We start from the raw sequence: 57,671 nt of genomic DNA, 5'->3' as shown, positions 1-57,671 counted from the left end.
ACCTTGTTTTCCAGACACTAACTTCCCAGTTAATAAATCAGACGCTTCTACCGTAAGGTTTACACAGTACTGATAAGATGTATCGGTTATTCCTATACAAATATCATAAGCACCTGGATCTAAATTTGGAAGGTTTAGCACTTCATTAAAGGTATATTCCACTCCCGCTATAGTCACATTATAATTATGTCTAAATTGAGTACTTATTTGAATTTGTCCGTTTTTTCCCTGACAAGTTTCATCAATAGTTTCAATAGTAAAGTTATCTGCTGCTACAAAAATTTCTGAGAAGTCTTGATCCAAAATAAAATCTATAACCCCACTTCCATAAGTAGCAAACCTAACCGCATTTTCAGATTCTATAAATTGTACATCAGTATATCCAACTGCATCAGGCACATCTAAACCATCCATTTTAAACCATTGGTCTTGTTGCACTGAATATACCCATGCACCATCAAATTCGCAAGAAGCAAAAACATACTGACCGTTTGGAGATGCATCTAGCTCTGTAATACGATCTACAGTTAATCCATTATTATGACTCGTAAATGTTTGTCCGCCATCTATAGATATCAAAAACTCATTGCCTTTACCTGCATAATATACTGTAGCTTCATCTATTGGGCTAGTAGCTATAACCTGTCTTCGCTTTCTATGCGAATCATCTTGTTGAGGCCAAGAACCATCTGAAACACTAGAATTGGCAAATGAGTTACCACCATCTGTAGAATACATAAATTGACCAGACTTTAAACTCACATACCATCGATTTTTATTTATCTTAGAATAACCAAAACTAGAAATAGGCCCACTGAACTCAAAAGGATGAATTTCTCTAACCACAGCAGAACCATTATAGCTAATTTTTTGTAGTGCATTCCCCCAAGGAATATAAACAGCATCTTCGCTATCAACAGGAGATGGCACTAAACTAGTGGCCGACCAATTCCCATAAAAATCTGTTCTAGTAACTGTTCTAAAATTACCACCATCTGTAACGTCACTTCTTCCTATTGTTCCAAAATAATACCAGTACCAAGCGGATTCACCTCCGTTAGCTACTGTTACCCTTAAAACATCTGTATTAGCCTCTCTAGCTGTTGGTATAGGTATGGTTTTATCATAGTCATTATCGCCAGAAAAACTTTGCGACCCTCTATCCTGATTTCCAGTGTAAACCAAATTATACTTTTCGCTAGTTTCAGCATCATAGCACATTGTGGTTGGATTACCTCTACTAACACTTACCCAAGAATTCCAATCTTCTGGAGTTGTAGAATAATACGTTCCAAAATCATAGCCCGATATTGTAAAAAATCCTCCATCTTCATTATCAAAAGTTTTAAAATGTTGTAAATCCCAAACATAAATATCATCATTACTTAAAACATGTTGATTTCTTGTCCAAGTAACACCATAGTCTACAGACATCCACAATTCTACAAACCCTTTAAATACAATATTTGGTTGCGTAGGATGAACTTCTATGATATTTCTGCCTGTATCACTTGTGTTAACAGTTTGCATCCATGTTGCACCTTCATCCCCTGAATAAAGGATAGTAGTGTTACCATAACTTATATAAAAGTGTGTAGTTCCTGATACGGTTGTACCATTTACAGAGGCCAGAGATCCAACAGCTGTTGTTGGCTCATGAATTAAGGAAAAATCTGCATCATTTTCTCCCATTTTATAAACATATAACTTAGAATCACTATCACGTCTTGCAAAAAGGTACACATCTCTACTACCATGTGGCTTTAAAATTTCAACATCAAATGTGTTACTCTTGAAGTTTAATGCTGATGTTGAGTAATTTAATCCATAATCTGTAGAAATATAAACATAGTCATACCAAGCATTTCCATCACTTGCATTTCTACGAGCTCCATGTGCAACTATACGTTTACTACTATTATTTTTTGTAACCAACGTAGTATAGTTTGCACTACCCTCAAAAAAAGCACCATTAGCATCCATCCATGTTCTACCTTCATCATCAGAAAACTCCATGCTACCATTACTTTTTTGATTCAACAATCTAAAAGAGCCGTTAGGTAAATTCACTCCATTAAACTTATCTCCCTCAAAACTTTTAGTATGATTTCTAAGCGACCATTTTACAGGAGCACTTTCATCAATTTTATAGATATGTCCTGCGAAAGATACAATATACAGGTCTTCATTTACAGGGTCGTAAAGCGAACCATCTGTTCTGAACCCACCCTCATTATAGCCTGGAGCGGTAGTGGATGTCATATGCAAATATTTTTGATCCCATGTTCCTGAAAGTGTGCTATAAGCATAGAAGTATTTTTCAGAAGGAGGCATAGACATATTTTGTTTAGCGCTCTGAAAATAGGTTTCAAAATCTTTTGGAGAACTAAACTTAAAGCCTGTTTTTTCGGCATTTAAAAACCAAGTATTGTATGTATTTAGATCATCTCCTTCTAAATTTTGAAAATTAAAAGGCTTAGGTAGCGCCAATTCATCCATAGCCATTTCATAGGCTATTTCTTCTGGAGTTTCTTCCTCATAGTGCTCATTATCAGAATCGTAATCATAGTCTAATATTTCTACTTCATTTTTAAAAAATCCGTATTTAAAAAATATGATTAGTATGATAGTAAGACTGACGAATATCAGCCCTAATAAACGGTTCTTTTTCATAATAATGTCTAATTAGTTAGTATAGGATTGTAAATTTATAAGAACCCTAAAGGAAATATATGAAGCAAATTACTGTAAACATGTACAAAAACACTTAAATCCATGTTGAAATAAAATATTTAGCTTAGCTCATCATTTTTGGTTTATAGCTACCTACTCATAGTACTAGCAAAACCTATAGAATCTTTCATGGCTGCGACATCTGCTTTTACTTTACACAATATGACTATTATAGAAATACAACTTGCAATAGATGCGCCATTAAATTCTTAGTACTATCGCATTAATTGAATACCCCAATACAAAGCATTGAGGTATTCTTAATTCTGAAATTTACAATATTAGCCTGCACTAATTCACATCAAAAATTAAGCGATGAATTGAATATTGGGATTGTGCATTAACATTAAACTCATACCCGGTAAAACTATTATTATAAGTAGATGGATTTGTAGTTAAAGTCATTGGTGTTGCCGCAGCCGTATTAGAAGTATTTCCTGGTAGAAAAATATGAGATGATACAGGGCTTGTTTGTGGACTAGCACCAACTACACGTAAACGCACTGTAGTATTTGGTTCATCCATCCCCGCTACATACACAGTAATTCTATTTCCATTTCTAGATGCCACTGCCTTTATAGCACCATTGGTAGTGGTTGCCAAAGCATCTCCAGTATAGTTTTGAGACATATCCCCAAAAATCTGTGCAGTTGGGTATGTTACATTATAATTACTACTAAATAATCCAAGACCAGGAATTGAAGTGTTTTTTGGAGGCCAAAACGCAGCAGCATCAGCACCTGATCTCGCCAATTCATGTGTTAATTCCACTAATACATTAGCGCCTTGAGCATATACTTTATTATTGTTGTACGCTTTTGACGGTGCCCACTCAGATAAATGGACATAATTTTTCCCAAAATTATCTCTACACGCTATAATATCAGATTGCACGTTAGCTATGTTATGAGTTGTACTATTATATCCAGCGTAAGGATGTAATGCAACACCATCAGCAAAACTAAGGTCATTTCCAAATATAGTATTCATAGTAGTAAACTCACTTGGCTCTGTAAAATCTCCATTAACCAAAATTTTAAAGTTGGCGCTTGGAAAAGTTTGACGAATATGCTTTACAACTCGCTTTGCTATATGGGAATACTTATTTAATTTATTGGAACGCGATACGCCTCCTGCCCATTGCAACCACCATTCATTTCCTACTTCAACACTTAATATATTATTAGCTCCAGCTGCATTAATAGCATCTACAGCTTTTGTTTTAAGCGTTTGTATAGCAGCCCACCATTGTGTTGACCATTGTGATAAATTCATCGCGTCTACAGTTGGCACCACTATACTTAAACTTGGCGGATTAGTTCCTAATACGGTTGAAATAGAAGCTCCTGGGACTGCTGGCGCATTAGACCAATTAGGTGTTGTATCGGTATTCCAGTCATAGTATTCTGATTCCCAGCCACCTGGAAATCTTATACCTTGATAATTTATTGACTCTAATTTATTCTCGAAAGTAGAATAATCAGAATTTGTTATAGTTCTCCAGTTGTTATTAACACCAAAAAATTCGTTAGATATAGCTATTCTGTTATTAGTATATAACCAAATATCAACAGTTTGAGTTGCTGTCATTTCACTACTAGAGCTTGCTGTTAAGTTTATTTCACTAGCATTTTCAACATTGGTTTGATCTATACTATCTTCGTCATTTGTATTACATGATACAAGACTAAAAACTGTAGTAAACAGAATAAAAATAGATTTTTGTAATAAGGTTTTTGTTACTTTCATAATAAATTAGTTTAATTGATTTCACGAACTAAACTATATAAAAGAAGACTTATAAATATGGATGATTTTTCTTATTAAATAGACACTAACACTTTCATTATTTGTATTTTACTTGAAAATAAAAACCAAACCCTTATGAAAATATTTCTAGCTTCATGTATTGTCTATTCAAAAGCTAGATATCATTAAACACTAATGAAAAACAGTATAAATTTTTCTACAAAAACCTCAACAATTACCAAATTGTTGAGGTTTTTATCTCACTTAAACATTTTAATAAAATATTTAAGATTACTATTAATTTACATCGAAAACCAAACGATGAATTGTGTATTGAGATTGAGAATTCACATCAAAGACATAACCTTTAATATCATCATTATACGTAGAAGCATTTGATGTAATAGTCATTGGTACAGAAGCTGCTGTGTTAGATGTATTTCCTGGAAGGAAAATATCTGATGATACTGGATTATTTTTAGGATCAGCTCCAACTACTAGTAAACGAACCGTTGTATTTGGCTGGTCCATACCTGCCACATAAACTGTAATTCTATTTCCATCTCTTGAAGCAACAGCTCTTATGTTTCCATTTGTAGACGTATCTAATGCATCTCCAGTATAATTTTTAGACATATCCCCAAAAATTTGTGCTGTTGGATACGTCACACCAAAATTACTATTAAATAAACCTAGCCCAGGAATTGATGTGTTTTTAGGAGGCCAAAACGCAGCAGCGTTAGCACCAGATCTGGCAAGCTCATGCGTTAATTCCACTAACACATTAGCTCCTTGAGCATAAACTTTATTATTGTTATACGCCTTAGATGGTGCCCACTCTGATAAATGGATGAAGTTTTTTCCAAAATTATCTCTACACGCTATAATATTAGACCTTACATCAGCTATATTATGGGTATCAGTATTATATCCTGCATAAGGATGTAGAGCAACACCATCTGCAAATTTAATATCTCCTCCAAAGATATTTTTCATTGTAGTAAACTCGCCTGGCACCGTAAAATCTCCATTTACTAAAATTTTAAAATTGGCATTTGGAAAAGTTGTACGTATATGTTTTGCTAGAACTTTAGCTATATTGGAATATTTACTAAGCTTCTTAGGTCGTGTTACTCCTCCAGCTCCTTGTAGCCACCACTCATTTCCTATTTCTATACTTAATATGTTATTCGCTCCTGTAGCATTAATAGCATCCGTAGCTTTGGTTTTTAGAGTTTCTAAAACTTCTAGCCAGTTATCAGCGTCTACCCCTTCCTTTAAATTCATAGCGTCAACTGTTGGTATAACTATACTAAGTGCAGGTGGCTTAGTACTTAATACAGTTGAAATAGACGCCCCCGGAGTAGCCGGGTTATTAGGCCAATTTGGAGTTCTATCTGTATTCCAATCATAAAATTCTGATTCCCATCCTCCTGGGAATCTTATACCTTGATAATTAATTGATTCTAATTTGCCTTCAAAAGTGGGATAGTCAGCGTCTGGTATAGTTCTCCAATTATTGTTTACTCCAAAGAAGGCATCCGATATAGGCACCCGATTATTTGCAAATAAACGAATATCGACTGTCTGCTCCGCCATTTGACTACTAGAGCTCTCCAATAAACTATTTTCTGCATTAGTTTGTTCCATTACCTCTTCCTCATTTGCATCACATGATACCAAACTGAGAGCTGTAACTAATAGGATAAAGACTGTTTTTTGTAAATTTTTTTTTGTTGTTTTCATAATAAGTAGGTTTTAATAAATTTATTTCTTATTCAAAATTAGAACAAAGAAGAGACTAAGAGATGGATTATCATCTTAATTAAATAGACAATCTGTCTTTTAACTATTTTTAACACAATGTTTTGTTTTTCAATGTTTTATGTAGGAAAAAATCATTAAAAAGTAATGTGTTGAAAATATAAAAAAAGCCTAAATCTAATTTTAGAAAATTTAGGCTTTATTAAAAACTTACTAATTATTTTTAGAATTATACTATGGTTACAGTAACAATTCTAGTACTATTTATATATATCCTCAGTAGAAAACTTACCTTGTTTTTTATCTAGCTCGATACCTTTTAAAGCGTCTATAGTTACACTTTCTGAAGGCGAAAAAGTATCACTATCCATATACTCTAAAAGACTATGACGCAATTGTCTTGCTACAGGTCTTTTATTTAAATTAGACATTAAATCTATTGAAGAAAACACCAAAGTACCATTACCTACTTTAGCTTCAAATACACTAGCTAAGTGGTGGTTGGTTACAAAATTGTCAATAAGCCTTACAATAGGTGTAACATTTAGAGAATCAGTTATTATCGTTTTTGAATTGATACATAAATCCCACCATTGCCAGTCACTGTGCGTGTCAGTTGGAAAAGACTTAAGTGCAGGATGTTTATCATCGACCAAAATTCCCATGGTAGCTGGTTGATTTGGAAAATGTACTGGACTCCAAAACACAGGCACAAAGCGTCCTTCTATGCCTTTCAATGTTTTGAAATCTGGATTCAACAGTACTTTTCCTCCTTTGTTAAGCACTTGTTCTGCCACGGCATAAGATGACGTTACTACAATATCTTTCTTAGATAAATTCACATTCGTAGGATACACCCAAATGTTCCATGAGTTTTTATAATTAGTTCCTTCTAAATTAACTTCGACTTTAAGTTTTTTTGCAGTATCTGTATTAACGTCAAAAGTAATTTCTCCTAAATTGGTATTGTTTCCTATAGCTAAATTTACATCTTGTATTTTAGAATTAGCTAGCACATTATCAGCTTCATCAACAATACGCCAGGATATAGCTTGACTATTCATTGGTTTGAAAAAATTAGCCACCTCTATTAAGGCTTTAAAAGTTTCTCCGTTTTCATAAACCGCTTTTTCAAATCTTAAAAGAGGCACCAATTCGCTATTAAACATTCTAAATTCTTCTGCTGAAATCACACCTTTAGATTCCCAAAATGCATTAAGTAAACCTACCAATGCAGTACCCTGTCCTGGAAAATCTTGCAATTGCAATAACTGAAACCCATCAAAACTTGGGGTTTTCATAGCGCGCTCTATTTCTTCTTTATACAAAATTGACGCTAACTTTCCTGAATTATATGTGAAATCGGGTGCTAAATCTAGCAAGCCTTTTTTCTCCAAATCGTTTTTTACTGCTATAAAATTGAGTGGTTGTAACAATCCAGTGTATTTATCAATTTCACTCATGTCTGGATATACTGAATACTGACCAATTTCATGCGATACCAAAGGAATTTCAACAAACTCAGCCCCGGCAGTAAAATCTGCATTAAAATGCGGCGGTTTATTATTAAACACACCTTGGCCGCGAATCCAGCCATTTTTTGTCCACTGGGCTATAAAAAACTCATCCTCTGGCTCAGGGCGCGTTCCTGCTGGTCTTTGGAATGAAAAGGCTGTTGTAGCGTATAAATGTCTGTTGTCTTTTGGCTTTAGTTCTGCTACCAAACTATTAAGTTGCGCCATATCTCCTTCCAGTTCATTACCCATTGCCATAAAAATGAATGATGGATGGTTCCCGTAATCTTTGATGATTTTATGAGCTTCAGACTTTAAAAACTCCACTGTATTAGCATCTTCTCCAAATTTCAAACTCCAATGTGGTAGTTCTACCTGCAAATAAAACCCAGCTTCATCAGCTGCTTGAAATGCGGTTTTTGGTGGACACCAAGAATGAAATCTTAAATGGTTTAATCCATAGTTTTTTGCTTGCCCTATTATTTTTGCCCAATCTTCCTTTTTAGTAGGCGGATACCCTGTTAATGGAAAAATAACACATTCTAAATTTCCACGTAAAAAGATACGTGTCCCGTTCAGGGCAAGATTTCCATTATCATTTGCCACGAACTTATATCCGAAACGTGTCTTCGCTGTCCCTGTTGAAGTAGTAACAAATACATCGTATAAATTAGGATTAAATTCATCCCATAATTCTACACCTTCAGGTTTTTCTATTTCTAAAGTATATAAGTTGTTATTAGAATTAGAAGCTTTTACTTTTTCACTATAAACCGTAGAACCATCAACTGTTTTAATGACTAATTCTACTGGATTTTCTTCTGATGTTGGTTGGTTAAATGTAAGTTTTATTTTGTCCAAACCTTGATTAGGATACACTTGAACATTACTAGGTTGACTTTTGTTAGTAGCTTTTAAAACAATATCTCCTAAAATACCATTCCACTTAATTTGGGTGTGATTAGTGTAGGCATGTGCCATATCCTGATTTACTTTATCTGGATATTTAGTTCCCGCTACATTGATATCAGGAAACTTATTAGAATTATCAATAGTAATAGTAAGCGTATGTTTTCCTGTACTTAAATCTTTTAATTCAAAATCATGTGTACCAATCAAACTATTAGCTGAGCCTACTTTTTTCCCATCTATATAAATGGTAGATTCCCAAAGTACGCGCTCTAAACTCAGTGTTATTACATCGCCTTCCCAATTAGACGGGACCTCAATTTCTTTTTGATACCATGCTTTACCAATATATTGGTGCTTTCTTGCTAAATTAGACATCACGTAGTTATTGATTGCAGGTTCCAACGTATTTGGTGTTCCTAAACCTGCATCATCTAAGGTACCTGGTAATTGTATTATAGTACCTTCAATTTTAGATGATGCCCAATTTTCTTCCACTCCAATATTAGTTGAGTCTAACTTTACTTGCCAATCGCCAGATAAATCAATTTGTTCAACTTTAGGAGTTGCGCAAGCGCTTAATACTAATGTGGCAATAATAATTACTGTTTGAAATAATCTCATCGTATTTTGTTTAATCAGTTTAGTTCTTTAAAATTTATGTTTTTCTGCAAGTCTTTGACTTTGTATAAAATCCAAACATGCGCTTTTTACATGTGAGTTAATTTTAGGGGCTTTTAACAACTCTGAAATTGTTACTTCAAACGGTGTTTTATCCTGAAAATAGAGCATGTAGTTGATTGCCATTAGTGCTAAAGACCAATTTTTATTTTCACTGTAGCTATTCAAAATTTGAGAAGCTTTTTCATTTTCAAAATTCTTGTATAAAATAGCTGAAGCTGTTATAGCAACTGGAGCATAAGTATCATTTAGAGCACCTTCTAATTGAGTTATATAAGGCTTTAATAAGACTTTATCTTGAGACATTAAACCAACACTAGCCCAATATCTAACTATCTTATCTTTATTATTTAGTGCTTCTATCTGTGTTTTCGTATATACTTCCCCTTTTTTGCCTGATAATGATGCTATTTTATAAATTTCTTCAAAATTATAGTTAGCTTCATCCAAACGAAATTCGTAAGGTGTTTGCTTTTTAGAGATTTCAGCCATGCTATATTCAGGCATAAATAATATATCTCGAGATTTTAAAACCGTACTATCTAGTTGCTGCCGCATTTCATCTAAAACCGACTTGTAATCTGAATTTTTAGCAAGATTATTTGTCTCCCAAATATCATTTTCAATATCATATAACACCTCATAAGGGCGCTCATTGAAAATGCTTGATTGTAATTCATTAAGCTTATTATGCTTTAAATCCTTACGCATGTGCTTTGTAATGTCTGCAATTTCTAAATAATGGATATACCTAACTTCTGGTATAAAAGGCATATAATTTCTAGAATACACATACCTTCCATTAGTAATACTTCTTACCAAATCTAAACCATTATCTACTCTATCAGTGGAAAGTAACAAGTGCTTATTTTTTTCCTTTGAATCCTTACTAAACATAGTAATACCATTCATATATTCAGGTACTTCGCCTCCCAACAAATCAATCATAGTTGGTGCTAAATCTTCAAAACTAATAAGCGTTTCAGTAGGTTCTCCAATTTTCCAAGGCGATAAATGTTCGTATTTTTCTGGAAACCATACTACAAATGGTACGCGATACCCCAAATTAATACCGTTGGTTTTTGCACGTGGAATACCTTCGCCATGGTCTGCATAAAAGAAAATAATAGTATTGTCTTTTAAACCGTCTTCTTCCAGTTTTTGCAGCAATTCGCCTATTCTATTATCGGTTAGTTTAATAGAGTTATATACTCTTGCAAACTGCTTTCGCATTTCGGGCGTATCATTATAAAATGAAGGCATATCAAAAGCATCATCTGCAATCCTGTCTTCTGTAGGTAGATGATTCCAAACATGTTTTTCATACTGCTCAAAAGTCCACGACATGGTTCTTGATTGATGAGATTCTGGAAAATTAAATACTGAAAAGAAAGGCTGTCCTTCTTTTCTGCCGTTCCATGTTGCTTTACCGGAACTCTCGTCCCATGACTCTTTTATAAAGTCTTTTTCGTTGGCAATATTATAGTCTGTCTTATAATTGTTGGTGGTGTAATATCCCAATTGTTTCAGATAATAAGGAAAGCCTTTGATTTCATCTGGAATTGGATACTGACTTCTTTGATGTCCTGTTCCCATTTTATAAGTTCTAGCACCTGTAATTATGGTAGACCTACTGGCAGAACATACTGTACCTGTGGAAAATGCATTGGTAAAACGCACGCCTTCCTCTGCTAATTTATCAATTACGGGCGTACTGGCATTTTCATTCCCGTAACAGCCAATAAATTGTGGAGAGGTATCTTCGATTGTTATCCATAGAATATTGGGCTTATCTTGAGTTTTACAGGATAGTATAGTCAGTAAACACGATATATAAAGAAGTGTTTTCATAAGTTACTTACCACCTAGAATTGCCTTTAATTTCGCTTCCATTTTAGCAACAACCTCTGGATAATCATCTGCTATATTTTTCTCTTCTGAAGGGTCTTCATCCAAATTGAATAGCTGTGGTTCTGGTCTAAATCCTGGGTCAACAAATTTTTGAACAATCCACTTTGGCACTGCTTTATCTTTTGGTTTTATGTATTTCCAATTCCCCATTCTTAATCCATAAGTATAAGACTCTTCTAATAGAAATTCTCGTCCTTTATTTGATTTCCCTAACCAAGAAACCATGAAGTTTTTACTATCAACTCCATCTGCCTTTTCAATCTTTTGATTAACTAATGAAGCCAAAGAGGCGTATAAATCAACTTGAGATAATAATGCTGAACTTGTACCCGGTTTCACTTCTTTAGGCCAATGTACAATAGTAGGCATTCGTGTTCCTGCTTCGTATGCAGAATATTTACTACCTCTATACACGCCCCCTGGTTTATGGTCGCCAACCAACTCTCTAGCATAATCTAAATACCCGTCATCTAAAATGGGTCCATTATCACTCGTAAAAATGATTAAGGTATTGTCTAACAAACCTTGCTTTTTCAAAGCTTCAGAAATTTGACCAACACACCAATCCATTTGAGCTATAACATCGCCTCGTGGTCCCATAGTACTACTTTCCACAAATTTGATATTAGCTATTCTAGGCTGATGAATATCGTGTAACGAAAAATAAAGAAAGAACGGATTATCTTTATTATCTTCTATATATGCTGTTGCTTTATTGCTTAATACAAAAGGAATTTCCTCATCTACCCAAAGCGCATCTTTTCCGCCTTTCATATACCCAATACGACTAATACCATTTATTACCGCTCCTTGATGGTAAGGGTCTGTATGCTGTTTCAATAATTCGGGATGCTGAAAACCCCACGGATAGCCTTCAATTCTTGTACCATAACTTACCGTTATTGGGTCATTTGGGTCTAGATTTACCACTTCTTGGTTTTCTAAAAACACACAGGGTACTCTATCGCCTGTGGCTGGAATTAAAAAACTATAATTAAAGCCAACTTCTTCTGGCCCTAAGGGTATTTTTTCATTCCAATTAATTTTACCCTTTCCTAACCCTAAATGCCATTTACCTACCACACCAGTATTATAGCCTGCTTTTTGAAGCATTTTGGGCAGAGTCCCCATGTTTGGGTCTATAATAAGCGGCGCATCGCCTTCTAAAATAGCGGCGTTATTTCTAAATGCATAACTCCCTGTGAGTAAAGAATATCTTGAAGGTGTACATGTTGAAGCAGAACAATGCGCATCAGTAAAATTTAGTCCATTTTTAGCAAGCGTATCAATATTAGGTGTCTCCACACCAATAGCACCGTTAACACCAATATCTCCGTATCCTAAATCATCAACATATATGATAACAATATTGGGAGATTGTTTTTGTGCGCAGGCATTAAAAGCCATGCAGCACAAAACACCAAATACTATACTTTTAAAAAATGTTACTACTTTCATTAATCTTTAAAAATCAAGATTTAACTCCAACTAAGGCCTGATGAATATGAGCAGGAATATGTGATAAGTTAGTATTGATAACTTTACCAAATGCTTCCGTAGCACAAGTATCATTACCCTTACCTAATTTTCCAAGACCTATCATATAATTACAGTGTATTTTATTGATAACACTAAGGTCTTCTTCCCATATTAACAAATCTGGTAGCGATATAGCAAAATAATCTAATTTCACATTGTCATCTATATGCTCTAATCCGTAGTTTAACAAGTTGTCGAATCTTTTATTCGCTTCTTCATTGCGCCCTAATTTCTGCAATGCTAACCCTTGATAAAATATTTTATCAGGTTGTTGGTCATTATAAAAAATAGCCGGACTAGGGTCGCTCAAACCTTCAGATGCTAATTCAAAATAAGCTTTGGCTTTTTCCTCGTTTCCTAAACCTTCATACGCACAGCCTAACCAATAATTAATATCATTTTCAACTGTACCGTGTAATTTACCTTCTCCTAAATTGTGCGGATAGGTTTTTGATTGTTCTAAAAGCGCAATAGCTTCATCAAAATTCTTAACGTAAATATGCTTCTTCGCTAGTTCTATATTACTAGTTAGATATTGAAATGGCACCTTTCCTTCTCCTCCTTCCCAAGGGTGGAATTGACGTTTATCTATAAGTGTTTTTGCTTTTTCAAAATCGCCTTGTAAATTATAAAGTGCTATACGTTCTAGGTATAAATCATCTCTAGAGTTAGTTAACTCTATATACTCTTCCAGCAATGCTAAACGCTTATCTAATGAGATATTTATTTTTTTATACAATTGGTCTAGCTCCATCAGTAATCTAGCATCTGCATTATCCAATTCAAACGCTTTTTCTAAATGCGTTACTGCTAAATCTTTCTGATTGGTTTTATTAAAGTATAACAAAGCTAAATTACGGTGGGTAATGGCAAAATTATTATCTAATTTAACTGAAGCTTCCCAACATTCTTGTGCCTCTTTATACTGTCTGTTAGCATACCAAAAGTTACCTAAATAGTAAAATGCTTTAGCATCTGACGGATTAGTTTTACAGGCTGACTGTAGCGCTAAAACTTCTTCTATTTTATTTGGAAAACAATAGGTATCTGGCATTTGGGATGCATTTTTGTACGCCTCCAATGCGTTACTACTTTCGCTTTTTTGGCTGTAATACCATCCCATAAAATAGTATACCATAGGGTACACTTTATCGTTTTCATCTGTATGTACTTTTAGCAAAGCAATAGCTTCATCATACTGACCTGCCGAAGCATAATCTAAAGAAAACTCTATATAGTTATGTGCATAATTTCGAAGTATATCCTTAAATGCTTGTAAATCTTCTTGTGCATTAGATAAGATATACTTTTCGAAAAGTACACCAAAATTGAATTTATCAATGGCTAACGATTCTTCAATTAGTTGTTTCGCTTCTTCTATTTTACCTGTCTTTCTTAACAGAATAACTTTTAGATGTCTTGCCTTATGATTATGACAGTTTTTAATTAGGGCTCTATCTACTAAATCTAAAGCCTTTGTTAAATCTCCTCTTGAACAATCAATTTGTGCTAAATTAAAATAACCCGCGTCTTGCCACTGTGCATTCCAACACGCCTTAAAGAAACTTGTATAGGCTTCTTCTTTTTCTCCTAAATAACTTAAAGCTAAACCTTTATTAAAGTAGGGTTCGCCATCATAAGGATTTGGGTTATGACTTGTAAGTGTCTCAATAGCTGTATTAAAATACCCTATAGATTTTTTTAACTGCCCTTTACGCATATACCAAAGCCCCATAGCGTTATTATTACGTACGTCTTTTGGCGAGCGCCTCAAGGCTTCTTCATAATAATCGGTTGCTACAAAAGTGGCATGTCTATATTGTTCTAAATGAAGTCCTCTTAAATACAAACCTTCAATAGTCTCAATATCTTTTGGGTCTTTAGCCGCTTTAGCTGGTTCAGGGATTTCATCAGACAAATCTTTATCTGGCTCCCATGCTACTAATATATTCCCTGAGCTATCACTTACTGAAATTTGTAAATCATCAAATGTATTTCCAGCTATATCTACTAATTTTTCATAACCATCTTCTGGAGAAAGGTTTAACACCTCTTCGTGTAATACCTTACCGTTAGCTCTTAAAGTGATAACACAGTTATCATATATTGAAGTAACATATACCTTTACAGATGCTTTTCCGTCAACCATTTCTAGGTTTACCAAAGCTTCTTTAGTTGCATTTTTTACAACACCTACATTGTAGTAAGGCATAAAATATTGCTTAAAGCTTTTTTCTTCATAAGGGTGCATCCATGAGAAATCTGGTTGATTATCTGTATACACACCACACATTAGTTCAATATAAGGTCCGTCTTCATCTGTTAAGTTTCTATCCCATGCTTTTCCAAATTCGCCATTACCCCATGTCCATTGCTTTTTTCCCGGAGATACATTGTGGTCTGCCACGTGTAATAAGCCTCCTTTAGAATCATTTTCATAACCTCCTACAAAATCGTATTTAGAGGTAATTGCCATATAACTTGTTGGCACAGGAATATTTTTATATCTAGAAATATCGGTACCTGGGGAATAATCTACTTTGTAATATTCTCCCTTTGCAATTGGAAATTCCGAAACATCACGTTTTCCGTGGTCAAATACTGCATTTACATCTGGTGGAAACACCGACTGGTAATGGTCGTTTACTGCAACTGCAGGGTTAGCCCACCACAAAAAGGTTTGCGGATGTGGTGTTCTGTTATACAAATGTGCTTTAATCTCTATGTATGCCTTATCTGGATGCAATGTAAAACCTGCCATTCCTTTAGTGCGAAACATACGCTCTAATTCACTTACCCAAACCGTTTTACTTCCATCTTCATTATCTTCAATATAAAAATCTGTTGGGTCGTAAGTGCTTGGCCTATGGTGCTGTGGCCAGTTAAACTCTATGCCTCCAGAAATCCAAGGTCCTGTTAAACCTACTAACGCTGGTTTAATAACATGGTTATAGTAAACAAAGTCTCGTTTACGAATTTTATCATAAGCTCTTTGGATTCTTCCACCTAAAGCAGGCAAAATCATTAATTTAATATAGTCGTTTTCAATAAAAATAGCATCCCATTCTTTATCTACCTTCTCATCACTGATTTTTTCTATCACAGGATGCGGATATACAGCCCCACTACTCGCTTGATATACACGTTTTTCTAAAAAAACCGGATATTTCTCTGGTGTCCCTACTTCATAAGTAGGAATAGTTACTCTCTCGTGCCAAGCGTTTACTGTCTTCATAATCATATATTTTTGCTTAGTTTATTTATTACTGATGTATTAATAGCTTTTTTAATTGACTGACCTTTATTTCGTGCTCTGGGTTAAACGCTTTACTTACCATATAGTGTTTTAAGCTATATAGCAATTGTTGCGCCTCAAGTCTATCTTCTATATTTGTATGCAGGTCTATCCCAGAAAACAACAACTTACCTTTACCCACTTTAGCTTCAAAAATGAGTGCCGTTTTTCTGTTTTTAAACCAATCATCAATTACTCTAACTATCGGGTTCAATTCTGGCATTTCATCAAAAATGATGACATTGGAATGACTCATAGCGTCCCACCATTGCCAATTGGAATGATATTCTGTTGGAAAGTGTGATAGAGCAGGGTGCTTTGGATTACAAAGAATTCCTAATGTGTGTGGCTTTTGCTCTTTAGTCCAAGAGGTATTCCAGAAAACACTTGAAAACCCTATTCCTATATTGCCTCCATATTTTGGAGCAATATCTCCCTTAGAGACATTTAATAATACATTTCCTCCCTTATTTAAGTATGCTAAAGTTTTAGTGTCTAGCTTATTGACAATTTTAAACCCACTTTCACTTTTTACAGGTGCTTTTTCTACTGGATACACCCATATATCCCAACTATTTGTATAATCGCCAACTATGACGTTCAAGGTTAACTTTTGGGCTTCTTTTACTGAATTTAAAGGTTGACTGATAGTTCCTAATTTAATTCCATTACCAACTGGTATATCTGTTTTACTTAAATTTCTTTCGGAAAAAACACTACCATCTGGTGTTGTTAATCTCCATTTAGGAATAATCTCCTTTAAACCCGTTTTATCGAAATGCGCAATTTCTATAGCTGCGGAAAGTGTATCTGTATTTTTGAAAGTGCGTTGTTTTAATCGTGCCAATGGAACTGTTTTTCCACTAAAGGCCTTAAATTCATCTGGAGTTACATAACCTTTTTCATCCCAAAAGGCATCTAAAACACCTACTAAGGCTGTTCCTTGTCCAGGAAAATCATGCAAATCTAATAGCTGATACCCTGCCATTCCTTTAGTTCGCAACGCTGCTTCAATGTCCGCTTTATAGCATAATGTTTGTAATTTCCCTGATGCTAAAAGAAAACTATCTGCTAATTTTTCCATGCCGTTTTCCTTTAAAGATTCCCTAAAAATCTCAAAGTTTTTAGGCTTAAGAACTCCCGTATACTTAGACATTTCTTTGAAATTTGGATACACGCACCACTGTCCCATTTCATGGCTTACATACGGCATTGGCGTTTTATCTATAAACTTGCTCCAATCGAATTCGGTTTGTGGCGCTTTGGCGTTAATTACACTCTTTAAATTTTCATTCCACCCTTGTATTCTAGGACCTCTATGATTGTAATAATCCATATTCTCCAAATAAGGGTAGCCAGCCCCACTCGTGTATAAGCGTCTATTATCTAGAGCTTTGAAATGATTCACATACTTTGTTAAATACGCCTTGTGGTGTTTACCACTTGGTTCATTTCCATAAGCCATTAAAACAAATGAAGGATGATTTCCGTAGGCATCTATGATAGCTTCCCCTTCTTTGTACAACCATTTATCTACAGGTGTACCATCTCCTAAATTAGCTAACCATGCAGAAGCTTCGGCTTGAATGTATACCCCCATTTCATCAGCTGCCTGAAAGGCCGCTTCTGGCGGACACCAAGAATGAAAACGTATATGATTTAAACCATGTGCTTTGATAATTCTTAAGATTCGTTTCCAAGATTCAACATCGGTTGGTGGATATCCTGTTTTAGGGAAAATGGCACATTCTAAAGTTCCTCTCAAATAGATAGGATGTTCATTGATAGTGAATATGGTTCCATCTGCTTTAAAATCACGTATCCCGAAAGTGATATTTTTAACATCTACTCCTGCATCCGATTTTAATGTGAGTTGCATTTCATATAAATTTGGGTCAAACTCATCCCAGAGTTTTGGATTGTCCCTCATATTATATTCCAAAACAACTTCTTGGTTGGCATTAATTTGAATCTCTTTCTTAAGTGCTTCAATAGTGGCACCTCCAAGAGATTTTTCTTTTGCCTGAAGTATTAGCTGTGCAGTTTTTGCATCTGAAGCATTATTTATCTGCGCAATAACTTTTACGGTGTTGTTTGAAACATTGGGATATAATTTCACAATACCTAACGCTAATTTGGGAGTAGCCAAAAGTTTAATATCTCCTACAATACCATTCCAGTTACTTTGAGTGTTGTCTGACACACTGTGCGCATCCACTCCAACATTAATATCTTTTATTCTATTATCCACTCGAATAGAAATGGTATGCTTTCCAGCAGATAAAAACGCACTTAAATCATAATCATGTGAAGTCGCAAGCGTATTTTGCATGCCCACTTTTTTATCATCTACCCAAACTGTAGATTCCCAATGCACCCGCTCTAGGTGTAAATTAATGGTTCTATCTTTCCAATCATCAGGAATAATCACTGTTTTTTGATACCAAGCAGCACCTTTATAATCTTTTACAGGCTGTAACCAAAACGGCACTTTCACATTTCCTTCTTGTCGATATTTTGCCATTTTTGGGTCTTTATACCATAGGCTATCGTTCCACATGTTGCCCGTCCAATGTGTGTTTACAGTAACATCATTTCCTTTATCGTTTTCTGCCATAGACCCGGGTAGCTTAACGGCTTCCTCTAGTTTAGTAGAAAACCAATTTTCTTTTTCCCCAACATCTAAAGCATCTATTTTAAAGCTCCAATTACCAGACAAATCAATTTGTGGTTGCTCTACATCTGCACAAGAATTTAGTGCGAGTAGTAACAGGCAAACACTGATGATTTTTATGGTTTTTAAAGACTTCATTAAACGCTTAGACTTCTATTTTTACTGTATTTTGAAATATTCAAAAATGGCATCAGCTACAAACTGATGACCTTTTTGGTTGATATGATTGTTTTGAGACATATACCCCTTTAATGGTTGAATTTCTGCCAATGCTTTAAACAGCGCATAGCTATCCACTAAACCAATCTTGTATTTCTTTGCCAATGCTCTAATTTGTGAACTATGTTGTGCTAAAGGTGTTTCGTTAGAAGTAATATCCTCTTTTAAATCTGGTGTTGGTGTGAGCAAAATCACTTTGGTTCCATATTCTAGGGCTTCCTGTATCATTTGCTCCCAAGCTACTTTTGCGCGCTCTAAACCTATACTCCTATCATTTAATCCGTAATCGATGAAAAGCACATCGGGTTTATGGTTTAATACGTCTTCCTTGAAGCGTTTTGCACCTTGTTCTGCTTGTTCGCCACCAATAGACGTAGTGATGGTATTTACTACGGAATACGGATAAAAATCATTTACCTTTTTTAAAGTTCTGTACGGATAAGAATTTAGTCTATCCAATACGCCTCTAGTAGTATATCCTGTAGGCACTGAATGTCCGTGAAACACTAAATTTATAGTTCTGTTTTTTGGCCATTTTACCTTGAGCTCCTTTTTAAGTGAATCTAGATAATGTTCAACAATTTCTTCTTTTGTAGTAGCATTTTCTTGAGCACAAGCAAAATTCAAAGTCATCAATAAAATAAGACTTAGAATACTATGTTTATTCCATTGCAATACCATCTATTCTCTTTCTTTAGTTAATTCTAATTCAATTTCTTCCAAACTCTTTCCTTTAGTTTCTGGTAGCTTATTTTTTATAAATAAAAATCCTGCGACACATATAAAACTGTACACCCAAAATGTTCCTGAAGCTCCCAAAGCATCATTTAAAATTGGAAAAGTAAAAGTCAGTATAAATGAAGCTACCCATAGTGAAAATGTTGCAATAGACATAGCCACACCTCGTATTTTATTTGGAAATATTTCTGATAAAACCACCCAAGTAATTGGTGCTAAAGACATAGAATAAATTGCTATAGCTGTAATTACTAGCACCAAAACTGGCCAACCAGTAAATTGAAAATAATAAGCACCTCCTAAAATGAGATACACTACTCCCAAACCAATTGAACCAAAAAGCATTAATTTTCTACGCCCCCAACTATCTACAGTACGCATTGCAACAAGGGTAAATATTAAATTTACACTTCCTGTAATTACAATATTGAATAGCATATCGCCTACACTATACCCTGCTGCTGTAAAAATTTCTTCGGCATAATTAAAAATGATGTTAATACCACACCATTGTTGAAATATGGCTAACACAACACCTATAATCAATATGGGTTTAATCTTTGGATTTTTAAAATCTGAAAAATTAATTTTTGAAGTACTACTCTCTTTTAAAGTTAATTTTATAGCACTTAACTCGCTTTCAGCATAAGCTTCTCCACCGATTTTAGAAAGTATATTTTTGGCAGCATCTGGTTGATTTATTTTAACTAAAAACCTTGGGCTTTTAGGTACAACAAACATCAAAACAAAAAATAGAATTGCAGGAATTAATTCTGCCCAAAACATCCAACGCCAACCTGTTTGTCCATTCCAAGAACTTAAAATATTTTCAGGGGTAAAATCTTCTGGTATCGCTTCCGCAATAAAAAAATTAGCTATTTGGGCTGCTAAAATCCCTATTACTAGTGTTAACTGGTTGATAGCCACAAATTGCCCTCTGTATTTAGCAGGTGCAATTTCGGCAATATACATGGGAGACAAAGTTGAAGCTAAACCAATACCCAAACCACCAATAAGTCTATATATAATAAATGGTGTAAATTCATTAGCATACCCTGTTCCGAAAGCTGAAACTGTAAATAATGCCGCTGCAAGTATAAGTGGTTGTTTTCTACCAAATTTATCGGCAACAAACCCTGAAATAACAGCTCCAAAAATACACCCTATTAAGGCACTACTCATAGCCCAACCTTGTAGTGTAGGTTCTGAACTTATATTAAAAAAGAGTTCATAAAACGGTTTTGCACCTCCTATAACTACCCAATCGTAGCCAAAAAGAAAACCTCCCATAGCAGAAACAAGTGCTAAGAAAAGAAGGTAGGTAAAATTAAATTTTGTATTACTCATTATAGTTTAGTTTGTTTAGTTAGCAAGTAGTTTATAATTTTCTGTTAATAGGATGGTTAATCTTTTGTATTCAAACTACTGTCGTACCAATTATTATCAGGGTTAAAATCTTTACTCAAGAAGTCTTTTCGTTGTTTTTCTAAACGTTGCAACATTTTAGTACTTCTATTTTTCTGCTTTGCTTCCGCCTTTGCAACATCATATTCGGTATAAACTTCAGGAGTTTTGGCATTCATACTTACTAAATAGTTATCTAATTCGGTTCTTAAACTTTTAGCAATAGCATTGTTTTCTTTTGAAATATCATTCTTCTCTCCAGAATCATTTGACAGATTGTATAACTCATCGTGTCCGTCCTCCCAATAGTGAATTAACTTATATTCATTTTTCCTAATGATACTTACCGGGTCTCCACCTTGATTACCATAATGCGGGTAATGCCAAAACAATGGTCTTGTATTAAGCGATTCTCCTTTTAATAGCGGCACCAGACTTACACCATCAACAATATGATTAGCATCTTTTTCTGCACCGACTAAATCTAAAAGTGTTGGGTAAAAATCAATTCCAGACACGGGATAATCTATTGTATTAGGTACATTTTTTAGCATAGGCGCTTTTATAAGATATGGCTCTCTAATACCGCCTTCCCACTGATAGCCTTTACCACCTCTAAGCGGAAAATTTGTTGTAGAAAATGCATCGCCACTGGCTACACCTCCATTATCTGAAGTAAACATTACTATAGTATTATCATCTAAGCCAAGTTCCTTTAACTTATCTAAAACAATACCAACAGCATCATCCATAGATTCTACTAAGCCTGCATAAATAGGATTGTCTTGCACATTTCTAATAGGCAACCTTGCTTCCATATCAAAACCAGATTCAGGGATACCCTGAGCCTCTGCTTTATCTCTATATTTTCCCCATTTTTCTTGCGTAGTTTCAATAGGACCATGCACGGCATAAAATGATAAGAAAGCAAAAAATTGTTCATTTTTATTCGCTGATATAAAATCTGCCGTTTCTAAAGCCAATCGCTTTGTTAAATTTTCTCCTTCGTATTTATAATCTAATCTAGGATTTCTCCAAGGCGCATAATACCCTCCCTTTGGGCCGCCTACTTCCCAACCACCTATATTTATGTCAAATCCATTAGCCTCCGGGGTATAGGGTTCATCTCCTAAATGCCATTTTCCAGCAAAAAATGTTTTGTAACCATTTTGCTTTAAAGCCTTTGCAATAGTAACACTAGAGCTATCTAAAGCATGTTTGTATTCAGGTGGCATCACTTTAGTATTGTAATAATCTCCCCATTTTTTACCAGTAGCTGCTCCTATCCAATCTGTTACTCCATGACGTGTAGTATATTGTCCTGTCATTAAACTAGCTCTAGAAGGACTGCAAACTTGGCATGCGGCATAACCCTGAGTAAACTGTATTCCCTCGTTAGCTATAGCATCAATATTAGGTGTTTCGTAATAATTACTACCTGCATAACTTAAGTCATGTGCCCCTAAATCGTCTGCTAAAATGAAGACTATATTTGGTTTTTTTGTTTTCACTTCTTTTACAGAGCCTTCACTCTTACAGCCACTCAAAAGAGCAACTGTAAAGCAAAGACCATAAAATAAAACTAACTCTAACTTAACTAACTTAATTCTTAAAAAATTCATATATATTTTTATACTTAAATAACACTACCTGTAAACGTATTTATAGATCTTGCTTCTAATATTATTTTGTTATTTATTACCTTTTTTGATTCCAAATTCTTAGTACTTGATGTTACATAAACATCTTTAATTTGACAATTTGAAATATCAATAGTTTTATTCTCATCACTATAGTTTATTGCCACAATTACTAGTTTTGATGATGTTTTGTCTACATAAGCAGAGCACATAACATTTTGATATTGTTTTTTGATTGACTCCTTACCTTCTTCTAATTGGACACCTACTCTAACCATACCTGGTTTAACAAATCTAGAGTAGTTACCAAATGCCCACAGAAGCTTAGAATCATGGTAATTACCATCGTACTTTATGCTATCCAAATTGAATAAATCAGATGCATTACCAGAATCAAGATAAACTAAACCGTCCTTATAATCGGCATTCGTTAGTGCTGTCCACCATTGCCATGAAGAAGCGTTAGCTAAAGTCAAATCAGCATGTATTACTCTTGCTACATAAAGCGCTGTATCAATACCTAAATCTCTTTTATTACCACCACCTATATCATCTGTATTTTCAAGAATACAGAACTCACTTTGCCAATAATCAACGTTATTATTTTTTAATTCTTTGTTTAGCTTTTGTCTAATTTGAATCAAACTATCTACTGGCCATGTTGTAAAATAACTATGCCCAGATATTGCATTTTTAACATGTTTCAAATGCTGTAATGTTCCATTTACACCAAAAAAACTTTCAATTTGATTACCTCTTTTCGGCTTATTATATAAAGCATATAACCAGCGTAAATCTGCGGCCTCTCCTAAAACAATTTCTGTACTCAAATCACTTTTAACCAATTGTTTATCAATAAGTTGAGTTAATTTTACGATATCATTGTTGGTAGCTGGCGTACCTTCTTGCGTTTTTTTCTCCCATTCCCACTGTGGCTCATTAATGGGGCTCAAATAATTAAATGAAACACCTGTAGAGTAAAAATATTTTAGTATTTCTACCATAAAACTGGCATAATCATCATATTTATCATCTTGTAGATTTAACTTACCACTAACCAAATCACTATTGTAACCTTTTCCGTTTTTAGTCCAACATACTGGTGCAGATATTGAAAATGCTAAAAACTTTTTTACTCCATAAGATTTTGCTTTTTGCAGAAACCATTGTTGTCCTTCTTGTTTACTCCAATCATAATTTCCATTTGCATCAATAAATGACTCTGCTCGCCTCCATTCATTTTTTATATCGGAATGTATTCCCTGTTCTGATGTACCAGCTCCTATATAAAAGCGCCATATAGATAAGCCAATACCCTTGGGGTTTCCCAAAGTATCAAAATCATTACTAAATAATAATTCTGCTATTCTTTCTTTTTTTGCAGAAGGCCAATATTTTCCAACAAACTGACACCTCCATGCATCTGAAGCTCCAAAACCTTCTATAGTTTGAAACACACTTTCCTTATTCACATTAACCTTTATGGATTGTGCGCCAAGGTTATAAGTAAAAGCATATATATAGAAAACTAATACATGCATTATATTTTTTAAATTACTTTTAACCATCTTTACGGTTTTTTCAATTCGACTTTAATCAAATCAATTAATTTATCTAATTTTTTAAACGAAATTAGATATATTATTAGCACAAAAAATAGATACTAGAATTGTATACATGGATTATAATACTTCATCATTAATTACCCTTTACTACAATTTTATATATCTGATACAACCCTTGTTTATTAACGTCTACTACTACTTCATTATCTGAACTTATTTCAGCAGATGCGGTCTCAGTTAGGTAAGGTTCTGCTTTTGCTGTATCATTGTAATCAGCAGGCACATAACGCTCAACACTTTGTATGGAAGTTACAGTAAATCCTTTTAGCTTTACAGCCACTTTTTTACCACTCTCGTTTCCTCCAGTAATAAATAAAACTATAGTACTATCATCTTGCTGAGCAGCGGCTAGATGAAACTTATCAGAAGTAGTTTTTAAAGCTTTTCCCTTATAAGAATTAGCCATCTCTCCTAAAATTTGACCTGTAGGAAAAACTTTTGAGTAATTCCAATTGGTTAAACCTAAACCAGGAATTGAGGAATTGATTGGTGGCCAAAATGCAGCAGCTTCAGACTCTGCCCTAGCATATATATGAATAATATCTGGAATAATGTTAGCAGCTTCCATATATAACGCTCTATTATTATAGTCACGAGAAGGCATCCATTCTGAGAGATATTTAAAGTTCTTATTTGAATTAAAATTATCAGCACAATCTTTTATACGCTCTTCTAAATCTGCAATATTATGAGTATCTGTATCATAACCTGTGTATGTATGCAAACCAACACCATCTATAGCATCATAGCCTTTTGTAAACTTATTTTTCATTGCTGTAAACTCCTGCGGCTGGGTATAATCCCCATTAATAAGTAACTTAAACTTACGATTTGGATATTCATTATCAATATATTCTGCCAACTCCATCGCTATATTAACATACTTATCTAATTTCTGTTCCCTACTTACTCCTCCTGCCCATTGTAACCACCATTCGTTTCCGATTTCAACAAGGCCATCATCTATATTAGACATATCTATAGCCAGCTTAACTTTAGCTTTTAAATTTGCTATAGCTGTATTAAACTGTGAGGAGCCAACAGCTCTATTCATAGCTTCAGTAGTAGGAAGAACTACACTGTAATTTGAAATATTACTCTTCAAAGTTTCAACCGAAGCCCCAGGCTGTGTTGGAGTATTATCCCAACCTGGAGTAGTATTACTTTCCCAAGCATAAAATTCTGATTCCCAACCACCTGGATATCTCACTACAGTTGTCCCAATATTACCTAGTGTTGAAGCAAAATTTGAAAAGGTATTATCTGGTATTTGCCTCCAATCGTTATTAATTCCAAAAATATCAGGATAAATATCTACGGCATCAGTTGCATCAGCAGTCAAAGTTATATCTGCATTAGCAGGACCTCCTCCTATTGGATCATCATCTATATCATCAAATTTAGGATCATTAGGATCTGTTGGATTACTAGTGCTACATGCCATAACCAATCCCATTAAAATGAATACTAGTGTTTTTCTTATCTTAATCATATTTCTATTTTTTTATTTTTCTATTATTTAAAAAACAAAGTATTAAGCTTACACTTAACACTTTCTTTTTATAATCAAAAGTTTTATTTGAGTGTAGCTTTTAATGTAACAATGGATTTACTAGGTATTGAAATACCATCATGTTGCATAATGGACTTTCTAAGGTTACTTCCTGTTGATGTAGTATATGCTTCAAAAGTATCATTCACAACTTCAAAATCAACTCCATAATTTTCTAACGGAATATCTCTACTAGCATCAGTATTATTTATAAAAACTAATATTACCTCTTTGTTTGATACATCTCTATATCCTGAAATCATAAAGTTTTCAACTGAAGTAGCATCACTATAATCAGGATCTACAACTTCAAACCGAACCATACCAGGCCTAACAAATCGACTAAAATTACCAAGAGTCCATAAGAGCTTATTATCTTTAAACGTGCCGTCTGTATGTGAGGGGTTGTTAGCATTTGGTTGATACAAAACTAAATTGAAACGATAAGGATGATCTCCAAATGTAGATCTATTTAAAGCCGTCCAAAAACTCCAACCTGTTGCATTTCCAAATACTAAATCTGTATGAATAATGCGACTCATCCATAGTGCATAGTCTATTTCGGCAAACGTAGACACATCCTTTCCTTGTTGATATGCTGTTCCTAATAAACTATATTCTGTTTGCCAATAATCTAACCCATGGCTCGATAGAGCTGTATTTAGAGTTTTACGCTGCCTCAATGACTCGCTAGTAGTGCCATTACTAAAATAACTGTGTCCAGCTATATGACTTGAAAGATTTGGTAAATCACCAATATAATTAGGACTTGATGAGTTAAAAAATGTATTAACTTGGTTTACAGTATTACCAGAACCCTCAAACAAATACTTCAACTGTGCAGCCTCAGGAATCATTATTTTAGCATTTACCCCTTTTTGAGTAAAGACACCATCTATAATTCTTGTTACCGTTGCCACTTCAGCATTTGTTGCCCTAGTTCCAGATTGTTGCGCACTTCCTACCTCAGCATTCCATTCATATTGTGTTTCATTAAAAGGACATACCGTTACAACATTAAACCCTTTATTTTCGTAATTTTTAACCACATCTGCTAGAAAATTAGCATAATCATCATATTTATCAGGGTCACAATTAAAAGTAGTAACATCAGGAGTACTAAACACATATCCGTTTTTTGACATAAAATAAGGAGGTGCTGTAGCCCATGCTGTAAATTTATCTACACCATACTCCTTCGCTTTAGACATAAACCACTGTTCTCCTGCTTGCTTTGTCCAGTCATAAGTGCCATCTGGCGATAAATAACATTCTGTTTCTCGAAACCAGTTAGAAGCAGAAAAACCACTATTTGATTGATCAGCAGCACCATCACCAATAATTGTTCTCCATAGAGACAAACCTATACCCTGAGGGTTACCTTGCGCATCGGTTTCAGTACTAAAAAATAATTTTGCAACTTCATTTTTTGTAGCCTCAGGCCATTTCCCTACCCATTGGTCTTGAAAACCACCTGAAGCTCCAAAATGATCTATAACTTGAAATGTGGTGTTTAAGTTAAAACTAATGCCTTCTTCTGGTACGTCAAACTTAGGGTCATTTGGATCCGTAGCTGTATCAGTACTACAAGCTATAATTAAACTAGCTATAACAAATAAGACAAAAACTCTCTTAACTCTATTAGTCATAAATATTAAAATCTAAAACTATTAATAACCAGGGTTCTGAGTTATATTTCCTCTAGACAACTGAATCTCGTCAGGAGGGATAGGCCACAACATATGTACATCTGGATCAAACAGAGTACCGCTATTCTGTGGCTCCAGTAAATTTGTAGTTTCAAATGGATCCGTACTTTCTTCTGTATTATACTTTACGAAAGAACCATTAGGACCTAGTATTGAAGCTATTCTAGGTACACCGTTAATCTTTTGTCTTCTAATATCATAAAGCCTATGTTGCTCTAATGCCAATTCTAAGCGTCTCTCCTTCCAAATAGCGTCTCTTAAAGCTGCACCAGATAAAGACATATTAGTATTTAAACTAACCCTATCCCTAACAAGTTTTAAAGAGTTTCTTGCAGATGTTTCATCTCCATTAAAATATGCAGCCTCTGCGTGAAACAAAATAACATCTGCTAATCTTATATGAATATACTGTCCAGGTATTTGACCTCTAGCATACGGCTCTGGTCTATCAGCAATAGGTGTATAGTACTTTCTATTGGTTCTTCCTGACTTATTTTCACTAGGTTTACCATCAAATTCCGTAACATCAGGATCTCCAAAAACAGGCTCTCCATGTTTTATAATTGTAGACCTTAACCTAATATTATCTCCTTCGCTTAAAAATGCATTTTCCAAATCGCTTGTTGGAGAACCCCATCCCCAGCCACGATCACCACGGCTACCGTTTGTAATAGAGAACTGGCCTCCTACCTCTGTAAATGTAGGATTGTTTATAAATTCTATGGCAAATATTGATTCTACCCCATGAGCATTACCAACTCTGTAAAGATCAGCAAAATCTGATTCCAAGCTATATTCTCCAGAATCAATAACTACTTTTGCCATTGCTTGAGCCTCAGACCACTTTTCTTGGTATAAATACACTTTAGCCAATAAAGATCGGGCTGCACCTTTAGTAACTCTTCCTAAATCAGCAGCAGCATATTCACTTTTAAGAGGTAAATCACCTATTGCATCCAATAAATCTTGTTCTACAAAGGCATATACCTCTTCTACTGTAGAGCGTTTCTTGTCATTAATTGAAGGCTCTAAAATCTCATTATAAGTAGTAACCAATGGTACTCCTCCATAATTTCTCACCAAGTCAAAATAGAAGAATGCTCTTAAAAACCTTGCTTCCGCTAAAAGACGCGCCTTTTTATCCTCATCTATATCTACACCAGGAATACGATCTAAAGAAATATTTGCACGAGTTATACCAATATAGTGACTCTCCCAAAAAAGAACAAAATATCTTGATCCAGCAAACACATTGTATTGAGAAATCCCAGTAATATCTGGTCTTGGTTGACGAGTATTACCTGCCCAGTTATCATCAGTTGCCATTTCATTTATTTGACGTTGAAAATTAACTTGAAACCAACTTTCCCCGTTTACTTTTCTGTAAATACCGTTAACAAATAATTCTGCATTTTCCGCAGTAGAAAAGAAATCATCTAAGGTTTCTTGCCCTCGCAGTGGTTGATCTAAAATTTCTTCTTTGTTACAGCTTACAGCACTTAGAGCTACAACCATAATTAAAAATAAAACAGTCTTTTTCATAATTTTATAATGTTAAATTTAGTCCTAGTATATATGTTTTAGACACAGGGTTTCTAGCAAAATCTACCCCATAACCATTTATAAGTCCTCCAGAAGCTACCTCTGGATCGAAACCTGAATAATCCGTAAAAGTTAACAAGTTTTGTCCAGCGACATAAAGCCTACACTTCTGTATCCCTTTGATACCAAAATTATACCCCAGTTGTATATTACGTAATCTTAGATAAGAACCATCTTCGATAAACAAATCAGAAGGATTTTGGTAATTACCATTTCTATCCAGCTCAGTAAGTCTCGGAAATCTAGCTCCAGTATTTGTTGGCGACCAAACTTCATTTATAGTACCTGCTAGCACATTTAAATTTTGAGTACCTGCACGATTATATTCAGTATTTCCGTTATATATATCATTACCATAAGTACCATACCATTGCATTGATAGATCAAACTTCTTGTAGTTCATATTAATACCAAGACCACCATAGAAATCTGGAAAAGGATTACCTATAGTTACTAAGTCTTCATCGTCTAATACTCCATCATTATTTTGATCTACAAAACGCAAATCACCTATTTGAGCGTTTTGTTGAATAATAGTTCCATCTTCGGATGTATGTGAGTTTAACTCTGTTTGATTTTGAAATATTCCGGCAGTTTGATACCCTTGAAACAGCCCTACAGTCTGACCTAATTCCGTAATTTTCACAAACCTATTTCCTAAGGTAGGTCTTCGCTGACCCAATAATACATCGTTACCTGGAGCCAATTCTGTAGCTCTACTCTCATTAGTAGAAATATTGAAGTTTACCCCTAATTTAAAATCATCCCATTGCTTATTGTAACCTAAAGCTATATCAACACCTTTAGACTCAAAACTTCCTACATTTTGAGCTACTACACCAGGTACACCTGTAAAATTAGGTAGTTCTACACTGAATAATAAATTTTCTGATATTCTTTCATAATATTCAGCTGACAAGGTTAAAGCGTTATTAAAGAAGCCTAACTCCACACCAAAGTTCTTATCCCTAAGCGTTTCCCATCTTAAATCTGGATTACCAAATCTGCTTAAAAAGTTAGATACCACGGCTTGACCTCCAAGTACAAAGTTATCATTACCTACACTAAAAAATTGGGAGTTAATATTAACACCTTCGTTACCGATCTCTCCTACACCTACTTTTAAACGTAAATTATTTATAGTTTCACTATTAAAAAATTGCTCAGAATCAACATCCCAAGCAAAAGAGACACTGGAAAAAATACCTGTTCTACCTTTACGAGGAAATTTTGACGATTGATCAACACGAACAGAACCATTAAAAAAGTATCTATCATCATAACTATAAATCGTTCTAAAGACTCCAGATAATATATTTGTTGTACCTCTGTTACCTCCTGTTCTAACAGTCTCGCCATTAGCAGCATTTAATTCTCTTAAATTTTCGTTGGTATTACTAGGTACACCATCTCTAAAACCATTTAGATTACTAAAATTCTCAGAATCATATAAGAAACCAACCAAAACATTAAAATAGTGCTTATCTAACAACGTTTTATCCCAAGTAATGGTGTTATTTAACACAAAATCAAAACTTTGATTTACACCTTTACTTATATTATTTATCTCTCTTTGCCTATTAGGTCCAATAAAATACTCTGGATTAAAGCTTTGAAAAGTAAATGAAGAATAGTTTAAACCAACTTGAGAAGTAAGTGTCAAACTAGGAGTAATTTTATAATCGAATTGTGTATTGGAGAAAAAACCAAAAAAATCGTTTTCATTAAACTGTCTTGCTATAGCGGCTACTGGATTAGGAACCAAATTTTGTGACAATCCATATATACTAAACTCATTTCTCCCTTCTCGTTCACTTTGAGGAATAAATACAGGAGTTAGAGGATCTATACGTAAAGAATTAAACAATAAACCTGGAGTATTTTCCCAGCGCTCTACCCTAGGACTGAGATCTTGTCTAACACTGATTTTATCGGAAATTTTAAAATCCACATTGAAACGCCCTGTTACCCTTTGATACCAACCCTTATCATAATTTGATTGTTGATCGAAAAAACTAAGACTTCCTGAATATTTAACATTATCACTTCCTCCAGAAGCTCTCACATTAGCATTAGTCACTGGAGCATAATCTACAACTACTTCATCCCACCAGTCAGTACCTGTACCAAAATCACTTGGGTTGTATAATTGTACTGTACCATCATTTGCTCTTCGGGTATTAATTATCTCAATATATTCTTGTGCATCAGCTGCCTGAATTTTATCCCAGTTTTGAACTCCATAATTCAAATCGACATTTACGATGGCCTTACCAGATTTACCACGTTTGGTAGTAATCAAAACTACGCCATTAGAAGCTCTTGACCCATAAATTGCAGAAGCCGCAGCATCTTTTAAAATTTGAATATTTTCTATATCCTGCGCATTTACAGCATTTAAAGATGTACCATCTGGCTGTAATATATTATCTATTACAATTAAAGGTGCTTGAGTACCATTGAATGTGGTAATACCCCGAATAATAATTTGTGGAGAAGCACCGGGAGATCCCCCTGAAGACAAAACCTGTACACCCGCTGCCCTACCTTGTAATGCTTCAGCTGGGTTACTTGCAACCTGCTGTGCTATAGCCTCACCTTTAACTGTAGATATAGATGTTGCTATTTTATCTCTTTTTACAGCTCCATACCCTATTACTACTACTTCTTCAAGTTGTGCATTATCTACTGCCATTGTTACGTTAATAACGCTTCTATTATTTACTGGAATTTCTTGTGTTTTATAACCTAAATAACTAAATACTAAAGTAACATTATCAGCAACGATCATAGTATAGTTTCCATCAAAATCGGAAGCAAAACCATTATTCGTATTTTTTTCAAGGATATTTACCCCTGGTATTGGCTGTCCTTGTTCATCTGTAATCGTCCCAGAAACTGTATTTTGGGAGATTGCGGTAAAACTTAAGCACAGCACACCTATTAAACTTAAAACTAGTTGTTTCATTTAATTTATTTTTTAATTGATTTGTTTTTGTTCTTTATTTAGTTGGATATAAATAAACAGAATATACTTTACCTGTCTTTAGCTATAATTCTGTTTAAGTGAGAGTCAAATATAAAGGTGTAATCTTTATCCAATACACTATCGTCAAACACGTAATTATTACCACCGCCTGGGATGGTTTTAGAAGGGTCTCCTCCATTAACATCTACTCTCCAAAACGGTGCCCAGCCAGAGGTATTCGCATTTAATATAAAACCATTTGCTCCGTTATCATTAGGTTGGTCTTGTAAAGTCACATCTATAGTCCATAAATAACTATTATTTGAATCTTGAGTAAACGGTTTTCCCGAATTAAAATGCCAACATTGTGTACTACCATCATTATTATTTGTACATGTAGAAGTTGTAGCGTCAATATAAATACCTCTACCTAAAATGTAAACTTGATCAAAAGCTGTATCGGTTGGTGTATACGGCGTTATTGTATAACTTAAATCTCTAACATCCATAGTAATTTCATAATATCCTACATTAGGAATTACTATAGGTGCTACATTAGCATCTTGCCCTAACACCAATTGTCCTGGCGTGTTAGGGTTAGCTCCAAAAGCAAATGGTTCAAATGATCCAGCTTGAGGAATAAACCTAACTTCAGAATTTGCAGTAGACGAATAATATCTCCCTGTAAAAACATACCCATCCTCACCAGATGCCTGACTTCCCTCAGTAGTAAAAGGTATTCCAAAAATATCCTGACCCAATGCCGCATCATTTGTTTCATCTGTTAAAAACATTGCACCGAACTGTAAATCTGTTACTACGCTTACTGATACAGTAGCTGTTGCCTCATTTCCAGTAGCATCCGTTGCAGTTATAGTTAATGTATAATTACCAGGATTAGCAACATCCAAATCATTACTATAATTAAAAGAGGCTCCAGAAACTGGGATTGTTTCATTTAAAATATCACTCTCTATTGCTAATTCAGCCAACTCTCTATCAGCTAAATCAATATTCAATTGTATCTCATTTCCAGCTCCAATTAATACTGTAGCCCCATCTACAGGACTATTAATAGTAATTGTCGGTGCAGAAATATCCTTATCTAAAGTTATAATTACGTCTCGAGTTGTTTCTACATCTCCAGCGTTAGTAATCGTAACTGGTATGGTATGTACGCTGAAATCCTCAGCATCATCAGGAACCTTAAATTTATAAGATATAATATATGTTTCAGGCAAAGAATCCTTTACAATTGTTTTATCAAGAAACCATGATTCATATTTAAAGTTTACTGTTTTAATCCCTGCAGGGTCTGTAATTATACCCTCAAAAAGAAATTCCTCTCCTGGCAGAGATGAAATTTCCTGGATTAAAGATTGAAATTCTGGTATGGAATCTACACTAACAGAATCATCATTATCACAACTAGCTATCAATATCAATGCGAATATTAGACTAATAGCTCCTAGCAATTTTAATTTAGTTGTTTTCATCATTTTTTATTTAGTTGATTATTTTATAATTTTTGAACATAGACATTTTTAATAAAAAAACAGACATATACATAATAGGTTTGTTTATTTGCATAAAAAATATAATTAACAATACTTGACGTATTTTTTATCATTTTTCGTAAAATTTTAATATATTTTTTTACGTTAACACAAAGGTACAATGCGTTAAACCTATAAGTGATAGACAAAAAAATCCTAAATATGGATAAAAACACTTAACTTGCACTTGTTTAAACCAATTAGTAATTAGCTATTAATTCATTTTACAGATTCTTGTAGTATTGTTCAACGTTTCAATACTGTTTTTTTAGACAAAAAGAGTAAGCCACTTTTAAGCTTACAATTGTTTGTTGTATTAAAATAATAGATCTAACTAAGCAAATAAATTAGCAGATAAAGGCAAATTAAAAATATATAAAATGGACAATACATTTGTAAAGGAAGGGTTCTTAGGTCAAAAAATGATTGCTTTACCAGAGGCAGTTATCAATATTATAAAGAACAATGCTATTACAAAAAAATTTTATATAACAGATTTAGGTTATTACCCAGTAGCTCACAACCACTATCGTTTAAGAAAAAAAGGAGCTAAAGAATTCATTTTTATCTACTGTACTAAAGGCAAAGGGGAAATAATTATAAATAATACTAAAACAGAAATAGCTCCAAATCAACTTTTTATAATCCCAAAAAAAGTTCAGCATGAATACAGAGCAGATGCTTCTGATCCTTGGAGTATTTATTGGTTTCATTTTAATGGTTCAATGGCACCTGAATTATATGAAAGATACAAAACAACCAACTATAATAACTATAAGGATGTTTTATTTTCAACTGATAAAATCAATCTATTCAATAAAATATTTGATTTGTTTGAAAGAAATTATTTAGAGAAACAAATAGAGTATGCAAATCTATTAAGCCTTGGTTTTATTAGCTCTTTTGTTTACCACAATGCCAATTCTAGAGCCGAAACTAACCAAAGAGACACATTGGTTGACCAAATAAAGAGTTTTTTGTTATCTAATCTTGGGGAAAATTTTACTTTAATTGAGATTGCAAATAAATTTAATTATTCTAAGTCATATTTACATACGAAGTTTAAAAAAGAAACTGGTTACCCTGTAATGGTTTTTTTTAATCTTAAAAAGATACAAAAAGCATGCGAATATCTAAACTATACAGATATGAGTATTAAAGAAGTAAGCTACAAAACCGGATTTGACGATCCTTTATATTTCTCTAGAATTTTCAAAAACTTTATGGGTAAATCACCAAGACATTACAGACAGAGTAAAAGGAAGTAGTCTAAAAACATGTACTTCAATAGTATACTTTAATAAAAAAACACCGCCAGTATTCTACTAACAGTGTTCTAAATTACTTATCATAATGTTGTCGAGGTGGTAAGATTCAAACCTGCGACCCCGCGTCCCAAACGTAGCGCGATAACCGGCTACTATTCTACACAAATACAACATTTCATAAAGAGTATAGCTTTAAAATTTTACCGTGTAATAATAAAAATTATTTCTATTATTTGTATAAATTTAACTTAAGAAAAAGAGGTTGATTTACTTTAAATCAACCTCTTTCATATGTCAAAATATTTTTATTACGTTATATTTTCTTATCTAATTAAAAAAGTTGTTTTCTTGTTCATACCAGATAGATCCAAAAATTAAATTACCCCATGATCCCATATCCTCATTTGCTTCCCACATACTTGCTATATAACCTTCATTAATTATTTGTTTGGCTGGGTATCCAACAGCGGTATTATACATGTAAAAATCACTAAGATCATTATCTTTATAATATAAATTAGCAATTGCAGGTATTGTACTCGGCTGTCTTTTACCAACTGTTGAAAGCGGTACTACAGTATTATTACTCTTTCTGAAAAATCTTAAATCGTTCCATCCTCCGTTGGCGCTACTTCTCAAGTAATTTGATTGTGCTTTTAGCACAGTATATAAGCTTTTTTCAGTTACACCATCCGTGGTACTTCCCCCCACATATCCAGAATCAGTTAAATTAGTTGAGCCGTTAACTATTCCCTCTTTTGTCTTATAATCGTAAAGTTTGTCTCCAGGAAAATGATTTGCCATTGCATCAGCATGAGCTATTTGAATTACCGCACCTAAGCTTACATAACTGTAAAATACACCTCGAGTTGGGTCATCATCCTTATTTCTCCATAGCTCTGCCATAGTGCCATCTGCAAAAACAGCATATTTTAAAAAAGATTTAACAAACTGTCTCGCCCAATTTTCTCTTTCTATATCATTATTTTTAACAGCCATAGAGTGAATGTAAGCAACACAATCCCATTGCCTATTATTATATATGTCTTGTGCCCAAGACATTGTAAACTCAACTAAATCTTTTCCTTCAGCATCTTGAACAGGGTTGGGTGTACTTGCTTGACTTACAGGATAGAGATCATTATAAATAAATTTACTCTCTCCATTAATATGCCAATTATTACCCAAATAACTGTCTAATCTGTCTTTAAGTGCTCTGTAGGCTAAATCTGCAAACCTATTAAACCAAGACTCGATAGTAGATATTTCCTGATTAGTTAATGTTGTTTGTAGATATTTAACGAAATAGTAAGAATCTAATGTTTTTTTTATTTTTGAAGTTTGAATCCAAAGCGCATACTCTGTATCCCATCTTACCACATTTGAGTTATTCCAAAAAGCCGTATTTAATGGATTAGTTTTAACCGTTTCAACTATTTCATTGGCAATCGCATTTGCAAGGTTTACATCATCCATTACGTAGGCATATACGGCAGAAGTGTGCAGGTATTGCCCCCTAGGAGGTAAACTTCCTGACTCTCCAAACTTAGGTCGGTATTCACTTGGGTTTGATAAAAAACGAGATGTAAATTCTTTTACCTTAGTAATATCATCAGAAAACCCGGATCTCAGTATATATCCATTTTCAAATCTCACTTTTAACTCTTCTTTCGCTTCAAGCGTAATTAAATAATTTTGATGGACTACTTCTACATTTACCTCACCATCTAATGATATTTTACCTCCATCTGATTTGGTAGCTTCAACGCTATATGTAAAATTATCTATAATTTCTGATGAAATATCTGGCGCAATATATTCAAACGAATTATTACCTGTACTATTGATCTCTCCATATACTGGTTGTGATATTGAGGTAATAACAACATTTGTAAACTCAGACAAATCATCGTTACTTAAAACATCCAACTCTTTAACACTACCTGATGATACAATAAATACGTCATCAACAATTATATTTTCACCAATGTCTTCACCTAAGACATTAGTGTTTTCATCTACTGTATCGTTAGACTCAAACAGTGTTTCTTCTTCGTTATTGCATGACAGCAAAAAAAATAAAAAAATAAAATAAATAGAAATATGTTTAAAAAAATTTGAGATGTAATTAAATTCCATAGGTTAAGTTTTGAGGGAATGAAATTACAGAAATATATAAAAAAATCGCTGAAAAGACATGTTTATTCGATGAAATACTTGTGCAGAAAAATGTAAATATCGATAAAGTGTAAAAATGCAACTTTAGTAGTCTTTAATTAGTATATGATAGAAGATTCTTTTGATAACCTGTTTTTTTGAAAAAACTATAGGCCGTAAAGTACTAATTTTGACTTCGCATTTCCAATAAATATTTAAACTATTTATCAAAAAAACGTATTCAAATCATATTTTTGAGAAATTTGCAGGCAGACTATAAGAACACAGCAAAATACTGTATTATCCTTTAAAATTTATGGCAAAATTTGTGAAATTGACACAATTTATCTTTGTTTTTAAGTATAGAAATATTAGAGGTACATATCTAGATTAATTTTTGGAGAAATATGCCATTGAAATATAAATAATTAATGTAGAAAAGGTATCAATATTTAAGGAATATTTTAAACTATTAAGGATGGTTTGTTTTTAATAAAATTTTCTTTCTCATTAAGTAAAAAAATCAAATATGAATTCTATTTCCATAGTTTTTCCCAACCTAAATCTTTAAAACACGGACCTTGCGTAAATTCAGCAAAACCAATACCCGTATGAAATCCATTCCATTCCATAATCTGTATGTTGTTATCCTTGTCTATAACCATATCCCAACCAATACATTTTACTAAGGACATAGCTTTTTGCAACTCAAGTGCCGTTTTAATGATGTTATTAAAGTTAGGAATTACTTCATTTTTAAAGATAAAACCTGAATCTGGATGTGCATCCATGGTGTACCATGATTTGGAATGCCCTAAAGTATTTAACATTCCTGTCTTTAAATTAATTGGAATAGAAATTTGTGAACTAGATTTTACATGAGAATCTTTGTTTCTACCCACTCTAAGATATGCAGCTCTTAGCGAGGCATCTCCTTCTTTTGATAATACCGTAAGCACACGAATCGTTGCTACAGAATTTGGCATAATTTTATTAAAAAAGGAATGTTGCTCGATATATTTTTGAAAAACGCCATCTCCCAATGCTTTTATCTTATGATAGTCATAATTCTTTTTATCAAATACCAGAACCCCTATACCTTGGGCAGAATTATTGAGCTTGAATACAACTTTTTCAGTATCCTTAAATAAATACAAAATGCTATTTCTATCTGTAATATATTCGTAGTTTTCGGTAAAAAAAGAACCGTTAACAAAATACCCTATATCTGGAAACATATTGGAATTAAAAAGTTTTTTGGACAGGGGTTTTAAAAAAGAGGTTCTACCAATTTCACCTTGTAGTTTAGGTACAACTACAGTTCCAAAATAATTTTCTGGTATCCACCCTTCTTTAAATTCCCCAATCATAGCACTATGAGCTCGTAGCCAAGGTGCATATCCGAGCCAACCTAATACATCTTCTGCATATGTGTTAGACATCTCAATCAACTTTGGATCTGTTTTTCCTTTTATAGACTCTATAGTTTTGAGCGCACTTTTAGCAAGTTTATTATGGGAATAATTGTAATAAAAACTGTTTGCATAATTTATAATATGTTTGGAATGAGACACTAGTTTTTCTTTCATATGTAATATGTATAAAAATTATAAACAATAGACATTTCGCATTTTTAAATAATACTATACCTAATATTAAAATAATTTATGTTTCATTTTTTGGGTTTCTGCTTATTAGTATTAATTGTAGAATAAGATTTGTAGATAAGTAAACTCTTAACTTTAAATTTTTGTTTATGTATTATAGTTTACATAAAAGAAAGAATATTGGATTAAATTATAATAATTAACTATTTAAAGTATAATTACTAAAATTCAAACAAACTAAAATAACATATAATATGAGATAAAAAGTATTGAAATATAATTAGTTTGGTTTTTTAAGCTAAGATAGGTCGATCTGAAAAGATTATATATTTTAAAAATGGTAACAAAAATTTAAGAGTTTTGCAAATCCATCTGACAAATGAAACGCAAGAATCAAAACTTAATGATATTTAGTAAATATCATTAGCGTAATTGCGCATAGTAGCTTTAGTAAGCTCAATGTATTTTACCTAGATAAAATTAAAATACTATTAAAACTATATTTTATTTTGTTTTCAATAAAACCATAACAGCTTAGATGAAGTATGTGTTTAAAGTTTTCTATTTACCATAAACATACCCGTATTTACTACCATAACCTAAGTGTCTTGGAGCTACACCATTCAAAACAAAAGATATATTTTTTAATTTCCCTTTTTGTACAGCATCCTTGCTAAACTCCATTAGTTTCTTTTCTGTAAAATCTGCTTTAGTTACGTATAGGGTTAAATCGGCATACATATTAATTAAAAACGTATCTGCAACAAGTAATGCTGGAGCTGTATCAACTACTATATAATCATAATCTTGCTTTAATTCAGAAAACAGATTACCTAATCTATCAGAGTGAAGTAATTCCGCTGGATTTGGAGGAATAGTACCAGATGGCAATACTGCCAAATTCTCATGAATTTCTGTTTTTTGTATATAAGAGCTCAATTTATGTTCTCTATTTACCAAATAATCACTGACTCCTAGAGCTTTATGAAGTTTTTTTTGATAGCGCTGTAATTGCGGATTACGTAGGTCTGCACCAACTAAAACAACTTTTTTACCAGACAATGCTAGAGTAATAGCCATATTAGTGGCTATAAACGTTTTCCCTTCTCCTTTAATTGTTGAAGTCACAAAAATAGATACTCCTTTATCACTTTTCTTACGTGATGAAATTAAAAACTGAAGATTTGCTGCTAAAATTCTGAAAGACTCTGCCAATACAGAGCGGTCGTCTTTTTTTATGAGTTCATCTTCTTTTTTTCTTAAAAGAGGTAGCTCTCCCAATATGGTAAGGTTTTTGGTTAGCTTTTCTAAATCCTCTCTAGATTTTATTTTATTATTTAGTAGCTCTCTACTGCGAATTACTAAAAATGGTAATAACAAGCCCAATATTACCGCAGAACCTAAAATGATTTTAGGGCTTGGGCTTATACTACCTCCAGAACTTGAAGCGCTGTCTACAATTTTAGCTTTAGGCCCTGTGACAGAAAGTTCCAAAGTGTTTTCCTCACGCTTTTGCAATAAAAATAGATACAGCGCCTCTTTTATAGACTGCTGCCTTTCAATACCCCTAACCTGACGTTCTTGGCCTGGCATTCTAGCTATTTGGGATCCAATAGATCCCGTTCTTTTACGTAAACTTTCCCTTTGAATGATTAAATTTTGTCGCTGATTAAGCAAACTTTGTTTTACATTACTTTTTAGTTGGTCTATTTGTTCGTTAAGACTGACCACCAAAGGGTTTTTATTGGTAGAGCCTGAGAGAAGTTTATCTCTTTTTAAAATTAGATCATTATAATTAGTTACAAATGCATTAGTTTCAGATTCTAAACCTAGATTTGCTGGCAATAAGTCGTTACTTCCAGATTCTATATAATTTAACATAGAACTTGTAACCTCCAATTGCGTAGCTACCTGCTGCTGTTCCTTGTTATATTCGCTTATATTTTGAATCATAATACTGGATTCTGTTCCAATATCTGTAAGTCTATTTAATTCTTTGAAAGATTCTTTACCAGACTCCACAGAATCTAATTCACTATTAATTATACTTAGGCGCTCATCGATAAAATCCGCAGTACTTTTAGCTATTAAATTTTTATCCTCAATAGCCTCTCTATTGTACTCGAATATTAATTGGTTTAAAATGTCTTCTGACCTTTTTGCTACACCGTCAGTTAATTTTAGGGTAATTAGAGTGGCCTTATCATCAATTAATTCCACCTCCAGCTTTTTCTTGTATGCCGCTGCGACGCTTCTTGCTGATAAAAATTTAATGGTTACCTCTTTCCAGTTGGCAGTATATGATGTATCAATTATATTACTTTTAATCACAAAATCTACAAAACTTAATTGTATGTGACTATTAAAATCTGTTTTTAGTATTGTTTCCTCTGTTTCATTTAGTAACTGTAAACCATTTTCTCCTAAATACTTAACCTTAAAGGTATTATTTTCATTATTAATGGCTCGCTTTAATTTTTCTTCATCTAACCGCAATATTTCTACCTTAATCGGGCTATTATAATATAAAGGTCTAGGCACTAGATCTTCATCATTAAAGTATTGTATATTTAAATCTAAGGCCTTCACAGTATTTAACATTAAGCGTTTAGACCTTAGTAAACCCATCTCGTTAGCCATACTATTTGAGCTTAATCCTCCAGACAATAAATCTACATCAAAGCCATTAGTTGTTCTGGAAGTACCATTACCTTTCTCATCGTTTATTATTATACTTGCAATACTGGTATACTGGTTAGGTGCTTTTTTAATGTAAAATACTGCTAGTGACAAAAAAATGGTTGTAATTATTAAAAACCATGGCCAAAAACGTTTGTATTTATCTAGAATCTCTCGTAAGTTAATTTCGTTACTATCCTCTGCAACAGGTAGATATTTATATTTTTCTTTTGCCATTGTCGGTATTCGTTTTAGGGATAAATTTTTTATGTTTCTAACGCCTTAGTAAGTTTCTATTTGATGTATACTAAAAACTACTTGAACTTTTTCTTATGCCTCCGCAAAGATAGAAATGTTAGCGTTTATATTATCGATTTATTTTAGGCTTTGATTTGTGAAGTTGTTTATTGAAAAACATTTAAGTTGGTTAAGAAGTATAATTGGGTTTTACCTTGGCCTTGATAAGATACCCTCCAAAAATTAAACCAAAATAGATATAACGCTTCCACATGCGTTTAGGTTCTTTTATAAGTCTACCAAACCATTCTAAACCAAGTTTTTGCCAAAATTTACTTGGTCTTGATACTGTCCCTGCATAAAAATCAAAAACAGCTCCAATAGCACAGATAGGTCCTTTTACGTTTAAGTCGTATTTATGCATCAAACTCCATTTTTCTTGCTTAGGAGCTGTCATTCCTACAAATAAAACGTCTGGCTTAAACGTATTAACTTCATTTACAATAGTAGCGTTTTCTTCTTTAGAAAACTCTTTTTTAAACGGTGGAGAGTAACTACCAACCTTAATATTGGGATAGTCCTTAGCTATTCGTGATTCTATCTTTTGTAATGTTGTTTTTGATGCCCCCATATAAAAACAAGAACCATGATCTTTATTTAAACGGTGTAATAAGAATTCATGTATATCGGCTCCAGCAATTTTTTTAATTTTTTTACCTAATAGCCACTTTACAGCCACAACAATTCCTACGCCATCAGGTAATAATATATCTGAATCACGTAAAGATTTTTTAAACTGCTTATCTTTTTCAGCAATACAATAGGAATACTGATTAATTGTATTCACTACCATTTTTTTACCTTTCGGAAGTTTGTCTAGGGTATCCGTGAACACTTCATAACCTAAACAGAAAACTTTGGAGAGTTTATGCATATTACATATGTTTTATACTAACTAACGACTTATTTGTTTAAAGCTTTAATTAAAATTGCTTCCATTTTTTTCTCAAACATTGAAAGCGTAAAGTTTTCTTCGAAACGTTTCTTTCCCCTTGCTCCATATTCTTTTCTAATATCCGGCTCTTTCAACATTTTCAACATCGCTTCTGCGAGAGAATCCACATCCTGTTGTTTTACTATAATCCCCGTTTTATTATTTTGCACTATTTCTCCAATTGCACCTTCATCTGTAGTAATAATTGGAAGCCCAAATTGCATAGCTTCTAAAAGAACTAAAGGAAAACATTCATTATGATAAAAAGTAGGAAACACAAATACATCGGATTTCTCAAAAAAAGATACTTTATCCTGTCCATATTGTTTGCCATGAAAAGTTACTACATGCTGTAATTTATATTTTTCAATAGCACTATTAAACTCCTCTTCTTGTATATCCGCCCAAGCACCTATAAAATGACATTCAAATTTTAGACGCTGCTTGTGTAAGATATAACATGCTTTTAATAATTCTAAAACACCTTTTTGTCTCAGCATATTTGATAAAAACAAAAATTTACAGGGTTCTAAGGTCTCTATTTTTTCTAATTCCTTAAATGTATTAAAAGTTGAGTATTCTGGGATTCCATTGGGGCAGAAATATACATTTTCTGCAGAAACGTATCTTTCTATATCTTTATAAAGAGAAGGAGCAAGTAAAATACATTTTGTATTATTAAAAGCATATTTATACAAAATCGCATTATACCATTTTTTGCTACTTAACGCTACCCCTTTATTATGGAAATGGTAAACAATATTAACTTTAAAAAGCTTTACTAAAAGGATTATAAGAAAATCTTTGTAAAAACCAGGACCTTTGGCCGTCAATGTCATATAACATAAATCGTACTTACTATTTTTTAATTTCCTAAAAACATTTCTTATAATGCTGAAAATGTGTTTGAACTTACCAATGCCCCCTTTTCCTATTTTCTCTAAACTAAAAGACGCTGTTAAATTAACATATTTCGTTTCAAATCTAGTATTTATTATTTCACTATCTTGAATATACTTTCCTACTAAAGCTGCTCCGTTGATTGGAGGTGGAATATGCAAGATGAATAGAATTTTAGATGCCATGAAATAAATTTAAAAATACTGAGGAAGCAGTATCATAATTATTAATAAAAAAAACCTTTGAGTTTATAAACTATTCTGGTTTTTATGCTATATGGTATTTTAAACTGTTTTATAAAAGTATTATTAAGCACTACTTTATCTAAAAAATTAAATCTAGTAGTATTTGTTGCATCTAAAGGAGTAGCGAAACGTAACATTTCAAAATTTCCTTTAGTATGTGTAGCACCTTGGGTAAAACCAATATTTTCTATTTTTGAGATAATAGGAAATACTGAGTAGAGATCATTTTTAAATTGGTGGTAACACCATCTTATAGCCCAAGAATCAATAGTATTTTTCATTTGCTTAGATAGCATAAATGACATATCAGACCCCATTCTATTAAACCTCCTTTTGGCATTAGTATTATTTTTAAAATTTGAGTAATCACTAACGTCCCAATCTACTTTTTCCCACTGAGTTCTATAGGTTGCCCAACCCCATGAACTTGCTCTCTGTGTAAAGTAATTATCATAAACATATTGTTTTGGTACTTTAATTGGAGGTGTATATCCAGAAATTGATATTATTTTGTCATTGTCTTTATAAAAATCAAGACTTTTATTCATGAAATCTAAAAAGTTAGCACTGGTTTTTAGGTCATCTTCCAAAACAATAACAGTTTCATTTTCTTTCAAAATTTGAGTAACACCTTCTAAAATTGATTTCGCTAGCCCTTTATTTTTTTTAGAAAAAATACAGGTTATTTTTTTAAAACCAGTTATCGTCTTTATGTAAGCTCTTACTGCTTCAATTTGCGCAGCATCAGTCTCTTTTTTAGGACCATCGGAAAATATTATTATTTCAGATTTTTCTGCCAAATTATTATTCTTCAATGCTTCCACAGTAGCTTTAAGAGGTGCTAATTTTTTGTATGTAAAAAGTGCAATAGGCGCTAAATTCATAGTATTATCAGGTATGAAAAAGTTTTATGTTTAGTGATTGTATTTTTCATAACCCAGTTTTACCAGAAATGATTTAACAGTAACTTTTATTTGCTCCTTAAAAGACTTTGGATTAATTGGTTCTGTAAGTACTTCGGGCCATAATTTAGCCATAGTTTTTTGATACAATAAATAGTTTTTGGGTTGTGAACGGTACTTAGGGACAATTCGAAGCATTGTATCTAATAACTCACGGTTGTTAAATGGTGTAAATGTATCATGCACCATATCCCACTCTAATTGGTTTTGCGTTTGCCAGCTCCCCGTACTCACTTCCCAGTGGAATAAATCTAAAATATTATAGCCTTTATTATTTTCTGGTCTTTTAATGTTATCATACCATTCTTCAATTCTATTTTCAATAAACGAAATACCTTTCCAGTTTGGGTTATAAGCTAAGATATCTTTACTAGAATTTATTTTTGGATGTTTCCCATTTTTATAAAAATAACACCGTCCGGTCTCAGAGCAACTTCCTTTAATAGCCATTGTACCTTCTGGTAAATTTTTTGAAATACCATATGCAATGTACCCCCAATCATCAAGATGAGCCATATCTGAGTTACTTAAGTAAATATCCTTAAATTCATCATCGGTAGACATTTTACAATTCATTACCTTATGATCAATTCCTAACGTATCTTTGAGTTTAAGTGGTATCCAAATATCACTATTATTTTTATCTAGCGTTCTATACTTTAAAGTATAAAATATCATTTTAGCTTTAACTGTCTTACATGCACTCAAAATAATTCGGCTATCAAATCCCCCAGTAAGACCAAGAGCTAGATTATATTTTTCACTACCAACTTCCAAAGTCTGTTTTAACAATGTAGAAAATTTTTCAAAAGCACTCTCAAAATCCTCGATTTTATGAATCTTATTTGGCCAATAGCGTGTTTGCTTTAATTCATTAGTTTTTAGGTAATGGTTTGGTGCTAATTGATTTACTCCGTCATATAGTGAAGTACCGCTTGGATACCAGCTTTCTTTACTTTTTTTAAGGTATTCTGAATTATGGAAGCTATTAAAGCGTTCTCCTTTAACTATGGTTCCTGGGAAAACGTGATTAATCAATAGAGGTTGAGAAGCAAAACAGAGTTTATCTTTAATGGTTTTATAGAAAAACGTTTTTAATCCACAGGCGTCATTAAAAAAAGTAAACTCATTTTCTTCCTCAATAATTAAAACAAACCTCCCTGTAAGTCCATATAAAACTTCTGCAATACCCTCTTCATCGTTTTGGGTTACCAATTTTTCTAAAATATCAGTTGATGTCAACTTAGCATTTCTAGGATCTAATACATGCCCTAAAAGCACTCCTTTTTTTTCATTATGTTTTACAATAGTAGTAAAACAATCTGGGTGGACATAAAGTTCGTGCTGTCCTAGTTGTTCATGAAACCAACCTTCTAATTTTGATGAGGACTCTGGAGACAATATAAACTGTCGTCTAAATTTTAATTTTTTTAAACTCATAATATTTTTGTTAAAGCTTTGAGAGTACTATTTTAATTTCTTTGTAAAAAACTAAATGTATTGACCACTTTTGGCGTCCATATAGTTGATTTAAACTGAAATTAAATCTAATAGAGCTTTTCCCAAATAAGTTTTATTTTTTAAAAAAGTCTGCGTATTTGACAAAATTATGAACATTTGAGACCTATATGACTAATTTGTCTATACTCTATCTTTTTTCTATAAAAAACGTTAGTCGCTTAATTGCTAGTAACTTTTCTTTTGTAAATATTAGGCATCGTTTTTAAGATTTTATTACAAGTCTTTATCATGACGATTGAAATAATGACTAGAACCCACATAAAATGATTCCCTTTAGCTAAACCTCATTGAATGTAATTATGAGGTTAAAAACATATAACAACTAAATAGCACTATTTTTATTTTCAAAACACAGTGTTCTATCTAGCTTTATTCAGTTTTTAATTATATTATTATGTTTATTAAACCCCATTTAAAATACCCTGTTTTCCTACTACAATAAAAGTATAATTAGGTAATTAGTAATTTTTGCAATATACCTAGTGCTATTATATTTTTTAGAATTTAGCTTTTTTTTCTATCAACTTCTTTTTAAAACGTTTTAACACAGCTGTAGTAACCGTGTGAATGGTTTTAAACCACCCATCAACACTTGCAGCAAATACAACTGGATGGTATTGCTTTTTTGAAAGTGTAATTAATTTTGTTTTATCCAAACTTAAAACATGTTTTAAATTGTGTCTCAAAAAAGGAAAACCGTGATTAGATGTTTTAAATACAACCCTTAAAATATCTTCTTTTTTATGGAAATTTTCGTATTGTTTAATATCAATTAAAGATTTACTTGATTGAAAATAGAAATAGTCAGTCTCTGAAGTTATGAAATTATCTATCTTAAAAAATTTAGCACGCTCAGAATCTTTGTATTTAAACAACAATGGGTTTGTAATTGCATTAGAACTTTGCACAACTACATTTAAATTTAACTGCGCATTAAACGCGTAAACACGATCTGCTTTTAACAACCCTCCATAAAGCATTGCGGCATAACCACCAGCGGAACTTCCAAGTGTAAATATCTTGTAACCTTGTGTTAATTCCTTAAGTAATTTTAGCAATTTATCTGGAGAATTGTGGGTGGCGCTTATCCCTTCTACATACCACTGTTTTTGCACATCGCGTATAAAAATATGTTTATGAGCATTGTCAAAAAAATTACGTTGCCATTCAAACTTATCTTTTACTAAAATACTATTTTGAAACGCCTTGCTAGTATTTGGATAATATAATTCGTTACTGCTAAAATAGATAGCACAAAGGTCTTTCTGGACTTTATCGCCTTCATGCAATTTTACTTTATAGTTCTTAGCATTGGTGTAAATCGCTTTAACTTCTGGGTTATCTATCTGAAATATAAAATTATCTACTGTTTCCATAAGTTGGGTATCAAAAGTCTTAAATGTATAGAGAGTAAGTGTTTTAAAGCTAAACCTAAACCGAAATGTCTTTTAGTATAAATAAAATAGTACTTTGGATGGCTATTACCTAAAGGCGAGTATAATGCTTTAAGCCTTTCTTTAAAAGGCACATGACTGTAACACCATTTTGGTAAATAATCGTTACTCTCGCAAGAACCTAAATATCGTTTTGTTGTTATAAGCTTAAATCCTTTTGCTAGAGCACGATGGCCATAATCAAAATCGCCAATAGCATGTGGAAAAATAGGGTCGAGATTACCTACGAGATCATATACTTTTTTTGGTACGAGCAAGCAGTTACCATTAATGTTGTGACATTCTTGTATGGTACCATTAGGTATTATGGGATGACCTTTTTTCGTTTGCCCGCCATAGGTAAACGCTCCTGTTTTTTCACTTTTGAAGGCTCCGCAAACTACAACATTATTATCTTCTTCTAAAGCACTTTCTAACATCTCTTGTAGTGCATCTGGATATAAAAACGTATCATCATTTAATAGTATATAGTAATCATACTTATCGTGTTTTGATGCTGTTTTCCAGGCAAGATGCATACCTCCGTTCCAATACAAACTGCCTGTCCCTTGAATAACATTTACTCGTGGGAATTGCTCGCGAACACTAGCTCCCGTACCATCTGTAGAGCCATCATCTACCAAATAGACTTCTAGACTAGTATTATCAGGAATGGAAGTAAATAAGTTTTCTAAGCATGACAAGGTTTTATTTACTCTGTTAAAACAGGTAAGTAATACTGCAATTTTACTCATAATTTATGATTGTTTAATCGCTCGCACTTTCTTTAAAGTGGCTTTTCTATAACGAATGTCAAATATTCCACACACCCAATATTTAAATTCACCATCAGTCATACTTCTAAAGGATAACGAATAGCACATACCAATTAAAATCCATAGACAAATATAGGAAAGGTCGAAACGACTAAAATCCTCTACCCAAGCATAAGTCCATCGAAAACAAACATATACCGCTATTATTTTCATAAACCAACTTTTAGATTTATACAGAGCTAAATAAGAGGCTCTAATAAAAATAATGAAATATAATATGACACCTATCAAACCTGTCCAAGTAAAAATATTTAGAAGGGAAACTTCATTACTATACCTTTCAAATTTTCCTGTCCCTGTTAATGCTTCAATCTTTTCTCCAAATAGTACAGAATCATTACCACGAGCATATGTCCTACCAAACCAAACATATTCATTTTTTATTGCCGAGCCTATAACTTCTACGTATAATTCAGTACGTGTATCTGCAGTTAAGTCTTCTTCATCACCAAGTGTATTATTCGTTGTATACTCTCCTTCGGTATATTCACTTATATTAAATATATTAAAAGTCCCCGAAACAGCTAACGTAAATAACACAAAGGGAAGTCCCAACAAAAAAAGCCGTGTAATTCTCAAAATCTTTTCATTTACAAATGGTCTCAAATAATACAACATCCCAAAGCCTAATGCTATTACAAATTTTATAACATTACTACGAGCTTCAATACTTGATAATATCACTATCATTGTAAAAGCTAGCATTACTATTTTCCATTTTTGAGATAACAAGGGTAAAAAAAGTAACATAAAGCTAACGGGAATTAAATACACGCCGTACGCGACTTCATTCATGACTAAAATAAACAAAAAGAAGGCTGGCAACATATACTTCATATACATATTAAAAATACTTTGTACCATTTCCCTGTGCGTACTAAAATAGATCGTCAATGGTAACAAGAAAACAAAACTCATGGTTATTAAGTTTTTCCATTCCCAGTAATTTTCTGCCACAAAACAGCCTCTTACCATCGCACTAATATTCCAAATTAAAAAGACAAAAATTATAGTATCAAAACGCTTGTTTGTCGTGTCATAAAATCTCTTTTTGATACTGAAAATATAAAATAGAACAATACTATTAATAGCCCAAAAACTACTTATTCCACCTAAGTTAATAATAGACCAAGGCGAAATAGTTTTTACAATAACTATAAATAAAAGAAATACAATATGTTTATTTAGTTTATTTGTAATCATATAACATCTTTGCTTACTAATAGCTTTTATCATTAAGTAATAATGGGTAATATTTTATTGTCGTTTTACCAAGAGATAAAACTAATTATTTAACATTGCTTATTTTCTACACCTAGCAGCTATTGGGTCTACATTTTTTCTATGTTGTTACAAAACGTTTTTTGTGTTATTTAAGTTTGTTTGTTTTGATTATTGCGGATAAGAATTTATTGTTTTTATCTTTTTTGCTGGATTACCCGCCCAAATTTCATTTGCAGGTATATTTTTAGTTACCAAAGAACCAGCTCCTATTATAGAATTCTCTCCAATTGTAACTCCTTTAAGTATAATTGAATATGCCCCTATAAACACATAATCTCCAATACGAACTGGACTTACTTTCTTATATTTAATATCATCATCCATAGATATTCGTTTTGCTTTATCAAGACTATGAAAATCAGTATCATATATACAAACACCACCTCCAATCTTTACATGATTACCAATATTAATTGATGTATGACAAACTAAAGCTGTCTGACTCATATTAGTATTTTCTCCAATGATTAATTTTGCACCTTTGTCTACAAAAAACATACATGGCTGTGTACAACCTATAGGATTTGATATCATTGTATTGTTCATTCTAAAACCTCTACCAATCTCCATGACCCCACCTCTAGCGACCATTATTTTTGGAACGCCTTTAGTACTCATACTTTGATACTTAACCTTATTCAAGTAAAATAAAACCCTGCAGATACAACCATCACAAAAATACTTCCCTATATAAAATAACTTTCGCAGACCTTTGTATACTAAACTTAAAATATGCTGCATTATTTATTTAATTACTATTAATTATTCCTTTAAAAATTGTATCCATCTTCTTAACCTCATGAGGTTGTTTTGTCCACCATTGCGTTTTTAGCATTGCTTCGCGCTGCTTCTCATTAAACCTATACTTAATAATTTTAGCAGGTACACCACCTACTATAGCGTACGGTGCTACGTCTTTGGTAACTACTGCACCAGCTGCAATTATAGCACCATGCCCAACAGTTACCCCATCCATTATAATCGCTTCGGCTCCTATCCATACGTCACTACCTACAATAATCGTTTCGTACTCTGCGTAATCTTCACTTTGTTCAATTATTGGAGCATTAAAATAAGTATGTGGTTTATAAAACATACGTGCTGTAGAAAATAAATGTGTAGGGTGGCTGCCTAATCCTATTCTAACCCCGTGCGCAATAGAGCAATAATTACCAATTTCAGCATTTTGTATGATACAGTCAAAATTTGTGTACGAACAAAACCCTATTTTACTATGATTTATTGTGGTATTGTCGTGTATACTGGTATAATCGCCTATACTTACATCATTAGAAAAGGTACAACCTTTTGAAATTTTTGCATTTGGAAACCGTCTTCTGTTTTGTATGTCTCTAGCCTTGTTATTGGCGACTTCTAAAAGCCCTCCAAATAAACCTAACGGAAACCATACAATACGTGCTAACTTTTCTTTTAGTGTCATAATATGTATTTACCAATAGCATGCTCCTTCAACAACATTGGCATTTTTAGGTTTTTCGTTTTCCCCAGGACGTACCCAGTGCTCATTAAATAAATTTATATATGGCCAAACTATGTAGTCTTCCCATCTTTTGCCTATAATACCAAATAATAATTGTGTGGCTCCTGCCATGTGAATCGCTTTTTTTCCACTACGTTTAACATGCGCAGCTAATGGAAAACCATAAGCACCACATCCAATAATACAAATATCATAATCTGAAGCATCTATTTGTTGTTTCATATACTCTAAAGCCTCAAACCAATCCTTAAACTCTGTTTCTGCACCAGCAACACTTTGTACTGCTTTAATGGTCTTAAGGTCGAATTCAGGGAGTAGGTTATTATCAAATAATAAGTCTCGTTTCTTGTACTGTTTTTGTATTGTATCTGCAAATGGATGAACGACTAATACCTTTTTACCTTCAAGGGCTTTAGTCCAAGGATTGGTGCAGAAAAAGGGTTCTAAATCCTCTAAAACAATACGTTTAGCATTGACTAAACCTTCAGCTAAATGACGCTCCTCGTGTAGCCATGATCCCAAAATATCAACTTGTTGAGTATCCTTTAACATTAAATCACAAAAGGTTTCTATATTCTTTTGGGTTGGCGGAAAAAACCCACTCCAAGACTGTAATTGTTTCATAACAGACGGTTCCCACCACCACTTTAAGCTTTTACCAGTTATGAAATCCTTAATATTCCTATTGTTTTGTTTAACGCCTATATAATTTATAATATTAACCATTTCGGTTGAACCGTATCTAGCAATCATACATGGCTCATTTGACTTTAAAGCATCATATATTAGCTGATTAGCATAAGTTTTATTAGAAAACAACCACCAGTTTCTACCTTCTTTAAATTGTTCTTCATTTAAAGTTTTAATTGCTCTTCTAAAAAGTTTTAGTACTGCTTTCACTTAGATAAGTGTTAAGTTAATTAATAGTTTAATCTTGGATAACCCCGTAATCGCCATCTTATTTTTGTAACATAAACGAAAGCAATGGCAAATTTTCTGAAAAATCGATTTATAAATAAGAACCATTCACCTGAAGAAAACATTTTACATAAATTAGGCTGTATATTTTCTTTAAAGAATAAGATATTGTTATAATTCTTGGCTTTTAAATTTGCCAAGAAAAAATGCCTAAGTTCATACTTGGTAAAAATTTTATAATTTAAATTCTTTTCTTCTAATTTTAGCCAAGTGTCATGAACGGTATTAAATCTTTTTATTACATCATGTTTAACCACATTAAAGGAGATGGTGGTAGCCTGTCCTTCTACATCTCCCACATAAATACTCAAAGTAAAGCCAGAATATATTACCTTAGCTTTGAGTGCTAATTTGAAAAACAAAGCATAATCTTCGTTTCTTTTCATGCCTGCAGGAAACCCCCCGGATTCTTTAAATAAATCTTTTGCCACAACAGTGGCACTTGTATGTAAAAACACATGGGGATTTTCAAAAAAATCTATTTCTACAATTAAGTGTTTGTATTTATCGGCTTGTCTTAAATATTCCTTACCTCCAGATCTTACTTTTCCTGCAGAACAAAACAAGCCAGCATTGGGAAATTTTTGAATAGCCTCGTGCATTTTAGATAAATAATTGGGAAGCCATTCATCATCACCATCCAAAAAAGCAATATACTCGTATTTAGCATGACGAACACCCTCATTGCGAGCAACACTTACGCCTTGATTGGACTGATTTATAATTTTTACCCTAGAATCGGTTGTAAAATTTTGAATAACGGAAACACCATCATCTGTACTACCATCATTTATAATAACAACTTCAAACTCTTTATATGTTTGATTCAAAACTGTATCCAAAGTTCGAGTTATAGTATGTGCTTTGTTATATAATGGTATAACAACTGTAATCATAGTTAATTAGTTTAATGATTGGCTAAGGTATGCTTTTGAGCTTTCTATAAGTTTATTTAAATTATCTCTATTACTTGTATTTAGATTCTTTTTGTCTAAATAGTTAAAATTATCAGCATTACCATTTTCAATGATTCGTTCTGTAATATTACTAATCGCCATTATAGATCTTATTCTTCCTGCTGCGTGGGGTCGAGCAACATAAATAAATTGTTTCTTATTAAATAAAACAGAAAATGCTGTGCCATGAAAAGAATCTGTAACGACATACTCCGCATTTTTTATTAAGCTTATAAATTCTCTTGGGCCGCTATCATAAATTTGTGTACAATTTTTATAAAAATGATCAGCAGATTGAGTTTGACAAACTATTTTTAAACCAGTTTCTTTACTAATTTTGTTAGCTATTTTCAGTAGGTCATAACCACCGTTTAAATCATAAATAAAGATATATTTTTCATCAACCAAAGGTCCACTAGACATCTCCTCCCATTGTTGATCTGACAATAAAAATATAGGATCTAATACTACAGGTACATCTTTATTTAAGAGACTTGAAATATAATTAGCCCCGTCTGACTCTCTACAACTTAAATGATCAAAATCTTCTAAAAATAATTTAATTCTGTCATCTGATATTTTTTCAAATGACGAAATCCCAAAACTAGGAGCGTATGCAGTTTTCTTAGCGTTGTTTTTAGTAAAATTAAAATAGAAAGCTTCTAAATATTTATAATTTGGATGAAATACTTGATCGCTACCAACGATATAGTGATCAAAAACAGGCATATTTTGCAATAATTCTTCTTCTGTTCTAAATCTCTCTGTTAATTTAAATTCTTCTTTGATAAAATTCTCAAATCGATGCTTTCGTCTTTTAAGTGAAGGATAGCGTAATAAAACAAAAAATTGCTTGTACAGATATAATAGAACATTTCGCCTAAAAGGAATTAAAATATTATATTCTTTGATATGCTGTTCTGTTTTAAAATCTATATTTTTTACAGATGCCTGAGGGTATTTTGCCTTCAAGTATTTTTGTAACGCAAAAGCTTGAAGCGCAGCTCCATAATTTATTGGTGTGTGAAATGTTAAAATTCCAATTTTCATTTTATTTTAATTTTAATTTTTTGAGCACTCTTTCGGCTTTATTCATTATTCTTTTATGGACAGGAGGTAAATTAGCTTTATAATATTTATTCATTAGAACTCCAATTTTTGATTTAAAAATTTTTAAGTCGTTTTTCATCAATGCTTCATGGAAGAAAATATGACTATCTGTAGCTAACTGTTCCCTTAAATCGTATATTTTTTGTCTTTTGGTAGGAATATTAAACTCACCTGGCTTGACTCTTTTTTTTGGAGCCCATTCGCCATTTTCCTGTCTTTTCTTTAAACGGTATGATAAGCCTTGTCTACGATGTCTAAAACCTCCAGCCTGAGAGTCTCCTGCCTCAATTTCAGTTATCTCTGTAAGTTTAACGCGGTCTTCCTTAGAAGCGTTTTCAAGAAGTGTTAATATTTTTTTGTTACGAACTATGATTAAAGATGTACCCTCAGGGTCATTTCTGTAATCTCTCAGCCAAGCATCTCCAATACTTACATCTGCCAACTCCCCAACAACATCGTCACAATAATCGCATGCTTTTGGCTTAAATAGACCAGAACCATAATCAGTACCAAAAATTTCACCAGCATTTCTATATCGTTCTACGGCATCATTATTTGACCAGACCTGATAAATTTTCTGGCTTGCTGGCCTATCTTTATACTTTCGTCTAAAATCAATACTAATTAGGTTTTCAGGATTAACACCTAATTCCCAGCCTATCATTTTAGCATGATTAGCACTTTTCATACCGCCACAAACAATACCTAAAGTAAACTTTATACGTTCTTTAAGAAGCTTATCTTCTGATGCTATTAATCGTAGTGTTTTTATAAAGCAAGGAACTCCAGTGATAGCATAACGTGCCTCTTCATTTGCTATCTTATTAATAACATCGACTAATGTGACAGGGTAATACGAAGATTTAGATCCTTTTAAAACATCTTCTGGGTCTGAAAAAAACCCATAATCAAATAATAATTCGGAGGAGTCTTTAGACTGATTAGGGATTAATTGCACAAAATAGTCTATCTCTTTATTTTTTAACAATTGATAACCAATCCATTTCGCAACACCTCCAGAACTTCCTCTTTTTCTAAAATCGTTTTCTTTTACATAACCTGCAAAATTTTTCGCAAATCTACCTATCTTATGATCAGTTTTTTTTATTTCTGGAAAAAACTCTTTAGCTAACTCTGTTTCATTTTTAGATGTATTAGAAAAGGGACAAGTATTTAATACTTTCGTAGTATTCGATGATAAATTAACAACAGAAGATTCAGCAACAAAATTCCCATACTTATCCATTTTCATTTCAAATGGCGAATCTTTCTTAGCAGCACATGCACCACAACCAATACAGTAACCGTTTTTAATTACTGTTTCATTTAAAATTTGTGATTCAGTTTTCATTTAATTAATTTATTTTTTAAGTTAAAAACACCTTGTTTGATAGTATTTTTCTCAAATTGATTTAAAACAACGGTATAAAAGAAACTCATAAAGCCAAGTGTATTGACAATTAGAATTATAATTAAACGATACCAGCTTGTATCCATAAACAAAAATGGTAAAGCAATTAATACCAAAGTTAAAATTACAGTTAAATATTCTTTAAAAATACTATCTTTTAAAAAAACTGGAATTGATAAATCACACACCTTTTTAGCATAATACAGTATGATACCAAAAGACCTAAAAATTACTTGAATAATAAATACCACATAAATAGTTGGTGGACTAAAGCCTGCTTTAAACAAAAAATAAGAGATAATAAGTGGCAGCATAGCTAGCAAAGAAAGTGAAATTTGAAAATTTCTAATTTTTCCTGTAGCGGCAATTGAAGTTGACAAAGTTATAAATTGTTGTTCTATTAAAGTTTTGACCAGTAAAAGCCTACAAAAAATGATACTAAACTCAGGTACTTCAGTTAACCATAAATTTAAAATATACGGCATTTCAACTATTGCGGGAATTGCAAATAAAGCTAATAATGCAAATGAAAACTTACTTCCTGTTATAGAGGCTCTTAACATAGCGTCTCTATTACCTGAACCCTCTTTTTTTATTATTACTGGGTTAAGTGCCTTTAACATAGTTGAAGAGAAAGCGTTTAATTGCCCATTAATTTGATTTGCAATTCCTTGTGCTGCATTGATTGTAGTTCCAAAAAAAACATTGATAACAATTCCTTGACCATATATACTTAACATTCCCACTGTACTCCCTAGTAATGACCAGCCACCAAAACCTCCCATTTCTTTAAACAATGCCTTATCGTAATATTTACGAATATTGATGATTACTTCTTCATATTTTAAGTGACAATAAATTCGCTTAATAATTAATAGTAGTATAGTTAATAAAGCCATTAATAAACCATAACTAATTAATTTATCGTTGTTGGTAAAAGTAATGTAAAAAGCTATCCCTAATTTTAGTAAAGCTTCAATAATACCCGTTACTGCAACAAACACCATATTTTCTCTTGCGTTGATAACAGCATCATAAGGCACTGATATAATAGTAAAAAAAGTGCTTACTATTAAAAATTGATAAATTAGTTTAGCCGCATAGATACGATCTAAATCAATTTTTAAAATGCCATTAAAGAAAAAACAACCAGCTATTTCAAGCAATATTACTACCGCTATTCCAATTAAAAAATGAAGTATTACGCTCACGTTAAAGATGCTTTTCTGCTTGATTTGATTACCTTCTCCATGCACGTAAGACATAAAACGTTGACTAGCACTTGCCATAGCCACATTTAAAAAGGTAAGCATTGCAATAGCTCCTCCAACGATATTAAATATTCCAAAATCTTCTGTACCTAGAGCTGCGACCACTAATCGCGTAACATAAAGTGATATAAACACTGTAATTGCCATTCGAGCATATAAAATACCAGTGTTTTTTGCTACACGATTTGCGGCATATTTTGTTTCTTGCATCTAAAAATTTTTCGAACCTTTAGTTCTTATTATGTTTGATTCTAAAATTTTAATTTAACAAATACTCCATATTAATTAAACTAAAAAAGAGATATTGTTATATAAATAGATTATCAACTAACCTTTAGGTTTAACTTGTTACCATACAATATTAAGCCTAGAATATTACTATATGATAAAACTCTGTAAATAAACATACACACTGCCGCCACAAATACTGTTAATAAACCTGTTATTACAAATAATGGAATTTGGTTTAGTTCTTCGCTAATAAATGACGTTGGGAATAAATAAGCTACATAAGTATTGGTTACATATAAAACTAAAGA

At 32.9% G+C, this 57,671-nt stretch carries 35 protein-coding genes and 1 pseudogene (2 of these 36 running past the window's edge); 1 reads left to right on the top strand and 35 read right to left on the bottom strand.

Annotated features, from left to right (window positions below; genetic code table 11):
* The 17 genes from EYD46_RS00990 to EYD46_RS00910 form a co-directional block, all read right to left on the bottom strand.
* A protein-coding gene (locus EYD46_RS00990) for a T9SS type A sorting domain-containing protein (protein ID WP_130935192.1) crosses the window boundary here: on the bottom strand, positions 1–2,673 show its 5' portion. It extends 420 nt beyond the left edge of the window; the window shows 2,673 of its 3,093 coding nt (coding positions 1–2,673); the start codon lies at positions 2,671–2,673; the stop codon falls past the left edge of the window.
* Positions 2,674–3,024: 351 nt separating this feature from the next.
* A complete protein-coding gene (locus tag EYD46_RS00985; RefSeq protein ID WP_130935191.1) occupies positions 3,025–4,482 on the bottom strand; it encodes a hypothetical protein in 1,458 nt (485 codons plus the stop codon).
* Between the two features lie 297 nt (positions 4,483–4,779).
* On the bottom strand, positions 4,780–6,228 hold the full coding sequence (locus EYD46_RS00980; protein ID WP_130935190.1) for a hypothetical protein: 1,449 nt from the start codon (positions 6,226–6,228) through the stop codon (positions 4,780–4,782).
* A 278-nt stretch (positions 6,229–6,506) separates the two neighbouring features.
* On the bottom strand, positions 6,507–9,293 hold the full coding sequence (locus EYD46_RS00975; protein WP_130935189.1) for a sugar-binding domain-containing protein: 2,787 nt from the start codon (positions 9,291–9,293) through the stop codon (positions 6,507–6,509).
* A 27-nt stretch (positions 9,294–9,320) separates the two neighbouring features.
* A complete protein-coding gene (locus tag EYD46_RS00970; RefSeq protein WP_130935188.1) occupies positions 9,321–11,201 on the bottom strand; it encodes a sulfatase family protein in 1,881 nt (626 codons plus the stop codon).
* Positions 11,202–11,204: 3 nt separating this feature from the next.
* Positions 11,205–12,719, bottom strand: a complete 1,515-nt coding sequence (locus EYD46_RS00965; RefSeq protein WP_130935187.1) for a sulfatase family protein — start codon at positions 12,717–12,719, stop codon at positions 11,205–11,207.
* A gap of 13 nt (positions 12,720–12,732) precedes the next feature.
* Positions 12,733–16,035 (bottom strand): DUF5107 domain-containing protein, encoded by a 3,303-nt coding sequence (locus tag EYD46_RS00960; RefSeq protein WP_130935186.1) that lies wholly within the window; start codon positions 16,033–16,035, stop codon positions 12,733–12,735.
* Positions 16,036–16,063: 28 nt separating this feature from the next.
* On the bottom strand, positions 16,064–18,907 hold the full coding sequence (locus EYD46_RS00955; protein ID WP_130935185.1) for a glycoside hydrolase family 2 protein: 2,844 nt from the start codon (positions 18,905–18,907) through the stop codon (positions 16,064–16,066).
* A 21-nt stretch (positions 18,908–18,928) separates the two neighbouring features.
* Positions 18,929–19,621 (bottom strand): SGNH/GDSL hydrolase family protein, encoded by a 693-nt coding sequence (locus EYD46_RS00950; RefSeq protein ID WP_130935184.1) that lies wholly within the window; start codon positions 19,619–19,621, stop codon positions 18,929–18,931.
* 48 nt (positions 19,622–19,669) lie between these two features.
* The gene (locus EYD46_RS00945) at positions 19,670–21,073 is read right to left on the bottom strand and encodes a sugar porter family MFS transporter (RefSeq protein WP_130935183.1); all 1,404 of its coding nucleotides are present in this window, start codon (positions 21,071–21,073) and stop codon (positions 19,670–19,672) included.
* Between the two features lie 56 nt (positions 21,074–21,129).
* Complete coding sequence (locus tag EYD46_RS00940) at positions 21,130–22,752, bottom strand: sulfatase (protein WP_130935182.1); 1,623 nt, start codon at positions 22,750–22,752, stop codon at positions 21,130–21,132.
* Positions 22,753–22,766: 14 nt separating this feature from the next.
* Positions 22,767–24,311, bottom strand: coding sequence for a glycoside hydrolase (locus EYD46_RS00935; RefSeq protein ID WP_165454308.1), 1,545 nt, complete (start codon positions 24,309–24,311; stop codon positions 22,767–22,769).
* A 157-nt stretch (positions 24,312–24,468) separates the two neighbouring features.
* The gene (locus EYD46_RS00930; RefSeq protein ID WP_130935180.1) at positions 24,469–25,887 is read right to left on the bottom strand and encodes a hypothetical protein; all 1,419 of its coding nucleotides are present in this window, start codon (positions 25,885–25,887) and stop codon (positions 24,469–24,471) included.
* 83 nt (positions 25,888–25,970) lie between these two features.
* Complete coding sequence (locus EYD46_RS00925; protein ID WP_130935179.1) at positions 25,971–27,596, bottom strand: glycoside hydrolase; 1,626 nt, start codon at positions 27,594–27,596, stop codon at positions 25,971–25,973.
* A gap of 21 nt (positions 27,597–27,617) precedes the next feature.
* Positions 27,618–29,198 carry a RagB/SusD family nutrient uptake outer membrane protein gene (locus tag EYD46_RS00920; RefSeq protein ID WP_130935178.1) on the bottom strand — a complete coding sequence of 527 codons (1,581 nt, stop codon included), beginning with the start codon at positions 29,196–29,198 and terminating at the stop codon, positions 27,618–27,620.
* Positions 29,199–29,202: 4 nt separating this feature from the next.
* The gene (locus EYD46_RS00915) at positions 29,203–32,226 is read right to left on the bottom strand and encodes a SusC/RagA family TonB-linked outer membrane protein (RefSeq protein WP_130935177.1); all 3,024 of its coding nucleotides are present in this window, start codon (positions 32,224–32,226) and stop codon (positions 29,203–29,205) included.
* A gap of 68 nt (positions 32,227–32,294) precedes the next feature.
* A complete protein-coding gene (locus EYD46_RS00910; RefSeq protein ID WP_130935176.1) occupies positions 32,295–33,725 on the bottom strand; it encodes a hypothetical protein in 1,431 nt (476 codons plus the stop codon).
* A gap of 437 nt (positions 33,726–34,162) precedes the next feature.
* Here EYD46_RS00910 and EYD46_RS00905 point away from each other — a divergent pair, with 437 nt between their 5' ends.
* The gene (locus EYD46_RS00905) at positions 34,163–35,050 is read left to right on the top strand and encodes an AraC family transcriptional regulator (RefSeq protein ID WP_130935175.1); all 888 of its coding nucleotides are present in this window, start codon (positions 34,163–34,165) and stop codon (positions 35,048–35,050) included.
* A gap of 327 nt (positions 35,051–35,377) precedes the next feature.
* Here the strand turns inward: EYD46_RS00905 and EYD46_RS00900 are convergent, their stop codons facing one another.
* From EYD46_RS00900 to EYD46_RS00815, 18 genes and pseudogenes are all read right to left on the bottom strand, one after another.
* Complete coding sequence (locus EYD46_RS00900; RefSeq protein WP_130935174.1) at positions 35,378–37,189, bottom strand: Ig-like domain-containing protein; 1,812 nt, start codon at positions 37,187–37,189, stop codon at positions 35,378–35,380.
* A gap of 554 nt (positions 37,190–37,743) precedes the next feature.
* The gene (locus tag EYD46_RS00895) at positions 37,744–38,796 is read right to left on the bottom strand and encodes a sugar-transfer associated ATP-grasp domain-containing protein (protein WP_130935173.1); all 1,053 of its coding nucleotides are present in this window, start codon (positions 38,794–38,796) and stop codon (positions 37,744–37,746) included.
* A 579-nt stretch (positions 38,797–39,375) separates the two neighbouring features.
* Positions 39,376–41,730 carry a GumC family protein gene (locus tag EYD46_RS00890; RefSeq protein ID WP_130935172.1) on the bottom strand — a complete coding sequence of 785 codons (2,355 nt, stop codon included), beginning with the start codon at positions 41,728–41,730 and terminating at the stop codon, positions 39,376–39,378.
* 190 nt (positions 41,731–41,920) lie between these two features.
* Positions 41,921–42,664 (bottom strand): WecB/TagA/CpsF family glycosyltransferase, encoded by a 744-nt coding sequence (locus tag EYD46_RS00885; RefSeq protein WP_130935171.1) that lies wholly within the window; start codon positions 42,662–42,664, stop codon positions 41,921–41,923.
* Between the two features lie 29 nt (positions 42,665–42,693).
* A complete protein-coding gene (locus EYD46_RS00880) occupies positions 42,694–43,809 on the bottom strand; it encodes a glycosyltransferase family 4 protein (RefSeq protein WP_130935170.1) in 1,116 nt (371 codons plus the stop codon).
* A gap of 41 nt (positions 43,810–43,850) precedes the next feature.
* On the bottom strand, positions 43,851–44,753 hold the full coding sequence (locus EYD46_RS00875) for a glycosyltransferase (protein ID WP_130935169.1): 903 nt from the start codon (positions 44,751–44,753) through the stop codon (positions 43,851–43,853).
* A 30-nt stretch (positions 44,754–44,783) separates the two neighbouring features.
* Positions 44,784–46,271 (bottom strand): asparagine synthetase B family protein, encoded by a 1,488-nt coding sequence (locus EYD46_RS00870; RefSeq protein ID WP_130935168.1) that lies wholly within the window; start codon positions 46,269–46,271, stop codon positions 44,784–44,786.
* Between the two features lie 578 nt (positions 46,272–46,849).
* Positions 46,850–47,728 carry a hypothetical protein gene (locus tag EYD46_RS00865; protein WP_130935167.1) on the bottom strand — a complete coding sequence of 293 codons (879 nt, stop codon included), beginning with the start codon at positions 47,726–47,728 and terminating at the stop codon, positions 46,850–46,852.
* Positions 47,716–48,540, bottom strand: a complete 825-nt coding sequence (locus EYD46_RS00860; protein ID WP_130935166.1) for a glycosyltransferase family 2 protein — start codon at positions 48,538–48,540, stop codon at positions 47,716–47,718. The genes EYD46_RS00865 and EYD46_RS00860 overlap by 13 nt, the downstream gene beginning before the upstream one ends.
* Before the next feature lie 3 nt (positions 48,541–48,543).
* Positions 48,544–49,857, bottom strand: coding sequence for a hypothetical protein (locus EYD46_RS00855; protein WP_165454307.1), 1,314 nt, complete (start codon positions 49,855–49,857; stop codon positions 48,544–48,546).
* A gap of 156 nt (positions 49,858–50,013) precedes the next feature.
* Positions 50,014–50,523 (bottom strand): acyltransferase, encoded by a 510-nt coding sequence (locus tag EYD46_RS00850; RefSeq protein ID WP_206662879.1) that lies wholly within the window; start codon positions 50,521–50,523, stop codon positions 50,014–50,016.
* A gap of 130 nt (positions 50,524–50,653) precedes the next feature.
* Positions 50,654–50,917, bottom strand: a pseudogene (locus tag EYD46_RS18155) (CatB-related O-acetyltransferase); the annotation flags it as partial.
* A 438-nt stretch (positions 50,918–51,355) separates the two neighbouring features.
* Entirely contained in the window at positions 51,356–52,306 is a 951-nt protein-coding gene (locus EYD46_RS00840; RefSeq protein ID WP_130935162.1) for a hypothetical protein, read from the bottom strand.
* Positions 52,307–52,326: 20 nt separating this feature from the next.
* Positions 52,327–53,280 carry a glycosyltransferase family 2 protein gene (locus tag EYD46_RS00835; protein WP_130935161.1) on the bottom strand — a complete coding sequence of 318 codons (954 nt, stop codon included), beginning with the start codon at positions 53,278–53,280 and terminating at the stop codon, positions 52,327–52,329.
* Between the two features lie 6 nt (positions 53,281–53,286).
* Positions 53,287–54,390, bottom strand: a complete 1,104-nt coding sequence (locus tag EYD46_RS00830) for a polysaccharide pyruvyl transferase family protein (protein ID WP_130935160.1) — start codon at positions 54,388–54,390, stop codon at positions 53,287–53,289.
* A gap of 1 nt (position 54,391) precedes the next feature.
* Positions 54,392–55,801 carry a Coenzyme F420 hydrogenase/dehydrogenase, beta subunit C-terminal domain gene (locus tag EYD46_RS00825; RefSeq protein WP_130935159.1) on the bottom strand — a complete coding sequence of 470 codons (1,410 nt, stop codon included), beginning with the start codon at positions 55,799–55,801 and terminating at the stop codon, positions 54,392–54,394.
* On the bottom strand, positions 55,798–57,342 hold the full coding sequence (locus tag EYD46_RS00820) for an MATE family efflux transporter (RefSeq protein WP_130935158.1): 1,545 nt from the start codon (positions 57,340–57,342) through the stop codon (positions 55,798–55,800). The genes EYD46_RS00825 and EYD46_RS00820 overlap by 4 nt, the downstream gene beginning before the upstream one ends.
* 113 nt (positions 57,343–57,455) lie before the next feature.
* Positions 57,456–57,671, bottom strand: the 3' end of a protein-coding gene (locus tag EYD46_RS00815) for an acyltransferase family protein (protein WP_130935157.1). 807 nt of this gene lie beyond the right edge of the window; only the last 216 of its 1,023 coding nucleotides appear in the window; its start codon lies off the right edge, out of view; it ends in the stop codon at positions 57,456–57,458.

Source organism: Hyunsoonleella pacifica, assembly GCF_004310335.1.
Classification (GTDB): Bacteria; Bacteroidota; Bacteroidia; order Flavobacteriales; family Flavobacteriaceae; genus Jejuia; species Jejuia pacifica.
Note: the sequence above shows the minus strand (reverse complement) of the source record. Positions and strands in the feature narration are given on the sequence as shown.

What these genes read in the sequence shown, in the direction of transcription:
- EYD46_RS00975 (WP_130935189.1), bottom strand. Translation starts at nt 9,293, where the DNA reads ATGAGATTATTTCAAACAGTAATTATTATTGCCACATTAGTATTAAGC.
- EYD46_RS00860 (WP_130935166.1), bottom strand. Translation starts at nt 48,540, where the DNA reads ATGAGTAAAATTGCAGTATTACTTACCTGTTTTAACAGAGTAAATAAA.
- EYD46_RS00825 (WP_130935159.1), bottom strand. Translation starts at nt 55,801, where the DNA reads ATGAAAACTGAATCACAAATTTTAAATGAAACAGTAATTAAAAACGGT.
- EYD46_RS00930 (WP_130935180.1), bottom strand. Translation starts at nt 25,887, where the DNA reads ATGATTAAGATAAGAAAAACACTAGTATTCATTTTAATGGGATTGGTT.
- EYD46_RS00905 (WP_130935175.1), top strand. Translation starts at nt 34,163, where the DNA reads ATGGACAATACATTTGTAAAGGAAGGGTTCTTAGGTCAAAAAATGATT.
- EYD46_RS00820 (WP_130935158.1), bottom strand. Translation starts at nt 57,342, where the DNA reads ATGCAAGAAACAAAATATGCCGCAAATCGTGTAGCAAAAAACACTGGT.
- EYD46_RS00985 (WP_130935191.1), bottom strand. Translation starts at nt 4,482, where the DNA reads ATGAAAGTAACAAAAACCTTATTACAAAAATCTATTTTTATTCTGTTT.
- EYD46_RS00940 (WP_130935182.1), bottom strand. Translation starts at nt 22,752, where the DNA reads ATGAATTTTTTAAGAATTAAGTTAGTTAAGTTAGAGTTAGTTTTATTT.
- EYD46_RS00925 (WP_130935179.1), bottom strand. Translation starts at nt 27,596, where the DNA reads ATGACTAATAGAGTTAAGAGAGTTTTTGTCTTATTTGTTATAGCTAGT.
- EYD46_RS00850 (WP_206662879.1), bottom strand. Translation starts at nt 50,523, where the DNA reads ATGAGTACTAAAGGCGTTCCAAAAATAATGGTCGCTAGAGGTGGGGTC.
- EYD46_RS00910 (WP_130935176.1), bottom strand. Translation starts at nt 33,725, where the DNA reads ATGATGAAAACAACTAAATTAAAATTGCTAGGAGCTATTAGTCTAATA.
- EYD46_RS00895 (WP_130935173.1), bottom strand. Translation starts at nt 38,796, where the DNA reads ATGAAAGAAAAACTAGTGTCTCATTCCAAACATATTATAAATTATGCA.
- EYD46_RS00835 (WP_130935161.1), bottom strand. Translation starts at nt 53,280, where the DNA reads ATGATTACAGTTGTTATACCATTATATAACAAAGCACATACTATAACT.
- EYD46_RS00960 (WP_130935186.1), bottom strand. Translation starts at nt 16,035, where the DNA reads ATGAAGACAGTAAACGCTTGGCACGAGAGAGTAACTATTCCTACTTAT.
- EYD46_RS00950 (WP_130935184.1), bottom strand. Translation starts at nt 19,621, where the DNA reads ATGACTTTGAATTTTGCTTGTGCTCAAGAAAATGCTACTACAAAAGAA.
- EYD46_RS00945 (WP_130935183.1), bottom strand. Translation starts at nt 21,073, where the DNA reads ATGAGTAATACAAAATTTAATTTTACCTACCTTCTTTTCTTAGCACTT.
- EYD46_RS00900 (WP_130935174.1), bottom strand. Translation starts at nt 37,189, where the DNA reads ATGGAATTTAATTACATCTCAAATTTTTTTAAACATATTTCTATTTAT.
- EYD46_RS00970 (WP_130935188.1), bottom strand. Translation starts at nt 11,201, where the DNA reads ATGAAAACACTTCTTTATATATCGTGTTTACTGACTATACTATCCTGT.
- EYD46_RS00915 (WP_130935177.1), bottom strand. Translation starts at nt 32,226, where the DNA reads ATGAAACAACTAGTTTTAAGTTTAATAGGTGTGCTGTGCTTAAGTTTT.
- EYD46_RS00880 (WP_130935170.1), bottom strand. Translation starts at nt 43,809, where the DNA reads ATGGCATCTAAAATTCTATTCATCTTGCATATTCCACCTCCAATCAAC.
- EYD46_RS00980 (WP_130935190.1), bottom strand. Translation starts at nt 6,228, where the DNA reads ATGAAAACAACAAAAAAAAATTTACAAAAAACAGTCTTTATCCTATTA.
- EYD46_RS00865 (WP_130935167.1), bottom strand. Translation starts at nt 47,728, where the DNA reads ATGGAAACAGTAGATAATTTTATATTTCAGATAGATAACCCAGAAGTT.
- EYD46_RS00965 (WP_130935187.1), bottom strand. Translation starts at nt 12,719, where the DNA reads ATGAAAGTAGTAACATTTTTTAAAAGTATAGTATTTGGTGTTTTGTGC.
- EYD46_RS00935 (WP_165454308.1), bottom strand. Translation starts at nt 24,311, where the DNA reads ATGCATGTATTAGTTTTCTATATATATGCTTTTACTTATAACCTTGGC.
- EYD46_RS00890 (WP_130935172.1), bottom strand. Translation starts at nt 41,730, where the DNA reads ATGGCAAAAGAAAAATATAAATATCTACCTGTTGCAGAGGATAGTAAC.
- EYD46_RS00855 (WP_165454307.1), bottom strand. Translation starts at nt 49,857, where the DNA reads ATGATAAAAGCTATTAGTAAGCAAAGATGTTATATGATTACAAATAAA.
- EYD46_RS00870 (WP_130935168.1), bottom strand. Translation starts at nt 46,271, where the DNA reads ATGAGTTTAAAAAAATTAAAATTTAGACGACAGTTTATATTGTCTCCA.
- EYD46_RS00830 (WP_130935160.1), bottom strand. Translation starts at nt 54,390, where the DNA reads ATGAAAATTGGAATTTTAACATTTCACACACCAATAAATTATGGAGCT.
- EYD46_RS00955 (WP_130935185.1), bottom strand. Translation starts at nt 18,907, where the DNA reads ATGAAGTCTTTAAAAACCATAAAAATCATCAGTGTTTGCCTGTTACTA.
- EYD46_RS00885 (WP_130935171.1), bottom strand. Translation starts at nt 42,664, where the DNA reads ATGCATAAACTCTCCAAAGTTTTCTGTTTAGGTTATGAAGTGTTCACG.
- EYD46_RS00920 (WP_130935178.1), bottom strand. Translation starts at nt 29,198, where the DNA reads ATGAAAAAGACTGTTTTATTTTTAATTATGGTTGTAGCTCTAAGTGCT.
- EYD46_RS00875 (WP_130935169.1), bottom strand. Translation starts at nt 44,753, where the DNA reads ATGAATTTAGCGCCTATTGCACTTTTTACATACAAAAAATTAGCACCT.